The 51,277-nt window shown below is 38.9% G+C and carries 38 protein-coding genes and 1 other RNA gene (1 of these 39 running past the window's edge); 13 read left to right on the forward strand and 26 right to left on the reverse strand.

Going from position 1 to position 51,277, the window contains the following annotated elements:
- Window positions 1–1,221: the 3' portion of a PorP/SprF family type IX secretion system membrane protein gene (locus CWD90_RS15780; RefSeq protein WP_103477041.1), read on the forward strand. Its footprint begins 387 nt before the window's first position; the window shows 1,221 of its 1,608 coding nt (coding positions 388–1,608); its start codon lies off the left edge, out of view; it ends in the stop codon at window positions 1,219–1,221.
- Between the two features lie 7 nt (window positions 1,222–1,228).
- On the opposite strand, the gene CWD90_RS15785 is transcribed toward CWD90_RS15780, so the two are convergent.
- Both CWD90_RS15785 and clpB read right to left on the reverse strand, forming a co-directional pair.
- Window positions 1,229–1,825: a TetR/AcrR family transcriptional regulator gene (locus CWD90_RS15785; protein ID WP_103477042.1), complete on the reverse strand. Its 597-nt coding sequence runs from the start codon at window positions 1,823–1,825 to the stop codon at window positions 1,229–1,231.
- A 112-nt stretch (window positions 1,826–1,937) separates the two neighbouring features.
- Window positions 1,938–4,538: an ATP-dependent chaperone ClpB gene (clpB, locus tag CWD90_RS15790; RefSeq protein WP_103477043.1), complete on the reverse strand. Its 2,601-nt coding sequence runs from the start codon at window positions 4,536–4,538 to the stop codon at window positions 1,938–1,940.
- 166 nt (window positions 4,539–4,704) lie between these two features.
- Here clpB and ytxJ point away from each other — a divergent pair, with 166 nt between their 5' ends.
- A complete protein-coding gene (ytxJ, locus tag CWD90_RS15795) occupies window positions 4,705–5,100 on the forward strand; it encodes a bacillithiol system redox-active protein YtxJ (RefSeq protein WP_103477044.1) in 396 nt (131 codons plus the stop codon).
- A gap of 79 nt (window positions 5,101–5,179) precedes the next feature.
- On the opposite strand, the gene CWD90_RS15800 is transcribed toward ytxJ, so the two are convergent.
- Together CWD90_RS15800 and fahA are read right to left on the reverse strand one after the other, a co-directional pair.
- Complete coding sequence (locus tag CWD90_RS15800; RefSeq protein WP_103477045.1) at window positions 5,180–6,367, reverse strand: hypothetical protein; 1,188 nt, start codon at window positions 6,365–6,367, stop codon at window positions 5,180–5,182.
- Between the two features lie 113 nt (window positions 6,368–6,480).
- Window positions 6,481–7,770 carry a fumarylacetoacetase gene (fahA, locus tag CWD90_RS15805; protein ID WP_103477046.1) on the reverse strand — a complete coding sequence of 430 codons (1,290 nt, stop codon included), beginning with the start codon at window positions 7,768–7,770 and terminating at the stop codon, window positions 6,481–6,483.
- A 111-nt stretch (window positions 7,771–7,881) separates the two neighbouring features.
- On the opposite strand from fahA, the gene glyA reads away from it, so the two are divergent.
- Complete coding sequence (gene glyA, locus CWD90_RS15810; RefSeq protein ID WP_103477047.1) at window positions 7,882–9,156, forward strand: serine hydroxymethyltransferase; 1,275 nt, start codon at window positions 7,882–7,884, stop codon at window positions 9,154–9,156.
- Window positions 9,157–9,254: 98 nt separating this feature from the next.
- Here glyA and CWD90_RS15815 read toward each other — a convergent pair whose 3' ends face one another.
- From CWD90_RS15815 to CWD90_RS15850, 8 genes are all read right to left on the reverse strand, one after another.
- The gene (locus CWD90_RS15815; RefSeq protein ID WP_103477048.1) at window positions 9,255–9,926 is read right to left on the reverse strand and encodes a hypothetical protein; all 672 of its coding nucleotides are present in this window, start codon (window positions 9,924–9,926) and stop codon (window positions 9,255–9,257) included.
- 255 nt (window positions 9,927–10,181) lie between these two features.
- Window positions 10,182–10,850 carry a response regulator gene (locus CWD90_RS15820; RefSeq protein ID WP_103477049.1) on the reverse strand — a complete coding sequence of 223 codons (669 nt, stop codon included), beginning with the start codon at window positions 10,848–10,850 and terminating at the stop codon, window positions 10,182–10,184.
- Window positions 10,851–10,872: 22 nt separating this feature from the next.
- Complete coding sequence (locus CWD90_RS15825; RefSeq protein WP_103477050.1) at window positions 10,873–12,945, reverse strand: tetratricopeptide repeat-containing sensor histidine kinase; 2,073 nt, start codon at window positions 12,943–12,945, stop codon at window positions 10,873–10,875.
- Window positions 12,946–13,050: 105 nt separating this feature from the next.
- The gene (locus CWD90_RS15830) at window positions 13,051–13,659 is read right to left on the reverse strand and encodes a hypothetical protein (protein WP_103477051.1); all 609 of its coding nucleotides are present in this window, start codon (window positions 13,657–13,659) and stop codon (window positions 13,051–13,053) included.
- A 134-nt stretch (window positions 13,660–13,793) separates the two neighbouring features.
- The gene (locus CWD90_RS15835) at window positions 13,794–14,525 is read right to left on the reverse strand and encodes a LytR/AlgR family response regulator transcription factor (protein WP_103477052.1); all 732 of its coding nucleotides are present in this window, start codon (window positions 14,523–14,525) and stop codon (window positions 13,794–13,796) included.
- A gap of 146 nt (window positions 14,526–14,671) precedes the next feature.
- The gene (locus CWD90_RS15840) at window positions 14,672–16,099 is read right to left on the reverse strand and encodes a hypothetical protein (RefSeq protein WP_317045731.1); all 1,428 of its coding nucleotides are present in this window, start codon (window positions 16,097–16,099) and stop codon (window positions 14,672–14,674) included.
- A gap of 113 nt (window positions 16,100–16,212) precedes the next feature.
- Entirely contained in the window at window positions 16,213–16,611 is a 399-nt protein-coding gene (locus tag CWD90_RS15845; RefSeq protein WP_103477054.1) for an acyl-CoA thioesterase, read from the reverse strand.
- A gap of 2 nt (window positions 16,612–16,613) precedes the next feature.
- Window positions 16,614–17,654 carry a glutaminyl-peptide cyclotransferase gene (locus CWD90_RS15850; protein WP_103477055.1) on the reverse strand — a complete coding sequence of 347 codons (1,041 nt, stop codon included), beginning with the start codon at window positions 17,652–17,654 and terminating at the stop codon, window positions 16,614–16,616.
- Window positions 17,655–17,859: 205 nt separating this feature from the next.
- Between CWD90_RS15850 and ffs the strand changes: the two genes are divergently transcribed.
- The 3 genes from ffs (at window position 17,860) to fsa (ending at window position 19,614) form a co-directional block, all read left to right on the forward strand.
- An RNA gene (gene ffs, locus CWD90_RS15855) (signal recognition particle sRNA small type) lies at window positions 17,860–17,958 on the forward strand.
- Window positions 17,959–18,078: 120 nt separating this feature from the next.
- Window positions 18,079–18,888, forward strand: a complete 810-nt coding sequence (locus tag CWD90_RS15860; RefSeq protein ID WP_103477056.1) for an SDR family oxidoreductase — start codon at window positions 18,079–18,081, stop codon at window positions 18,886–18,888.
- A 72-nt stretch (window positions 18,889–18,960) separates the two neighbouring features.
- Window positions 18,961–19,614, forward strand: coding sequence for a fructose-6-phosphate aldolase (fsa, locus tag CWD90_RS15865; RefSeq protein ID WP_103477057.1), 654 nt, complete (start codon window positions 18,961–18,963; stop codon window positions 19,612–19,614).
- 143 nt (window positions 19,615–19,757) lie between these two features.
- On the opposite strand, the gene CWD90_RS15870 is transcribed toward fsa, so the two are convergent.
- Complete coding sequence (locus CWD90_RS15870) at window positions 19,758–21,146, reverse strand: transaldolase (RefSeq protein ID WP_103477058.1); 1,389 nt, start codon at window positions 21,144–21,146, stop codon at window positions 19,758–19,760.
- Window positions 21,147–21,319: 173 nt separating this feature from the next.
- Between CWD90_RS15870 and CWD90_RS15875 the strand changes: the two genes are divergently transcribed.
- Together CWD90_RS15875 and CWD90_RS15880 are read left to right on the forward strand one after the other, a co-directional pair.
- Window positions 21,320–22,948, forward strand: a complete 1,629-nt coding sequence (locus CWD90_RS15875; protein ID WP_103477059.1) for an ABC-F family ATP-binding cassette domain-containing protein — start codon at window positions 21,320–21,322, stop codon at window positions 22,946–22,948.
- A gap of 26 nt (window positions 22,949–22,974) precedes the next feature.
- Entirely contained in the window at window positions 22,975–23,904 is a 930-nt protein-coding gene (locus tag CWD90_RS15880; RefSeq protein ID WP_103477060.1) for a hypothetical protein, read from the forward strand.
- A gap of 228 nt (window positions 23,905–24,132) precedes the next feature.
- Here CWD90_RS15880 and CWD90_RS15885 read toward each other — a convergent pair whose 3' ends face one another.
- Window positions 24,133–24,852 carry a hypothetical protein gene (locus CWD90_RS15885; RefSeq protein ID WP_103477061.1) on the reverse strand — a complete coding sequence of 240 codons (720 nt, stop codon included), beginning with the start codon at window positions 24,850–24,852 and terminating at the stop codon, window positions 24,133–24,135.
- A gap of 249 nt (window positions 24,853–25,101) precedes the next feature.
- Between CWD90_RS15885 and CWD90_RS15890 the strand changes: the two genes are divergently transcribed.
- Window positions 25,102–25,668 carry a fasciclin domain-containing protein gene (locus CWD90_RS15890; RefSeq protein WP_103477083.1) on the forward strand — a complete coding sequence of 189 codons (567 nt, stop codon included), beginning with the start codon at window positions 25,102–25,104 and terminating at the stop codon, window positions 25,666–25,668.
- Here the strand turns inward: CWD90_RS15890 and pheT are convergent.
- Window positions 25,660–28,086 (reverse strand): phenylalanine--tRNA ligase subunit beta, encoded by a 2,427-nt coding sequence (gene pheT / locus CWD90_RS15895; RefSeq protein WP_103477062.1) that lies wholly within the window; start codon window positions 28,084–28,086, stop codon window positions 25,660–25,662. The two genes, CWD90_RS15890 and pheT, sit on opposite strands and share 9 nt — an antisense overlap.
- A gap of 217 nt (window positions 28,087–28,303) precedes the next feature.
- Between pheT and CWD90_RS15900 the strand changes: the two genes are divergently transcribed.
- Window positions 28,304–29,527, forward strand: coding sequence for a TlpA disulfide reductase family protein (locus tag CWD90_RS15900; protein WP_103477063.1), 1,224 nt, complete (start codon window positions 28,304–28,306; stop codon window positions 29,525–29,527).
- Window positions 29,528–29,675: 148 nt separating this feature from the next.
- Here the strand turns inward: CWD90_RS15900 and leuB are convergent, their stop codons facing one another.
- Both leuB and CWD90_RS15910 read right to left on the reverse strand, forming a co-directional pair.
- Window positions 29,676–30,794, reverse strand: a complete 1,119-nt coding sequence (leuB, locus tag CWD90_RS15905) for a 3-isopropylmalate dehydrogenase (protein ID WP_103477064.1) — start codon at window positions 30,792–30,794, stop codon at window positions 29,676–29,678.
- Window position 30,795: 1 nt separating this feature from the next.
- Entirely contained in the window at window positions 30,796–31,968 is a 1,173-nt protein-coding gene (locus CWD90_RS15910) for a 2-isopropylmalate synthase (RefSeq protein ID WP_103477065.1), read from the reverse strand.
- A gap of 147 nt (window positions 31,969–32,115) precedes the next feature.
- Here CWD90_RS15910 and CWD90_RS15915 point away from each other — a divergent pair, with 147 nt between their 5' ends.
- Window positions 32,116–33,660, forward strand: coding sequence for a hypothetical protein (locus CWD90_RS15915; RefSeq protein WP_103477066.1), 1,545 nt, complete (start codon window positions 32,116–32,118; stop codon window positions 33,658–33,660).
- A 9-nt stretch (window positions 33,661–33,669) separates the two neighbouring features.
- Window positions 33,670–34,530, forward strand: a complete 861-nt coding sequence (locus tag CWD90_RS15920; RefSeq protein WP_239986540.1) for a DMT family transporter — start codon at window positions 33,670–33,672, stop codon at window positions 34,528–34,530.
- A 9-nt stretch (window positions 34,531–34,539) separates the two neighbouring features.
- Here CWD90_RS15920 and CWD90_RS15925 read toward each other — a convergent pair whose 3' ends face one another.
- From CWD90_RS15925 to panB, 3 genes are all read right to left on the reverse strand, one after another.
- On the reverse strand, window positions 34,540–35,064 hold the full coding sequence (locus tag CWD90_RS15925) for a DUF4252 domain-containing protein (protein ID WP_239986541.1): 525 nt from the start codon (window positions 35,062–35,064) through the stop codon (window positions 34,540–34,542).
- Window positions 35,065–35,120: 56 nt separating this feature from the next.
- Window positions 35,121–35,819 (reverse strand): RluA family pseudouridine synthase, encoded by a 699-nt coding sequence (locus CWD90_RS15930; protein ID WP_103477069.1) that lies wholly within the window; start codon window positions 35,817–35,819, stop codon window positions 35,121–35,123.
- 84 nt (window positions 35,820–35,903) lie between these two features.
- On the reverse strand, window positions 35,904–36,722 hold the full coding sequence (gene panB, locus CWD90_RS15935; RefSeq protein WP_103477070.1) for a 3-methyl-2-oxobutanoate hydroxymethyltransferase: 819 nt from the start codon (window positions 36,720–36,722) through the stop codon (window positions 35,904–35,906).
- Window positions 36,723–37,009: 287 nt separating this feature from the next.
- On the opposite strand from panB, the gene CWD90_RS15940 reads away from it, so the two are divergent.
- On the forward strand, window positions 37,010–37,468 hold the full coding sequence (locus tag CWD90_RS15940) for a nuclear transport factor 2 family protein (protein ID WP_192878034.1): 459 nt from the start codon (window positions 37,010–37,012) through the stop codon (window positions 37,466–37,468).
- Between the two features lie 572 nt (window positions 37,469–38,040).
- Here CWD90_RS15940 and CWD90_RS15945 read toward each other — a convergent pair.
- The 6 genes from CWD90_RS15945 to CWD90_RS15970 all read right to left on the reverse strand — a co-directional run bounded on the left by CWD90_RS15945 (window position 38,041) and on the right by CWD90_RS15970 (window position 50,995).
- The gene (locus CWD90_RS15945; RefSeq protein ID WP_103477071.1) at window positions 38,041–38,868 is read right to left on the reverse strand and encodes a glycerophosphodiester phosphodiesterase; all 828 of its coding nucleotides are present in this window, start codon (window positions 38,866–38,868) and stop codon (window positions 38,041–38,043) included.
- Between the two features lie 45 nt (window positions 38,869–38,913).
- Window positions 38,914–41,040, reverse strand: a complete 2,127-nt coding sequence (locus tag CWD90_RS15950) for a hypothetical protein (protein ID WP_103477072.1) — start codon at window positions 41,038–41,040, stop codon at window positions 38,914–38,916.
- A 10-nt stretch (window positions 41,041–41,050) separates the two neighbouring features.
- Window positions 41,051–42,337 (reverse strand): DUF3748 domain-containing protein, encoded by a 1,287-nt coding sequence (locus tag CWD90_RS15955; protein ID WP_103477085.1) that lies wholly within the window; start codon window positions 42,335–42,337, stop codon window positions 41,051–41,053.
- Window positions 42,338–42,484: 147 nt separating this feature from the next.
- Window positions 42,485–44,752, reverse strand: a complete 2,268-nt coding sequence (locus CWD90_RS15960; protein WP_103477073.1) for a hypothetical protein — start codon at window positions 44,750–44,752, stop codon at window positions 42,485–42,487.
- Window positions 44,753–44,806: 54 nt separating this feature from the next.
- Complete coding sequence (locus CWD90_RS15965; protein ID WP_103477074.1) at window positions 44,807–47,053, reverse strand: ligand-binding sensor domain-containing protein; 2,247 nt, start codon at window positions 47,051–47,053, stop codon at window positions 44,807–44,809.
- A 2,517-nt stretch (window positions 47,054–49,570) separates the two neighbouring features.
- A complete protein-coding gene (locus CWD90_RS15970; protein ID WP_103477075.1) occupies window positions 49,571–50,995 on the reverse strand; it encodes an L-serine ammonia-lyase in 1,425 nt (474 codons plus the stop codon).
- Between the last annotated feature and the right edge of the window lie 282 nt (window positions 50,996–51,277).

A 51,277-nucleotide genomic window follows, 5' to 3' on the forward strand; every position in this document is an offset into this window, starting at 1 on the left:
AGTAGTGAAATTGCGGATGACCGTTATAGTCCAGATCCTGATATTTTAATTCCTCAATTGCAGGTGTCCAATGCCTTTATTATGCAATTTGCACCTGGTGTACGATTTTCCGTAGACGGATTTGGTGTAGGTTTTACGGCAGAAAATCTTTTTGATTATAATTTTTCTACCAATAAGAGTTTTTCAGAATCCGATGAAAAAATCTATATGGGTATGGTGGACTATCGCCTTCCGTTAACACTTTTTGATGGAGCAGATAATGCCTACTTACAGCCTTTGTTGTATGTGAAGTCGGTTCCTTATGGCGATACCCAGGTTGGGTTAAACGCATTATTGTCGTCCAATATATTTTGGGTGCAAGGGGGCTATAATAGTTTTTATGGGCTATCTGGTGGATTGGGAGGTAGGTTCTTTAAGCATTTGTCGTTGGGTGTCCTAATGGAATATGGTCTGGATGCTGATATTAAGGATCAGGATCCGAGTTTTGAAATAATCGCAGGATACACTTTCGGTAGTCCCGATGCCCGTAAAAAGGTAGTAGGTTTTGAGGAGGAAGAAGAACAGATGGAGCTGGTAAAACAGGAGAATGAAAATGAATTGAAAGAAGCAGTCCAGGAAGAAGAGGAGTTGAAAATGAAGGAGGAGCTTACAAAAGCAGAGGCTTTGGCTGAGAAAAATGCCGATAAAAAACCTAAAAAACAGAAAAGGGTAAGAGGTAAGAAAAAGAAAGCTCTTGCTGAAGAATTGAGGCTGGCCCAAGAATTGGCCGATGCAAAAAGTTTGAAGGAGAAGCAGGAGGCCGAAGCTTTGGCTAAGGCTATTCAATTGAAGGAACAGCAAAGATTGGACTCGATAAAGGGTATGGAACTGGCACTAGCAAATAAAATTCAGGAAGATTTGGATAGGATTGCAGCTAGGAAGAAGGCTGGTAAGTCCGTGACTCAAGGCCATTATGAGGAGGTAGATAAATTGGAAGGGCACAAGGCCGGATTTTATCTAATTGGCAATGTATATGGAACCAGTAGGTATCGTGACATATTTATTCAAAATCTCAAGAAGAAAGGGATTGATGCCAAGTTTTTCTACTTAGCCAAGACCAAATGGGACTATGTGTATTTGGAAAGGTTTGATACTTTGAGCGATGCCGAAGCGGCACGGGATAATAACTTCGGTGGCAAATATTCAGAAAAAACGTGGATTCTTAGGATTATCGCGGAGTAGCACTAAACTACTTCTTGATTTCGTGGACAATTAATTGGTCCAAGTAGGCTATAGTGTTCAGTAAGTATTTTCTATCGCCTGTAATAGTGGCCATGGAAACTGCGCCTTGTATCATGGTAAAAAGTTGTTTGGAAAATTGAAGAGGGGTAACGGGTAACTTTAGTTCATTGTTGTTGGATCCATTTTCCAGGACCAAGGCAATTTTTCCTTCAATAGTTTTTATAATTTCTCTTGTGGCGGCCAACAACTGTTTGTTATTGTGATTAGCATCAATACCAACATTTAAAATTGGGCAGCCCCCCAAATCTTCTACAAAGGTGTCATAGTGCCGATAAAAATTGGTAAGGACAAAAAGTTTCTCAAGTGATGTTCCATTTGAATTTAATTTTTCATCAATTTCAGTTAGGAGTTTTTTACTATTGTATTCAAATGCGGCAAGCGCCAAGGAATCTTTATTTTCAAAGTTTCCGTATATGGCTCCTTTGGTAAGTCCAGTAGCCTCTGTAAGATCACTCATACTTGTTCCTACATAACCGAGCTTGTTAAAAATAGGCGCAACGGTTTCTATGATATAGGCGGTGGTTCTTTCAGCTTTTGTAGACATCTCCTTACAGTTTTATGCTAATATAAAAAATATTATACTGCATGGTATTTATTGTTAATAAAAAAAAGGCATCCAATTATGTATTGGATGCCCAAGTATTGACAATGATAATTTATTTTGCTAATTCGTTCTCATTTCTAAATACCAACTGGTCGTCAAAGGAGTCTATGAGGATAAGCCCACCTGGTTGAATATTGCCACTTAATAATTCTTTGGAAATATTGTTCAATACTTCTTTCTGAATTACCCTTTTTATGGGACGTGCACCATATTGTGGGTCGTATCCTTTATTGGCCAAATATGCAATGGCCTCATCCGTTGCATCAATTGTTATATTCTGCTTGGCAACCAATTTTTTAAGCAGATCTAATTGTAGGACTACTATCTTGCTGATATCTTTTTTATTTAAAGGGGTAAACATGATAATGTCGTCTATACGGTTTAGAAACTCTGGTCGTATCGTTTTTCGCAATAGCCCAAGCACTTCTACCCTTGCGGCTTCTGTGGCGCTATAGATGTCTTTGTTGTCTTCAAACTTTTCCTGTATAATATGGCTTCCCATATTACTGGTCATTATTATTATGGTATTCTTGAAGTCTGCCACCCGGCCTTTGTTGTCCGTTAATCTACCTTCGTCCAGCACTTGCAACAAGACGTTAAAGGTATCTGGATGGGCTTTTTCAATTTCATCCAGTAATACTACGGAATAGGGTCTTCTTCGCACTGCTTCGGTCAATTGCCCTCCTTCGTCATAACCAACATATCCTGGAGGTGCCCCTACCAATCTACTCACAGCATGTCGCTCTTGATATTCACTCATATCAATTCGCGTCATGGCATTTTCGTCGTCAAAAAGATAGGCGGCCAATGTTTTGGCCAATTCTGTTTTTCCTACCCCGGTTGTTCCTAAAAATAAGAAGGAGCCAATGGGTCTTTTGCTATCCTGTAATCCGGCCCTACTTCTTCGTATGGCATCGGAAACCGCTTGTATTGCTTCTTCCTGTCCAACCACTCTTTTGTGGAGCACGTCTTCCAACTGCAACAGTTTTTCACGTTCGCTTTGGAGCATTTTTGTAACAGGGATTCCTGTCCATTTGGCCACCACTTCGGCTATATCTTCGCTAGTTACCTCCTCTTTAATAAGAGTCTCCCCAAGCTGTTGTTGTTCCAGTTCGGTTTCGAGTTTTTCCAACCGCTCTTGGGCTTCTTTTATTTTTCCGTACCGGATTTCTGCAACCTTTCCATAATCCCCATTTCGTTCCGCTCTTTCGGCTTCCACCTTAAAGTTCTCAATATCGTTCTTTGTTTTTTGGACGTCGTCTACAACGGTCTTTTCGCTTTCCCATTTAGCAAATATTTCATTGCGTTCCTCCTTTATATTGGCCAAATCTATGTTTAAAGCTTTTAATTTTGAGGTGTCGTTCTCTCGCTTTATAGCTTCTATTTCAATCTCCAACTGCATTATTTTGCGATCTAAAACATCGAGTTCCTCGGGCTTGGAGTTGATTTCCATTCTTAACTTGGAAGCTGCCTCGTCAATAAGGTCAATAGCCTTATCCGGCAAAAATCTATTGGTAATGTAGCGTTGCGATAATTCTACTGCAGCAATTACAGCTTCATCCTTAATTCTCACCTTGTGGTGCGCCTCATATTTTTCTTTTATCCCCCTAAGAATGGATATTGCACTTTCGGTATCCGGTTCATCTACTATGATCTTTTGAAACCTTCGTTCCAGGGCCTTGTCTTTCTCAAAATACTTTTGATACTCGTCCAAGGTAGTGGCTCCAATGGCACGCAGCTCTCCACGGGCCAAGGCTGGCTTTAGTATATTGGCTGCATCCATGGCACCTTGGCCCCCGCCTGCGCCAACGAGAGTGTGGATTTCATCTATAAAAAGCACAATGTTTCCATCGGAAGAGGTTACTTCCTTGATAACAGCTTTCAAACGTTCCTCAAATTCCCCTTTGTATTTAGCACCAGCAATTAGTGCGCCCATATCCAATGAAAAAATTATTTTATCCTTTAAATTTTCGGGGATATCCCCTTGTACTATTCTATGGGCCAAACCTTCGGCAATAGCAGTTTTACCTACTCCCGGCTCACCTACTAGCATAGGGTTGTTTTTGGTTCTCCTAGAAAGAATTTGCAACACCCGTCTTATTTCCTCGTCCCTTCCAATTACTGGATCCAGTTTACCACTATCTGCAAGTTCATTAAGATTACGGGCATATTTATTCAAGGAATTGTAAGTGTCCTCTGCGCTTTGTGAGGTGACTTTCCCTCCCTTTCTCAATTCGGAAATGGTAGCCTTAAAATCCTTCTCCGTAACCCCTTGGTCTTTTAGGATTTGGGCTATTTTGCTTTTGGATTTGAAAATAGCCAATAACAAATGTTCTATGGAAACATATTCATCTTCCATTTTTTTTGCGATAATACTAGCCTCGGTCAAGGTTTTATTGGCTTCCCGGGAAAGCATAATTTCTCCACCTGAAACTTTAGGGAAGCTTTCCAGTTCCTTTTCTAAGATTTGATTTAATAAGGTGGTATTGACATTCAGTTTTTTGAGAATAAATGGGAGCACATTTTCCTCAACCTCGGAAATGGCCTTAAAAATATGTTCGTTCTCAATTTGTTGGTGGCCTAAACCTTGCGCTATTTGTTGCGCATGCTGTATGGCCTCCTGTGATTTTATAGTGAAGTTATTAAAATTCATATAGTTGTTTTTTTTAGGTTATTGTTTACTTTTGTAAGTTGTTAAAGGCAACAACCTTACCACTGTGTTCTACAGGACAAAATGTCGCTTAATCGTGAAAAATGAGCGACAATTAGGCAGCTTGTAATTTTTGAGGCCTTGTACGACTTAATATTAAAATTACGAAATGGGAATTCTTAAGACGCTTTTTGGGAAAGATAATAATAAAGAAAAAAGGAAGGCCAAGGTGGCTCCGTGGATTCCATTAGTGTCTGTTGAGCAGCTAGGGGAAATAAAGGAAAAATCCAAGGATAAGCCTCAGGCAATTTTCAAGCATTCTACGACCTGCGGAATTAGTAGTATGGTTATGAACAGGTTTAATGAAGGTTATGATATACCTACCGATAGTTTAGATCTTCATTATCTGGACCTGCATAATTTCCGCTCGGTTTCAAATGAAGCTAGCAATACCTTTGGTGTCAGACATGAGTCGCCTCAGTTGCTTGTAATTGTAAACGGAGATGTAGTTGCGCATGAATCCCACGGGGCTATTACCCAATTGGATTTAAAAAAATACATCTAGTTTTAAAGAGTTATCTTTCTTTAAAACCAGATGCATTTTTCATTTTGGGGCTAAAAAAATAAGTAAGACTTATTTTACTTTAATTAAATCTATGTCTAGTGACAATTCCTTTTAATTTGGCTTTTAAATCTTCTCCGGCATCATAAACCATTTGTTCATTACTAGGGAACGGAACCGCAGTAAGTTGCAGCAAAGGCACTAGATCTTCTTCCAGGGCATTTGTGTCACCATTGTGTTTGGCATAAACGTGGTTAAAGATAAATTGGCTGGCCAAGGGATAAGAATTAATTTGTTGTTGATTTTGTAAATCCAAAAAGCTTACATTTCCGACTACTTCAACCGACTTCTGCTGGGTAAATTGATAAAAGTTACATTTTACGGTTTTAAATTTGTCCACCTTTATTTTGTTACCCAAACTGTCCTTTAAAACCTCTCCTTGAGGGTTTGTGGCATATTTGTAACCATCCTTGATCTGCTTTTCTTTGGAGATTTGTTTTTCGGTAACTTGTTCCGGACTTATGTTTATATCCCTGAAAGCCACTTGCAGCTCATAGTCATATTTAATATTTTCCAAAGCATTGGTGTGATAAACTGTCCAAAGATCGTTTAACCCGTAGGTGTTGAAATTTAATAATTCCTGTTCCAGACGATTAGGGACTATTTGTTCCGAATCGTTGATCATGACTACTTGTACATAATCCATGCCTTTGTTATGGGCTTCTTCCAATTTAAGCCCGGTATCCTTGTAATTGGGACTTAGCTCGTTTAAATAGGTAAATTGGTCAAAAGCTTTTCTAAAATCTTCTTTGTAGTTGCCAGTGTTTAAGAGGGCAGTGGCGTTGTTGTACAGATAGTCGGACAATTGCCGTTTCGACTTTAGTATTTCCTCGTCATAATTCTTAAAGGCAAATCTAGCGTCCCTATTATCATCCTGCAAATTTAAAGGCATTAAAGGTTTTATGCGCTCCTGAATTGATTTTAGGTTCTGATAACGATTAAAGATTACCTCATGGTTTGCCGGATTGTTATCCTTTTTCAAGAATGCAATCTCTTGAAGCTCACGTTCGGTATTTTTCTTAAAAGCTTCCTCCAACAACTGAATGTAAGGTTGATTGGACTTCTTTGTCTTATTTTCTGCAATGTTTTTCAATGCTGTATTAATGGCATTGCCATAATTACCCGTATTTAGGGCTTCCTGTGTTTTTTTAACCCCTCCACAAGAGATTAAAATGAACAGCATTAATGAGGTGAGTAATGATTGTTTCATAATGTTTGGTTTAAAAATATTATGGACATAGTTCAATAGCTATGCCAAAATAGTTCTATACACAAACGGGAAACTATTCAGTATCGTACAAATAGCGGGTATTTTTTGGGATCTTATTTCTTCTTTTGCTGAAAAACAGGTAGTAATTTGGTAGTAACTTCCCCAAAACCAATTCGCACATTATCCTTTTGGCAATATCCGGTTATGGACACTGTGTCATAATCCTCAATGAACTTTCTAGTTGATCCATCTTCCAAGGTCAAAGGCTTTTCTCCACGCCAAGTTAGTTCCAACATGGAACCATATGTATCAGGGGTTGGGCCAGAAATGGTCCCACTGCCCATCATATCGCCACTATTTACGTTGCACCCATTTATGGTGTGGTGGGCCAGTTGTTGGGCCATAGTCCAATACATATACTTAAAGTTGGACCGGGTTACAGTGGTGGCCTTGGCCTTCTCTGGCTTAATGGAAACCTCTAAATTAATATCGAACCCTTTTTTTCCTGTTTGCTGTAAATAGGGTAGGGGTTTAGGCGTTTGTACTGGACTTCCCACTCTAAATGGTTCAAGGGCATCCAAGGTTACTATCCAAGGAGAGATGGATGATGCAAAATTTTTGGCTAAGAAAGGGCCAAGTGGTACATACTCCCATTTTTGGATATCCCTAGCACTCCAATCATTAAAAAGTACCATTCCAAAAATGTAATTCTCTGCCTCCTCCACTGGAATAGGTTCTCCCAAAACGTTAGCATCCGTAGTGATAAAAGCCATTTCCAATTCAAAATCCACTAGTTTAGAAGGACCAAAAATGGGTTGGTCCGCCCCTGTGGGAAGGGTTTGTCCCATTGGTCTTCTTACAGATGTGCCACTTGGTACAATAGAAGAGCTTCTTCCATGATATCCTACTGGTATGTGCAGCCAATTGGGAAGAAGTGCATTTTCTGGGTCCCTGAACATTTTGCCAACATTAGTGGCGTGTTCTTTACTGGAGTAAAAATCTGTGTAGTCTCCAATTTGGACCGGAAGCTGCATTTCTATTTCATCCATCGTAAAAAGAACAATATTCTTATGATTTTCGTTGTTCTTTAATTCGTTGTTATTAATATCGAAAATCTCACTGATTCGGTTTCTTACCAAACGCCACGTCTTTTTACCGTCGGATATAAAATCGTTGAGGGTGTCTTGTAAAAATATGTCATCTGTCAAGGGGATATCCTTAAAATACCCCAATTGATGCAATGCTCCCAAATCTATAGCGTAATCACCAATCCTGGAACCTATGGTGATAATGTCATCCCTAGTCAAGAAAACTCCAAAAGGAATATTCTGAATTGGAAAATCAGAATCGACCGGTACAGGTAACCATGTTTTTTTTTCTGGATGATTAGTTTTTAGTGGCATCTTCGAATTGTTAACTTGTGTTTAATAAATATCTTATCAAATATATTATTTTCTTCCAATTAACGCTCTGCAATTTGTATTTTTGCGCATTATTTAATAGAATATTACAGTATGCAACGCGACAATCAAATTTTTGAACTAATTGAGGCGGAAAAGGAACGCCAAATTAATGGAATTGAACTTATTGCTTCCGAGAACTTTACCAGTCCCCAAGTTATGGAGGCTGCAGGATCGGTATTGACCAACAAATACGCCGAAGGTTATCCTGGTAAACGCTATTATGGAGGTTGTGAGGTAGTGGATGAAATAGAGCAATTGGCTATTGATAGGGCCAAGCAACTATTTGGAGCAGCTTATGCCAATGTTCAGCCACATTCTGGTTCACAGGCCAATGCTTCAGTTTATCACGCATGTTTAAAGCCTGGAGATACTATTCTTGGATTTGATTTGTCACATGGAGGTCATTTAACCCATGGTTCACCGGTAAATTTTTCAGGCAGATTGTATAATCCCGTATTTTATGGGGTTGACCAGGAGACAGGTGTTTTAAATTACGATAAAATACAGGCCATAGCTACCAAAGAACAGCCTAAGCTTATAATCGCTGGAGCTTCTGCCTATTCCAGGGATATGGATTTTAAGAGATTTAGGGAAATTGCGGATAGTGTAGGCGCCCTATTATTGGCAGATATATCCCATCCTGCAGGACTTATTGCTAAGGGAATTCTGAACGATCCTATGCCACATTGCCATATTGTAACTACAACAACCCATAAGACATTGCGGGGACCAAGAGGAGGTCTTATTTTAATGGGAGAGGACTTTGATAATCCTTTTGGTATGAAGTTGAAGAACGGGACTTTAAGAAAAATGTCAGCTTTATTGGATTTGGCAGTTTTTCCAGGTAATCAGGGAGGTCCTTTAGAGCATATTATTGCGGCAAAAGCAATAGCCTTTGGAGAAGCTTTGACAGATGAATTCTTGCACTATATGTTACAGGTCAAGAAAAATGCAGCGGCTATGGCCAGTGCCTTTGTTGAAAAGGGATATAATATTATCTCTGGAGGTACCGATAACCATATGATGCTTATTGATCTTAGAAATAAGAACATTACAGGTAAAGATGCCGAGAATGCTTTGGTAAAAGCAGATATTACGGCGAATAAGAATATGGTTCCATTTGATGATAAATCACCTTTTGTTACTTCGGGAATTCGGTTTGGTACAGCAGCCATTACCACAAGAGGTTTAAAAGAAGATCAAATGAAGACTATTGTAGAATTTATTGATCAGGTAATCATGAATCCTGAAGATGAAAAGATTATTGATAAGGTAAGGGAAAGTGTAAATGCTTTAATGAATTCAAGAGCATTGTACAACGCCTAAGAGATTATAGATCGCTGTCCATAAGGTTTAATTATGGTTTTGCTCCCAGAGTAAGATTTTAATGCTTTTTGGACAGCTTTTTTTATAGATCAATTCTTCTATTCACTAAGGATTTGAATATCTCCATGTATGATTTTTTTAGAATTTAGGTCGTAAATGGCCGCTTCTTCAGTTTGGTCATAATACATGCCCCAAAATCCGAAATAATCATTTATATTATTATTGTCAGAGACAATATTCTTCATTTTGGTATCACTTTCCAAAGTATCTTCCTCAAATACAGGTATAAACATTTCAAAGGGAGTCTCATTTAGGCCCTTTGTATAATAAACGTTGTGTTTAACAAGTTCCGTAAAGATATTCTCGGCTTGGTCAGCGATACTTTGTTCGTAAATTTTACTGATAAGAATAGTAGTGTCTGTCAAGGAAATGGTCAGCTCACTTATGTCTATGTCTATAGTGTTCAATTTTTTAAGTTCGGAATAGGCCAATAGGAACAAAATAGTCTTTTCGGGACTAGATTTTTTGTGGGTCATATCGTTGGGCGTTATTTTGTTTAAATAAAACAAGGATTCGTCCAGACTGAGGTTACATTTGATGTCTATAATCAAATTGGCCGACTCTTCTTTAGGTCCATAGTTGCCAATATTAACTTCTGCAAAAAAATTCTTTTCCAAACTTTTTCTAAACAGCTCAAGACCAGTAATGTGGTCGGTGCTTTTTACTCCAATTCTTGGATTATTAAAAAATTCGTTTCCTAACTTAGACATCTTGAAATAAATTTATTGAAAAACTAATTTCAAAATTAGCTTAATGCTTTGTCCTTAATTCAATAAAAACCTTAGAAAAAATAAGGTTTCCATTCAAATGGGGTGTATTCATCGAAAAATAAGACGATGAATGGTAAAGCAATGCTTTTTGATGTCCCAGCGAGGGTATTAAAGGTACTTGGTGATATTTTTTAGGCTTACTGAGCCCCCTACTTAAAAAGAGGTTGTTGTATTGCTAAAAGGTCAGAAATTCAATTATAGAAACCCTCTGTTTCTAGCTTCGTGTACCAAGGCCAAATCATTTTGTTTTTCCACGCCAAAAATAACTTTAAGCTGTCTTTTCCTGTTTTCGATGCCGGCCAGCGAAAGGTTTACGAAATCGACCATATCCTTGGTTCTGGTGCCAATGGATACATGATATAGTATTTTCTTGTCATTGTCATCCAATAATAGATCATTGGATACTTTCTTTCTTATGGCCATAAGTGCCTTTTGACTATAATATGGGGGTGAGTTAATTACACCCTTGACCATGGCAATAAGTGATTTTTCATCAACTTCCGATTTTACCATATAGCCATCGGGATTTACGTTTTTTAAAATACTGTTTATTCTGTAGTTATCGCTAAAGGAAGACATAAAGACAATTTTGGTGTCCGGAATTACTTTTCTGGCGAATATTCCCAAGTCTTCCCCGGTATGAGGTTCCTCTAAATGGGTCTCTGTTAATTGTACATCCAGTAATAAAAGGTCATATTTAAATGATCTGGCGGAATCTTCAATTTTTTGCTTCCCGGTTTCAAAAGTGTTGGCAATTTCAACTTTGACCTGAAACTCTTCAAATTCGGAAGCCTCCAAAAGATATTTATAACCAGTAGTGATCATTTCATGATCATCTATCGTTAGGATCCTTAAAGTTCTCATTTTATACGCAATTAATAATATATTATGCAGATTGTGGTTCCGCCTGTCTTTCCAAAACATAAGGAATGGTAACAATTACCTTTGTTCCAGTTCCTATGCTACTTTGAATATCATAGGTTCCATTTAATTTATCCAATCTGGAATTTATGTTTTTAAGTCCAATGCCTCTTTTTCCTTTCTTCTGATCAAAACCAACTCCGTTATCCAATACTACAATTTTCACATAATCTTCTTCAGATTCAAAGAGTAGGTCCACTTTTGTAGCTTTGGCATGTTTTATACAATTCTGTAAGCTCTCTTGTACAATTCTATAAATGTTAATTTTGATATCACCCTTTAATTCATCCCAATCTATTTTATCGTCGTACTCAAAATGACATTTCATCTTGGAAGAATCCTGAATTGTTTTAACCAATTCCTCTATAGATACAATAAAGTTATGAATTTTTTCTTCGGATGCCCTACTTAATTCATGTGAAATTGTACGAATTTCCTCCTCTAATTGTTGCAATTTCTTTAAAAGGTCACTCCGTTTTAAAACGGAGTCGGAATCGGTTTTATTGTTGAGGGCGGTTAGAATTAAGCGTATTCCTAACATTTGTCCCAATATACCATCGTGTAATTCTTCGGATATACGTTTCTTTTCTAATTGCTTACCTTCTTCAACCTTTTTGTTTTGTGCCAATAAAAGATTAAAAATTTCTTGATTCGCCTCTTGTTGGGCCTTTTCAAATCTTAATTTTTGGTTTTTTCGGCGTTGATCAATGGTGATCAAGGTTAAAGCGGCTAAAATAAGTACGGCTACGGCAATACCGATCCATAATTGACGCTGTCTGGTCAATAATTCATTTTGTTCAATAAATTCATCCGTTTCAAAGCGAATCCTGGTAAATTTGTTTCGGGTAGCTCGTTCCTCGCGAATTAGACTATCGTTTAATCTTATGTATTCCTGTGAATAACGGGATGAAAGTGCAGGGTCAAGCTTAGCCATAAGCTCCAGGGATTCTAACAACCTTCTATTGTTGCTGGTCCGTTTTGAAATGTTCTTGGCAAATTGAGCATTAATCAAAGCTAAGGCAGTATCTTTTTGATGTAAATAATATTCTGACAATTCGAAATATGTAATAGCTAAACCCCTCGAATCTCCAATGCTATCCTTTATTTTTAACGCTTTTTTAAATGACGACAAAACGCCAACTGTGTCCCCTAACTTACTTTTACTTTGGGCGTAATTGGAAAGTGCCTGAGCATATAATTCAGTATCCTTAAAATAGATACTATCGGCCTTAATAACCTTTTCAAAGCTTTCAATGGCCTTTTGGTCTTCCCCTTTGGCCTGAAAGACCATGCCTATATTATTAAATGCTTTGTTTCTCAAGCGATTCGATTGGTCTCTATTTGATTTATCTAAGTAAAATAGAGCCTTGTCGTAGTATTCTAGGGCCTTGTTATATTCATTTAGTGCATTGGTCACAGAACCCAAATTATTATAACATAAGAATAGCTGGTAATATTTGTCCAAAGGTTTAAATAATTCAATAGCCTCTATGGTGGTGACTTCACTTGCTGTATAATCCTTTATATAGGATTGTACCCTGGCTAAACTATACAGAACTCGAGCGGTAGCAAAGTCATCCTTTGATAGTCTAAAAATCTTCTCTGCTTGTGAGTAATGGTAATATGCACTGTCTTGCAAAGCATTGTCTTCCAGAAAAGAACCCAAATCCCAATGATTATTGCCTAAGGCATTAGAGTCTCCAATTTTTTTTGATAGGGTAAGGGCTATTTTGTTGGAGCGCCTAAATTGCAAAGAATCACCTAATAGGGAATAGTAGTAGGAAAATTTTGAAAAATACCTAGATTTCAGGGAATCGTTTTCTTCCTTTAGCGCCAAATCAAAGCCCTTTAAAAGATTATTTTTATAATTTTCTTCGGAAGTGCTGTTTTCTTCGTAAAACCAATATTGAATACTATCGTGTTGAATTAAGGCTTTAGATTGTTTGGTGCCAGCATTTTTTTTATTACAACCAATGAGTATTAGTTGTAATAAAAGAACCAAATAAAAGATAAATCTGCCTGACACAATTTTGTTCATAGAGGTGGAAAGATAAAGAAAAAGCCCTAAACAAATATGTTTAGGGCTTTATATTTTAACGAAGTATAGCTTACTTCAAATCTTGAAAAATTTAGTTTAATGGACTTAAGCTATAGCACTATTTGTTTTTTGTAATTCCGACATCACTGGAGGAGGATCTCTTCTTTCCTTTGGAATGTTATCACCATCGGTAGCAACGGCATTGTCATTGTACTGGAAATCGTTCATCACCGGAGGAGGATCTCTTCTTTCCTTAGGGATGTTATCACCATCGGTAGCAACGGCATTGTCATTGTACTGGAAATCGTTCATCACCGGAGGAGGATCTCTTCTTTCCTTAGGGATGTTGTCACCATCGGTAGCAACGGCATTGTCATTGTACTGGAAATCGTTCATCACTGGAGGAGGATCTCTTCTTTCCTTAGGGATGTTGTCACCATCGGTAGCAACGGCATTGTCATTGTACTGGAAATCGTTCGTTACCGGAGGGGCATCTCTTCTTTCTTTTGGAATATTGTCACCATCGGTAGCAATGGCATTGTCATTGTTTTGGAAATCGGACATTACCGGAGGAGGATCCCTTCTTTCTTTTGGAATATTGTCACCATCGGTGGCAATGGCATTGTCTACAGCTGGAAACATTTTTTCGGTTCCCATAGCAAATAAGCCCATACTTAGCAGTACAACTGCAAAAATAGATAATAATTTTTTCATTTTTAAATGGTTTTCGAGGGTTAATAATGTATTGCTAAATTAATACCGATGACCCATGAAAAAATTATGTAAGAATTATCTTTAGTGTGTGTCCGAGTTCTATTAGTGAACGTACGGTTTTTGTAAGAATTCGATTAATTAAGTGCGGAAATGGTATTTTTGGCTAGAACCTGCTTTAGGTTATCTATATTGCTTTTATAAGATTTGGAAAAAGGCAACTGTAGTTTTCCATGCTTTAAAGTGCATAAGCCTTTTCCATAGTTGATTCTGGAAACAAAGTTAATATTGATAATGTAACTCTGGTGAACCCTTACAAAATTTGCTGGCAAGTTGTTCTCGAACGTCTTTAACGTTTTAAAAGCGCTTATCGTACTTCCGTCCTTCATAAAAAAGTCGGTAGCATTATTATCGGCCTGTAAATACATGATTTCTTGTGTATTTATATAGCGGTAGTCTTTATAGGATTGCAGTAATAGTGTCTTGGGTTCTTGTTCCTTTGGTGTTTTTAATTTTAATCGTAGAAGGGTCTTTCTTATGTCGAATTCGTTATATGGTAATAACCAGTAATCGAAAAAATGACATTTTAATGCTTCAAAAGCGAATTGCTTGCTTTTTGAAATCCCTATAAATAAAGGAATTTCCTTTATATATTGGTGCATTTCCATTATCATATGAAAATAGTCATGAGCCTTTTCATTTAAATGAATAAAAACAACATCCGGAGATTTCTTAAGTATATTATTTAAACCATCTATGCTGTTGGTAACTATACCCGCGCAATAGAACTCGCTATATTCTTCCATATAGTGTTGTAGCTGTAAATTGGATTGGGCATCGGAATCCAAAATGGTATAGGAATATTCCATATTTTACATGATTTTAAGGCAAATTAGTAATAGTTGGTAGCACATGAAGGTGTTTCAACCTTAGAAAAACTAGGGTTTTCATTTTAATGGCAAAATATACAAAATTAGGAGGAATTTTCTTTCAAAAATTAAAGAGAAATAGTATTTTAATTCACGTAAAATACTTCGTATGAACCAATAGCGGGATTTATTGTCCTGTCTGTACCTAAAATATCCAAGGGGACTAACTTTGCTGCATCCAGATTTCCTGCTCCAATTACGCTAGAGTTTTCTGGGATCATAAACGTGTTATTGGCGGGGGAGATAAAGAGTGGTTCCAGATTTAGTAGTACATTTTCATATTGGGAAGCATTGCTAAAATCGTATAAACTATTTTCTGAATTATTGGTATACTTTATTAGGCAGTTTAAAAAGTGAAAATTAAATTCCTTATCGGTGGCCTTGCTTAAATTCAGTTCATTGGAATTACTTCCATAAACGATACAATTTATAAAGTCAGCTTTGGTCAAGTTATAGGATTTGCCGTCAATCTTGGAAAAATTGTCCACTTGTAACGCTGTACCGGAACGAAACCCATATTTCCAATAATTGGCAATGGTAGCATGAATAAAGCTGTAGTTGCCTCCCTGATTACAATATAGGGATATATTTCCAGCACCTCCCAGGACCAAATTTTCACTCCGTATTATTGCTGTTTTTGCCCATAAGTTAATATTGCTACTATTGTATATTTGAGAATTACTTATGGTCAATGTGGTTTCCTCAAGGGCATTATCTCCCTGGACGAGAATACCAACAGTAGCATTTTTAATAGTCAGGAATTCTATTTTGTTATTTATACTTCCTTTAGATATCCAAATAGCCCCCCATTGCCCAGGGGTGTCGGAATAGGAAGGTTCTAAACGGCTGCCCTCAAAAATAACTTCATTTTCCAACGAATCCTTATTCTCGCTTAGCCTACCATTAATAATTATGTTGGCATTTTCTTTTACCAATATCCCGGAATCCTTGTGAAAGTGCACTCGCGCACCTTCTTCAATTGTCAAGGTCTTACCTTCGGGTACCGAGGCGTATCCGTAGATGACATAGGGTTTGTCATTAGTAAGTATCAGCTGATCCTCTTTTAGTTCAAAACCCTCGACCACAATGTCTTCCCCTGTTTCATTTACATCAAGGACAAGTGTTTCACGTTGTCCGTTTACCAATCTTTGTGGGAAATAAAATATGGCATCTTTTACCAAGGTCACTAATTGCACTTCTTGCAAGTGGTTTTCTATATCAAATTGTATAGCATCTGTGTACAAAAATTCCATGGCCCCCGAATTGCCAATATCAAAGGAGGTCTCTACAAATATGTATAGGCTATCCTTGGCAAATAAAGGGACGTCCTTAAATTGCTGTCCCGCTTCCCCATCCACATTTAAACGATACTTGCTGTTGCCTCCATTTTTTAGCCCAATACTCGGAATGCTTATATCGTCGGAACTTCGGTTATATACTTTTAGGGTGTAGGTGCTGCTTCCTATATTGCTGAAAATGGTATCCAGAAAAACGGTATCCTTCGAAAATTCCAAGGAGCCATTGCTTTTTGAAAAATCGAAGTCTACCCTGCAGGAGAAAATCATGAGGAGTAGAAGGAGGATGGGAAATATATAAAATGTTTTATACACAGAACCGATTCAATATATTAGGTTTGGCTAATAAAAATACTCTCAATTTCCGGGGAAATACGCATGGGTTTAAAAGTTTCGGAGTTCAATAAGCACCATTCTGTCTTGGACCTAACAAGTAATTGATTGCTTTCTTTGTTGTACATTTCTACAACCCTTACACTTACAGGGCCTTTGGTCTTATCGATATAGGTTTTCATTAAAATAATATCATCCAACTTGGCGGAACTTTTGTAGGTAATATGATGGGTTAAGACCACCCAAACCGTACTATTGATCAAGTCTTTAGGTGCCTTAGTTAACCAATGTTCCTTTGCTATATCTTGCATCCATTGTACATAACGTACATTGTTTACATGTTTAAGGTCGTCCAGATCATCTTCTACCACCTTTATGGTTTTTTCAAAAATTCCCATTGCTATTTTTTAAGGATGTTTACCTCAAACAATTTATCCCAGTTTTTTCCTGTAACGAAGAAAGTCTTTCTTTGTGGATGGTAGGCCACACCATTAAGTACATCGAGATTTTGATGTTGGGTTACTTTTTCCTTTAGGCCGCCAAAATTTATTACTCCTTCGATCGCGCCACTTTTAGCATCAATGATCATCATACTTTCCTTTTGATAGACGTTGGCATATATTTTTCCGTTTACATATTCCAGTTCATTGGCCCTATTGAAAATTGAGGTATTGGTCACTGTTTCAAAATGCCCCTCTTCGGCCAAGGTTGTCGGATTTAAAAACCATATTTTTTCTGTACCATCGCTCTTGAATATTTTACTACCATCATTGCACAGGCCCCATCCTTCCTTACTTTTGTTGTATTTAAAACTGTCTATTTTCTTAAAATCTTTAAGGTCGTAAATAAATCCAACTCCACTTTGCCAGGAGAGTTGATAAATTTTATCATTTAAGATGGTTATACCTTCACCAAAATAGGTATTGTCCAAGTCTATTCTTTTTAAGATTTCACCCGTTCTATAATCTACCTGTCTCAAAGAGGACTTCCCTTTTTTGCCGGTGCTTTCATATAGTGTATCGTTATGGAATTCCAAGCCTTGGGTATAAGCCTCTTTGTCATGTGGATATTCGTTGAGGATTTCATAAGTGTAAATCTCGGGGGCATGTTCTGCCAATAATTTAATCCCTTTAGACACTTCAACCGTTACCCCATCGAAACTAATATTGGCGGTCAATGTTTTAGCTCCCAGTTCTGTTTGATCAAGTGTAATTTTATCGTTTTTGGGGACAATTTTCTTATTGTCCAAAGTATACGTAATCTGTTCAATTTCTTTATTCTTTAGATTCTTGACGGAAATACCTACGACCTGATTTTTCTGAAATTCAGTTAGGTTTCCTTCCAATTGAATTTCAAAGAGCTTTGAAGGGTTGGTAGTGCCATCACAGGCCAAAAAGAAAAGTGGGATTAAGAATATTAAATTTAGTTTAAAGATGTTCATTTTCGTATTGCAGGTATAATTTATTATATAAATATAGTGGGTAAAGTACTTGTTTTGCACAACTATTTCCTTTGTATCTGTTATAGTTGTCTTAAAATCAACTTGCTATATAGAAATAAATGTGGCGACTTTTAAGGGCAAGATATTTAATAAAATTAAGACCTGAAAACGATTGCAAAAAAAATAAAACATTGTATATTTGCATCGGCAAGTCCTACACGACCAGCTCCTGTAGAATCCCCCAGGGTGGGAACGCAGCAAGGGTATATGGTTGTAGCGGTGCGATGTAGGTAGCTTGCCATTTTTTGTGCCCTAAAATGAGCAAACAATTTCAGCTTTTTTGCGTGTCATTACCCAGATATAACTCCTTTAACAACTTCAATTCCTCTTTTATTCGTTAATTTGCAACCTTAATTTTCTATTGATGAAGCAAAAGGTTGTGCTGGTTACGGGAGGTTCTTCGGGAATTGGAAAATCTATCGGTATTTATTTAAAATCAAAGGGTTTTAAGGTTTATGGTACTACAAGAAAGGTGGCCAACTATCCTGATTTTACAGATTTTGAACTTTTGGAACTGGATGTTAGAAATCCAGAAAGTATACAGAGTGCTATTTCCAGGTTGATTACCAAAGAAGGTAGAGTAGATGTTTTGGTAAATAATGCTGGAATTGGAATTACTGGGCCCATAGAGGAAACACCACATTCCGAAATATTAAAAGCTTTCGACACCAATTTTAACGGTCCCTTACACATGTGCAAAGCGGTTTTACCGCATATGAGAGCTCAAAAAAGTGGTCTTATTATTAATATTACATCCATTGCCGGTTATATGGGGTTGCCGTATAGAGGTATTTACTCGGCCAGCAAAGGTGCATTGGAGTTGGTGACAGAAGCACTACGAATGGAAATTAAAGGCTTTGGAATTAACATTACAAACTTGGCCCCTGGCGATTTTGCCACCAATATAGCCTCTGGTCGCTATCATTCACCAATATTGGAGGATTCACCTTACAAACAACCTTACGGTAACACCTTGGAAATGATGAACCAGCATGTGGATGCTGGCCAAGATCCTATGTTGGTGGCTCATATGGTATTCAAAATTATAAGTACCAAAAAACCTAAAGTTCACTATAAGGTAGGGGAGTTCATGCAAAAGTTCTCATTGTTTCTTAAAAAAATATTACCGGACAAAGTATATGAGAAACTCCTTATGAACCATTATAAATTGTAATTTTGCATCACCAAAAAGGTTGACTTGCAAATAGACATATCTTTCAAATTAATAATTTAAAAAGCAATTAACATGAAGTTCTTTATTGACACCGCTAATTTAGCACAGATAAAAGAAGCCCAGGAATTAGGAGTATTGGATGGTGTAACCACAAATCCATCCCTTATGGCCAAGGAAGGGATTACAGGAAGAAACAATATCCTAAAGCATTATGTGGATATCTGTAATATCGTGGATGGCGATGTATCCGCAGAGGTTATTTCAACAGACCTTAAATCAATGATCAAAGAAGGTGAGGAGTTGGCAGAACTACATGAGCAAATTGTAGTTAAAGTTCCTATGATAAAGGACGGGATTAAAGCTATAAAATATTTTACGGATAAGGGAATTAGAACAAATTGTACCCTAGTGTTTTCTTGTGGACAGGCTTTGTTGGCTGCTAAGGCAGGTGCTACTTATGTTTCACCATTTATTGGTAGATTGGACGATATCTCTACCGACGGATTAAACCTGATTTCAGAAATTAGACACATTTACGATAATTATGACTTTCAGACTCAAATTTTGGCTGCGTCTGTTAGACATACAATGCACGTGATCGATTGCGCCAAGTTAGGTGCAGATGTTATGACTGGACCTTTGTCAGTTATAGAAGGTTTGCTAAAGCATCCTTTAACGGATAGTGGTTTGGCAAAATTTTTGGAAGACTACCAAAAAGGAAACTAGATTTCAAATTAATCATAAATATAAACAAGCCTCTTTTGCTTAATCGTTCAAGAGGCTTTGTTATTTTATATTGTGATTTGGGTTGTTTGATAAGCGGGATACTTAGCTCCATTAAAAGCGCCTACCCTTTAAATCTAGGCCAATTAAAAACTACTATAAAGATTGGCAAAAGCATCCACGATAAGTCCGTCTTTGGTTATAATACCCTTATTGAGGCTTCCAATGACCAAGGCATTTTTCAAATTTTCAAAATCGGCGGTGCGAAATTGTTTGTCCATGTCCAATTGATTCGTACTTAATAAGGACTGCCATCTTAAGGCGTCCGTGTTGCAATTTATTCCAACAAAGGTGTACTCAGGTTTGTTTTCCGTTAATAGGGCAACACGGTTAAGAACATTCTCAAAATTGGATCTCTGGGTGCCGGACCAGAAATAGAACACTGTGTTTTTTTCTTTTTCGGCAATTTCTTGGAGAGTCACTAATTCGCCATTAGTGTTGAAAACTGAAATATTGGGCAATTTCTTCGTCGGTTGCAAATTGTTGACACCTTCATAAATAGCTTCTATTTCGGCACTGTGTCGGTTATTTCCCGATAGTTTATGAAATTCCTCAATAAAAATTCTATTGTTCGCATCGGTGTCATGGATGTTGATCAGATAATCCATAGCTACGTTTCTGAATAAATTATCACGCAAATCCCTTTCAGTTACCAAGCTATCTATCAGTTTTAGTTTATGCTGATTAAAATGTAATTTATTATTAATAATAGCATAATGTTCACCCTTGCATTTCGAATAACAACCCATATAGGATAAATTATTGAAGTGGGTTTTCATGAAATTATAGTAATATCTATGATATGCCAGATTTTCGTTGTTGTAATCCAAGTTCTTTCTATAATCATAAAAATGGGCGGGCAACTCCGGAATGGTCGTATTTCCAGTTTTTCTTCTGTTCCAAAAAGGATATTTTTCCTTATAGATGTAATAGTTGTAATCTATACTGGCCTTGGCCATTTCTAAAGCTTTGGGAGATAGCGCCACTTCCTTTACAAGTTCGTTCAGGGAGTTAACCTTTATTCCTTTAAGTGAATCCAGTTTGGAATTGAAGTCATCCGGACCAAGTTGGGAAAAGGAATATATGAATGATGGCTCAGCTTCCGTGGTTAAAAAGAGATCTAATAGAAAATTATTTATTTCCTCCCCTTTACCGGAAAAAATCAATGATTCATCAAAATCCTCGGTGTTTAATCGGATCATTAGGCTGTCCCCTTTTTCCAGGTATACGTATTGGAGTTCTGGGTTATGGTCAAAATGATATAAACCTTCCTTAACTGAATCCAATTTAATGGCAAACCTATTCTCATCATCCAGTTTAGCGGAATCAATCACGATATCGTCCTTGAATAGAACAACGTATTCGCTAGTTGGATTTACAATTTCACCAGCAAAAAAGACACTAGGGGATTTTTTTTCTATCGAACCGCAACCTACTAATGCGATAAGAAAGGAATATAGTAAAGGTTTATTCATATGAGAATAGCTACTTTATAGTAAACAAATCTAATAAACTCAACAGATACAGGCTGTTAATTGTGAGTTAAAACTACAGGGACTAAGTTAAAATGCTATTTAAAGGCGTTGTAATATAGTTGCTTGAACGGGTTTATTTTTGTTATTTTTGCACAAATTTTAAAATTTTATATATGCTGTCAGTATCAAATTTATCTGTGCAATTTGGGAAAAGGGTTCTTTTTGATGAAGTAAATGTTTCCTTTACACAAGGTAATTGTTATGGTGTTATTGGAGCCAATGGAGCGGGAAAGTCCACATTCTTGAAGATTCTATCAGGACAAACAGATCCAACATCTGGTCATGTTCATTTAGAGCCAGGGAAGCGGATGTCTATCCTAGAGCAAAATCACAACGCCCATGACGAGTATACGGTTTTGGAGAGTGTGGTAATGGGCAATAAGCCTTTATTCAAGATTAAAAAAGAGATAGATGCCCTTTATGCCGATTACAGCGATGAGAATGCTGATAGAATAGGGGAGTTACAGGTGCAATTTGAAGAAATGAACGGTTGGAACGCCGATAGCGACGCTGCTGCCTTATTATCCAATTTAGGTATTACGGAAGAGTTTCACTATACCTTAATGGGCGACCTGGATTCCAAGCTAAAGGTTAGGGTTTTATTGGCCCAGGCCTTGTTCGGTAATCCGGATGTATTGATTATGGATGAGCCTACCAACGACTTGGATTATGAAACCATAAATTGGTTGGAAAATTTCTTGGCAGATTATGAGAACACCGTAATAGTGGTTTCCCATGATAGACACTTTTTAGATTCGGTCTGTACCCATATAGGGGATATAGATTTCGGGAAGATGAACCTTTACTCGGGAAACTACACTTTTTGGTATGAGAGTAGTCAATTAGCAGCAAGACAACGGGCACAACAAAATAAAAAATCAGAGGAGAAAGCCAAAGAATTACAGGAATTTATTCAGCGGTTTAGTGCCAACGTTGCAAAGAGCAAGCAGGCTACCTCTAGAAAGAAAATGTTGTCCAAATTGAAAATTGAAGATATTAAACCTTCTAGCAGGCGTTATCCCGCCATTATTTTTGAACGAGAAAGAGAGGCCGGCGATCAGATTTTGAACATTGAAAAGCTTTCGGCCTCAACGGAAGAGGGTGAGGTTTTATTTCAGGACGTCAATATTAATTTGGCCAAGGGAGATAAGGTGGCAATAATTTCAAGGGATTCAAGGGCAACTACGGCGTTTTATGAAATTATAAATGACAATAGAAAGGCAGATAACGGTTCCTTTCAGTGGGGAGTTACTACCAATCAGTCTTATTTGCCAGCGGACAATGCATCCTTCTTTAACGAAGGCATCAATTTAGTGGATTGGTTAAGGCAATGGGCAAAAACAGAGGAAGAACGGGAAGAAGTTAATATTAGAGGTTTCTTGGGGAAAATGTTGTTTAGTGGAGAAGAAGCCTTGAAAAAGTGTACGGTGCTGTCCGGAGGGGAGAAAGTACGCTGTATGTTAAGTAGAATGATGTTGATGAGGGCCAACGTTGTAATGTTGGATGAACCCACTAACCATTTGGATTTGGAAAGTATTACCACTTTTAATAATTCCTTAAAGAATTTTAAAGGGACAGTTTTATTTACGACCCATGATCACGAATTCGCTGAAACTGTGGCAAATAGAGTTATAGAATTGACACCTAAAGGTAATATTGACCGTTATTTGTCGTTTGATGATTATATGTCCGATAAGACTATAAAGGAACAGCGGAACAAAATGTACGCGGTCCCGGTGTAGTTTTATTTGGCCCAAATTCTTACTTTATGAAAACCTACATATTAACATGCATAATTATTGCATGTCTTGCCATGGGCTGTTCTGAGGAAGGAGTAGGAGACAAGGATATCGAATCTCTTAACTTAACAGCTGACTATACCGTTTTGTTGAAAAAGGACGGTGTTTTACAAAGTGCTTATTTAAATGCCGATACGGATGGTATAACCGTTAATACCGACAAAAGTAATTTTGAGTTAGTGCCATTGCCGGAACTTAGCTATAGGAATGGCTCGGCAATGGGTTTCTATAATTCCCAGGTGGATTGTAGCAGTACATTAAAAATTCATGACTTCGGTGATAATTCGGTTGTAAACACCATTGTGTTCTCGGAGGATATAAATTGCGATTTTCTTGTAAGGTCCATGGCTTATTCGGAAGCAAAGGCTTTTGTAGCCTTTGTTGCTCCTTCAAATACTAAAAAAGACAACTATATTTTAAGGATTTTGGATTTATCTATAAATCAAAGCCCCTATACGGATGTGAAATTGGCTAAGGAACCAAAGCAAATATTAGTTTCCGGTAACAAGGTATTTGTTCTGGCATGGGATACTGATATTACCGACAAATATGCTATGATCGTAATAGATATAGATAGTGGGGCTATTACCCATGAATCCAACTTGGGAACGGATGTTTTAAAAATTTCAAAGGATGGCTTGGGTAATATTCTGGTAAGTTATCCCCATTTACATAGCCTGTTTGATGGGAAAACAATGATTTTGGGAATTACCACAAATTATTTATTGGGGAAAGAACCTGGGTTTGGATATGCCAAATCGGAATTTTTCGGGGAACAGACCTTGTATTACCCTATGGAGTCTGGTTCAAAAAGTTCTTATCCCCATATTGCCGCGGTTTACGATTTTAAGGAAAATGTATCTATTCTCTATATATATATGAAAATTTTCTTACCCTAGAGGAGCGAAACCTTAAATATGAAATAGAAGATACTACTATGGTTTCCTATGATTCCAAAAACAATTTGATTTTGATTGGGTATAAGAAAAAAGGGGAAAGTGATAAAGGGGGACTATTGAGGATAAAACCAATACCTGACCCAAAATTTTTGGATAATGTTGATCTGGATGGTATACCAATGGAATTGTTCCTCAATTGATACCTACAGAATTAAAATTAAATTGTCCTTAGGTTTTAAGATATTTACTGTTCCAAATAGCCGGATTGAAATTTTTGCCCAAAGCAAAGCCGTAAAAAATTACTACCGCGGCAATGCATTTAAACATAAAAAAGAAGATTACCCAAAATTGAAGACTTGAACTCTCCTTTGAGAACAAGCCATTAGGAACCAATAGCGTTACAAAATAACTAAAGGCCATTATTAGGGCGGTAAGATTTATAAGGCTCTTAAAAGGCCACATCAATAATTTCCTTAAAGGATGTAAATCTCGGCCCCATTTATGAATCAAATAGTAATAGTCGTTACCCATAGGAGCGAACAAGATAGGGTCATCCCTGTCTTCCAGTTTAAAAAGTTTAGAGGGGGCAAGAATCTTAAATCCTTTTATTTCCAATCCGTGGTCCTTTTCCATTTTTTTGATTTTGGAAATAGCTTCAAGTGGAATTTCTCCTTTAAAATAATGGGAATCCAGAAAACGCAACCTATAATTTATCGCTATTTTCTTTATGTGACGAATATGATAAATGCCAGTGGATTCAAGTAAATCAATATTAAAGGCATTGTCAATTCTGGTATCCTTACTTTTTATGTTCAACTCAATTCTTTCTTGAGAAACCTTTTCTTTGGTTATAAGATTATAAACTTCATCTAGAATTTGATCTGCCGATGGGTCTTGTCGTTTTGCCAGAATAAGCTTTTCCTGAATATTGGTTCTTCTCAATAACATTTTAAATCCTTTTTTAGCAATTAGTATAAAGTTAAGGAAATACTGTTTTCAATTTTAATTCAGTGCGTTAAATATTCGATTTAGGCCCTTAGAAGCGCTTTAATTTAGGGGATTAGCATCAAAAGTGTTAATATTATGCCACTTCAAATTTGGTTAATAACTTTTTTTATTACTTCAGGTCTAATGTTGTATATTGTCGACGAAATTAACCTTTCATCGATTTTTTGTAATCCCAAGTCCCCAGAACAAATGAAAAGCTATGTGTCCCTTTGCGCTCTATTATTTTTTATAACTTCCATTAATTACGGACAAACTTCCTACCAGGAAAATCGCTTTTTACAGAAGGAGAGCTCCATTGTTGAAAGTACTGCTGATTCTGGACATCATTTTACCTTATTGGAAGCGGTAAAGGCGGCCAACTTGGATAAGATATTGAATGAGGACGGTCCTTTTACGGTTTTTGCACCTTCGGATATGGCCTTTAAAAAGCTATCTAAGGTAAATTTGAAGGAATTGTTGTTACCTGAAAACAAAAAGGAATTATTTTCACTTTTAACCTATCACATTGTCGCCGGTAATATAACAGCTTCCAAAATTTTAAAGGCAATGTGCAACGGTAACGGCAAAGCAAGTTTTACTACGGTACAGGGCGATAAAATTTATGCATCTATGGAGGGATTGGATATTGTGCTAATGGACAAGTCCGGGAACAGAGCTAAAATTACCAGTGCCGACGCTAAGCAATGCAATGGGGTTATTCACGAAATAGATAGTGTAATTCTTCCCAATTCACTGTCAATGGCAAATTTACCTTAATTCGGCTCCTAATTCACTTTCATAACGCTGCAATAGCTTATTCATTATCTTATCTATCTGCTTATCGGTCAAGGTGCCATTTCCATCCTGCAAGGTGAAACCAACGGCATATGATTTTTTGCCTTCGGGTAAATTTTTACCGTTATAAACATCAAATAAATTCACATTGGTTAAATATTTTCGCTCGGTCTGCAGGGCGATATCATGAATTTGCTTAAAAGTGACAATCTCGTCCACTAAAAGTGCATAGTCTCTTTTTACTTCGGGATATTTTGGAATTTCCTTATAGGTTATCTGATTATGTAAAATGGCCTCCAATATATAATCCCAGTCAAAATCAGCATATAGGACTTCCTCTTTGATATCGAATTCCTTTAAAACAGATTTCTTTACTACTCCAAGAGCCACAATTTCCCTTTTGGCTATTCTTAAGGAAATTCCTTCAGATAGAATATCACTTGAGTTTGGCTGTGAATTAAGTTCCGTAAGACCCAATCTAGAAAGGAGATTTTTAACAATGGATTTAAGGTAAAAGAAATCGGCCTTTTGAGCTGATGTTGTCCAAGTGTCTTCTAATCTATTTCCAGTAACAAGCATGCTTAGATGCTTTTTTTCCTCTCTCTTGTTTTGATATTGATGATAGGTTTTACCGAATTCAAAAATTTTAAGGTTTTGCATCTGCCTATTGCTATTGTGGGCAATGGCCTCTAAACCGGTGAACAACATAGATTGCCTCAACACAGATAGATCCGTGCTTAAGGGGTTCAGCATGGTAATGGTATGTTCGTCCCTAATATCCTCTGATAATTTGTTATAGGCAGGGGAGGTTAGGCTATTCGCCAAGATTTCATTAAATCCTTTAGACGCTAAAAAATTACCTATAATATTTTGGATCTTGTAATCTTCAAATTTAGAAGTAGGGGCAATGGAAGCGTTCAATTTCTCTTTGAACTCAACATTGTTATATCCAAAAATCCGTAAAATTTCCTCTATAACATCAACCTCTCTTTGTACATCCACACGGTAAAACGGGATAGATAATCCTAGACCGGATTCCGTAACGTTTTTCACTTTAATGTCCAACGAGGCTAGAATAGATTTAATGGTATCCTTAGATATTTCCTGACCTATTAGTTTATTTATTTTGTCGAAAGTTAAGAATACATGGTAGTCATCCTTCTTTTTGGGATATATATCTACAATGTCCGATGTAATATCGCCCCCAGCAATTTCGTGGATCAATAATGCAGCACGTTTTAGACAATATTCAACATTGTCTATATCAATACCTCTTTCAAAACGGAAGGATGCATCCGTACTTATACTATGCCTTTTAGCGGTTTTCCTAACAGATACGGGATTAAAGAAGGCGCTTTCTAAAAATATACTACTTGTGCTTTCGGAAACTCCAGAATTTTGCCCGCCCAATACCCCGGCAATGCAAAGTGGTTTTTCCGTATCACATATCATCAGATCCTCTTCGTTTAAGATACGCTGAACCCCGTCCAAGGTGGTGAATTTGGTTCCTTTTGGAAGTGTTTTTACCACTATTTTGTTGCCTTTTATCTTGGCAGCATCAAAGGCATGTAGGGGCTGACCCAATTCGTGCAGTACATAATTGGTAGCGTCCACTACATTATTTTTGGGAGTGATTCCAATAGATTTTAATCTATTTTTTAACCAATCGGGTGAAGGTTGTACAATAAGATTACTTATAGTTATACCACAATACCTTGGGGCCAATTCGCTTTTTACGACCTCTACGTCTATTTTTAATGATCGGTTTATGATATTAAAATTGGTAACCGGTGGCGTAATCAATTCCTTAAGGATGTCCTTTTGCTTAAATCCCGCTTTTAAGTCCCTCGCTACTCCAAAATGGCTCATGGCATCGGCCCTATTTGGGGTAAGTCCTATTTCAAATATTTCATCTACTTCAATTTCAAATACCTCTGAACAAGGTGTACCCACCACTAAAGATTCTGGCAATACCATAATTCCGTCATGGCTTTCTCCTAATCCCAATTCGTCTTCGGCACAGATCATACCATGGCTTTCCTCTCCGCGAATTTTTCCTTTTTTAATTACCCAAGCCTCCCCTTCGGCTGTATACAAGGTTGTGCCTATTGTGGCAACTGCCACCTTTTGTCCAACATCTACATTGGGCGCACCGCAGACAATTTGTAACGGAGCATTGCCGCCAACATTTACGGTGGTCAATTTTAATTTATCAGCATTGGGATGTTTAACACAGCTTAACACTTCGCCAACAACTATTCCTTTTAATCCGCCTTTGACAGATTCAAAAGGAGAAACACCCTCAACCTCCAGGCCCAAGTCAGTTAATAGTTCAGCTGTCTTATTGGAGTCCCAGTCAATTTTTAAAAATTGTTTTAACCAGTTGTAAGATATTTTCATTGAGTATTTTTAAAGACCCCAAATATAAAACAATGCAATAAGACATTCAATACGTATTCGATCGAATGTTTATTTTTTATTATCCAAAAATTTTCGTTACTTAAGCCTACTAATTCCCCAATACCATCTTTTAGTTCTCAATTCCAATTTGAGAATCGGTATGAGCTTCCCCCCAATATAGATTTCCCCCTTAGGTTTAATATTATAATTGTTAATCATGACGAGAATATTCTTCATATTTTTTGTGTTTATCGCTTGTTATAGCTGTAAGGACGGGGAAGTAGTGGATTTAACAGAGGGATTTTGGTTGGCTGAAGTGGAGGTAGGGGATAAGCAGATATTGCCGTTCAACTTTAGGCTTATAAGATTGGGAGATGATAAGTATAACATAGAACTGTACAATGCCGATGAGACTATTAAAGTAGACGAAATTAAGGTAGAGGGAGATTCCGTGATTATTAAAATGCCGGTTTTTGAAGGGTATTTGGCCGGGAAATATACCGCTCATGAAATAAATGGAAAATTTGTCAAAGAAAATGAGGCAAGGGTTTTGCCTTTTAAGGCCATTCATGGGATAAAGGAGCGGTTTAAAAGGGCAGATATACCAATTACAAATATATCGGGGGATTGGGAGGTAGAGTTTAAACCAATTATGGAGAAAAGCTATATGGCGAAAGGTATCTTTAGTCAAGTGGATGACAAGATTTACGGTACTTTTAGGACCATGACAGGGGATTATCGGTTTTTGGAGGGAATCCATAGTGGCGATTCTATAAAATTATCAACCTTTGATGGAGCGCATGCCTATTTATTTAAAGCTAGCGCCACGGACAGTTCCATGGTTGGGGTTTTTTACTCTGGGAATCATTCTAAGGAACCATTTGTTGCTAAACGAAATGACAATTTCGAATTGCCCAATGCAGAATCCTTGACCTATTTGAAAAAGGGATATGACAAACTAAGTTTTTCCTTTACTGATGCTGCCGGCAAGTTGGTCTCCTTGGATGACGCCATTTTTAAGGATAAGGTTGTGATCGTTCAGGTTATGGGAACTTGGTGCCCAAATTGTTTGGATGAAACTAAGTTTCTAGTAGAATATTTAAAAGAATATTCACATGAACAGCTGGCCGTTGTTGCACTAGCCTTTGAGTATGCAAAAACAGAGGAAGCGGCATTTAGGTCTATAGATAGGCTCAAGGATAGAATTGGAGTTAAATATCCCATACTGTTGGCCCAATACGGCACGATTGACAAGGAAATGGCCCAAAAAAAATTACCCATGTTGAATCATATACTTTCCTTTCCCACTACTATTATAATAGACAAAATGGGAGAGGTGCGAAAAATATATACAGGTTTTAACGGCCCTGCAACTGGCAGTAATTACGATAGTTTTAAAAAGGATTTTCACAGCTTTATTATTCAGTTACTTGAAGCTTAAAGGAATGGCTCCATATTGATCACCGCATGTATATAGGGGTGCTAAAAGCAGCAACCTAAGGTGTGTTTTTTGTGAATAATGGATTCCGTTCTAGCCGTTGTTCCCTAAAAAACAAATCGGCTCTTTTGACGTATATCTTTGGATAAAATTATATGATGGTTGATTTTCCCAATCCTATATTTTCGTAGTTATAATTGAGGTTTTCATCAGAATCTATGATATTGCCAGCAATAAAATCGCCGACTTGACTCGTGCCGTATTTGCTTGTGGAACTTAAATCCCTAGTAACTACATGTTTTCTCATGGATTTGTCCACGGCTACCACAACGGCCCTGGATTCTTCATATAATCCAAAATGGCTAAGCATCATAGCAGTGGACAGGATAGATGCCACGGGATTGGCTATGTTTTTTCCTTCGGCCTGAGGGTAGGAGCCGTGAAAAGGTTCAAACATGGCATGTTCATTACCAATAGAGGCAGAAGGCAGTAATCCCTTGGATCCACAGATGGCACTACCTTGGTCAGATAGTATATCCCCAAACATATTGTCTGTAAGGATAACATCAAATTCGCTGGGTTTCAACATCATTTGCATGGCAGCATTGTCTACAAAGAGGAAATCCAGTTGCACCTCTGGATAGCTTTCTGAGATTCTGGTCACCACTTTTCTCCATAGCCTAGAAGTGGCCAAAACATTGGCTTTGTCTACCAGTGTCAGTTTCTTTCGTCTCCCCTTAGCGGCTTTAAAAGCCAAATGGGCAATTCGGCTTATCTCTTTTTCGGAGTACTCGCATAAATCAGATGCTACGGTACCGTCTTCACTCAGTTTTTTTTCACCAAAGTAGATTCCCCCGGTAAGCTCACGATAGATTACGAAATCTGTTCCAAAAATAACGTGTTTTTTTAATGGGGATTTATTTACCAATGTGGGAAAAACCTTTACTGGCCTTATATTGGTAAAAAGTTGTAACTCCCTTCGCAGTTGTAGCAACCCTTGTTCGGGCCGCACTTTTGCACTAGGGTTATCATCATATTTTAGGGTACCTATAGTACCAAAAAGAATGGAATCCGAGGCCTTGCAAAGATCAAGGGTCTCCTTGGGCAAAGGAGAGCCATATTTATCCATGGCAACGGCGCCTATTAGCCCTTCGGTATAGGTAAAATGATGGTTGAAGGTTTCTTCAACCGCCTGTAAGCATTTAACAGACTGTGCCAAGACCTCTGGACCAATCCCATCTCCACCTAAAAGAGCAATCTTTATATCCATTTTAAGCTATACTTTTTATTTTAATACCACTGGCAATGACAATATCATGGATGTCCTCGTCAAAAATTTCTTTCTGCCTATCTGCAAATTTCAAAAATTCCTGATAAACTACATCAAGTTGGACCTTGGTAAGTTCGTAACCTACATTTTTGGCCCTATATGCCAATGCAGCTCTACCACTCCTGGCAGTTAGGATAATGGAAGACTCGTTAACCCCAACATCTGCTGGATCTATTATTTCATAGGTTTCCCTATTTTTTATTACCCCATCCTGATGAATTCCTGAGCTATGGGCAAAAGCATTTGCTCCTACAATAGCTTTGTTGGGCTGTACATATACTCCCATTTTTTGAGATACCATCTGACTAGTGTCATATAACAATTTACTATTGATATTGGTGTCTAAATTTAGGGTAGGGTGTTGTCTTAGTATCATTACCACTTCCTCTAAGGCGGTGTTCCCTGCCCGTTCTCCTATGCCATTAATGGTGCACTCAATTTGTCTGGCACCGTTGATAACACCGGAAATAGAGTTGGCAGTGGCCAATCCTAGATCATTATGACAATGACAGGATAAAATAGCTTTATGAATACCCGTTACGTTTTCCTTGAGGTATTTTATTTTTGCCCCATATTCATCAGGCAGACAATAACCGGTAGTGTCAGGAATATTCAATACGGTTGCCCCGGCCTTTATAACGGCCTCACAAACCCTAGCCAAAAATTCGTTGTCTGTTCTACCTGCATCCTCTGCGTAAAACTCTACATCCTCAACAAAGGATTTAGCATAACTTACGGCATCAATAGCCCTTTCTATTATGGCATCCTTATTGGAGTTGAACTTGAATTTAATATGGGATTCCGAAGTTCCGATACCTGTATGTATTCTTGGTCTTTTGGCATACTTCAATGCCTCTGCCGCAACTTCAATGTCTTTTTTAACAGCACGTGTAAGACCACATACCGTTGCGTTTTTTACAATTTTTGAAATCTCCTGCACAGACTTAAAATCCCCTGGACTTGAAACAGGAAAACCTGCTTCTATGATATCTACCCCTAAAACATCCAATCTTTCGGCGATAATTAATTTTTGGCTAGTATCCAATTTACATCCGGGTACTTGCTCTCCATCCCTAAGTGTTGTGTCAAAAATATGTACCTTTTCTTTGCTCATTATATTTACGTAATTTTATGTGCGCTATACGAATATAGTACTAGTAGGTTTTCTAGTCCAAATCGCAAAATGGCATTTACAACGTTAAATAACTTTTTAGAGTATTTAAATAACTGAATATCAATTACATAAACCTTTATTATTACGATGACAAATGCGCATAAAGATGCATTATTCGTTCTGGTCAAATCACTATCCAAGTCAGAGAAACGACAATTTAAATTGTATGTGGGTCGCTTGGGGGTGAATACCGATGCCAAATTTCTTGCTCTTTTTAATTTAATGGATAAAATTAAGGTATATGATGAAAGATTAATACTGGAAAATGGGATAGTGAAGAAGGCACAGTTGTCCAATCTAAAGGCCCATTTGTATAAACAGATCTTGGTAAGTCTAAGACTTAACCCCGTAAACCAAAATATTAGGGTGCAGATACGGGAACAATTGGATTTTGCTACCATTCTTTACCAAAAGGGACTTTATAAGCAAAGCCTTAAAATATTGGACAAGGCCAAGGTTACCGCTATTGAAAATGAGGAGAAAAACGTAGCCTACGAAATTGTGGAATTTGAAAAGTTGATCGAGACCCAATATATTACCCGTAGTATTCCGGATAGGGCAGATGAACTAGCGGTACAGGCCAAGCAACTTTCGGCACAAAACGTTATCACCAGTAAATTATCCAATTTAGCGCTCCAGCTCTATGGGCAGATGCTAAAAATTGGCTATGTAAGAAGCGATGAGGATTTTAAACGAGTTCAGAAATATTTCGAAAAACACCTGCCAAAATATAAGATTGAAGACCTGGGCTTTAGGGAAAAACTTTGGCTATACAAGGCATATCTTTGGTACAGTTTTCTGACACAGGATTTTTTGTCCTGTTATAAATATTCCAGCAAATGGGTAGATCTATTTTACGAAAATAAAGAAATGATCCATCTTAACCCTGTATTTTTTTTAAAGGGCAACAATTATTTGTTGGAATCCTTATTTTATGTAAAATATGGCTCCCAATTCAAGGAAACTTTGGAGAGATTGGAAAAGATTGTCGGCAGTAAAGAATTTCCTGACAATGACAATATAGCCTCTTTAGCATTTTTGTATATCAATTCAAATAAATTAAACCTTCATTTTCTGGAAGGTAATTTTGAAAAGGGCCTTTATTTGGTCAAAATTGTAGAATACGGTATTAATAAGCACAAGGACAGAATAGACCAGCATCATGTTATGGTATTGTATTATAAGATAGCCTGTCTCTATTTTGGTATTGGAGATAATAAAACCTGTATCCAATATTTAAAGCGAATCATTAACAACAAGAATCTTAAAATGCGTGAAGATCTAATGTGCTTTGCTCGTGTTTTAAGCCTTATTGCCCATTATGAGGCCGGTATGGATTATCACTTGGAAGTGCAATTAAAAAGCACCTACAAGTTTTTGTTGAAAATGAACGACCTACATGCCGTACAAAAGGAAATGATCAAATTTTTAAGACGCTTGGGCGATATTTTCCCACATGAACTGCCTATTGAATTCCAAAAGTTATATGATGATTTAAAAAAATACGAAAACCATCCTTATGAAAAACGTGCCTTTTTATACTTGGACATAATCTCTTGGCTGGAAAGTCATTTGCAAAACAAGCCCGTAGCACAGATTATAAAAGAAAAGGCCATGTCCGTTACCAGATAAAATTTATTCTTGAAAAGTAAAAGCCTTCACTTAAACCATCTGCTGGAGATTAATCTGGCCATGTTATTTATCAGTACTTCAGGAGCTCTGGGAAGATATGTGCAATTACCGGTGCCGGTTACTATAGCCAGTAGGGCGGGATTGGCATTTTTGTTCTTATTGCTCTATTGTAAATGGAAAAAAATATCGTTCCATATCGCAAAAAGAGATCGACCCATAATTTTTTTAAGTGGCCTTTTTATGGGAATTCACTGGTTGACCTATTTTTATGCCCTGCAACTGTCCAATGTGGCAATAGGTATGTTATCCATGTTCACCTATCCTATAATAACGGCCTTGTTGGAACCGTTGATCTTAAAAACGCCCTTCCAAAGAATACATTTTGTTTTGGGGCTTTTGGTATTGGCGGGTATTTATTTGTTGGCACCCGAGTTTGATATTGGCAATTCCCATGTTATTGCCGTGGGCCTGGGTGTTTTTTCGGCAGTGGTCTACGCCATTAGAAATATTATATTAAAGTCCAGAGCGGCACATTATAATGGATCTTTGATGATGACCTATCAAACGGGGATAGTAGGATTTATATTGGCGCCTGTTTTTTTTATATATAATGTTGAAGCTATAAGCGATCAATGGCCGGCACTATTAACCTTGGCCTTGTTTACAACCGCCATTGGCCATACCTTGTTCCTAAATTGCTTTAAACACTTTAACATTACTACCGTGAGTATTTTAAGTAGTATACAACCTATATATGGGATATTGATCGGAATAGTTTTCCTTTCAGAAATTCCTAGTTGGACAACGGTTATGGGAGGCGTACTTATTTTAAGTTCTGTGGTAATAGAGAGCGTGCGGTCGTATAAATAATTAGATACACTAATTGTTTATAGCAGGGGTATTTGGATTATACTCTTTGATCAAGCTTTCGGTAAGTTTTTCAAACTGATTGTTTTTTGCCATTTCGCGGACTTTAACAGGGTCAAAATCGCCATTAAAATAAAGGAAGGAACCGCTTTTAGTATTGTTGTTGAATATTAAAATTTCTTTTACCGAATTTTTACGTTCCCTTACAGAAATTACGGAACGTTTTAAATCATCATTTTTACGAAAAATCTCGATGAAGGAATTTCCGGTAATACCATTCATTTGTTTGTTCAGAAAATCTGCCTTTGCAGGGGTCGCCAAGGGAAACTGCATATACCTTAAATCTTTGGTATTGCCTATCAGGGCATTTATTTCCGGGGAAATATTACTTAACAGCGATATCATAAAATGGGGCACACGGATGGCGGTAACCTGGTTGTCGTTCTTATGGGCCTCGTAAAAGGTATCTATAGAATTGTAACTTCCACAGGAGACTAAAAGCATTATACTCAAAATAAATAGTGTTGTCTTGCCCATAAAACTATGTTTTGCGTTGTAATTACGGCGATGCCTTTTGTTAAATGTAGTGAAAATTACGTACATGCATTCCAAACACTATCCTCGGGTGGCGGGGCTATAAGTTGAAGTATTTCTTTCTTTACAGGGTGTATAAAAGAAAGTTTTCTTGCGTGCAAGTGGATACTTCCATCTTTATTGCTTCGGTCCGAACCATATTTTAAATCACCTTTAATAGCACATCCTATGGCTGCCAGTTGTGCCCTGATCTGATGGTGCCTACCCGTTTTTAGATCGATTTCCAATAAAAAATAACGATCTAAACTCTTGATGACCTTATAGTCTAAAATGGCTTTTTTGCTTTCGGGGACTTCATTTTTATGACCGTAGGATTTATTTTGTTTTGTATTTCTCTTTAACCAATGGATTAAGGTATCCGTTTCTTTTTCTGGCATTTTGTTGACCACGGCCCAATAGGTTTTTTGGGCATCCTTTTCCGCAAACAATTTGTTTAGTCTGGGCAAGGCCTTCGAAGTTTTGGCAAAGACTACTATACCTGTTGTTGGTCTATCTAACCGGTGTGCCACCCCCAAATAAACGTTACCCGGTTTGTTGTGTTTTGTTTTAATATATTGTTTTACAACCTCGCTTAGCGGAGTGTCCCCTGTTTTATCCCCTTGTACAATATCGCCTGCCCTTTTGTTGATGGCTATTAGGTGATTGTCTTCATACAATACCTGAAGATTTTTAGGAGTAGAAATGATTTTTGTGGACACTTAGGTAGAATTAATTTTCTAGTTCAAAAGCCAAAATTAATACATAACATGGCTTGCATTTTAGAGTGTAATCTTAAGAATGGTTTAGTATTGCTCTTCGTCACTCGGGAAGTCCCTTGTTTTTACATCATCGACATATCTTGAAATGGCACTACCCATTTCTTCATATAGGTTTAGATACCTCCTTAAGAACCTGGGATTAAATTCTTGGGTAATTCCCAGTAGGTCGTGAATCACCAAAACTTGTCCGTCAACACCATTTCCCGCCCCAATGCCTATTATAGGAATTGAGACACTTTCTGCAACCTCCTTGGCCAACTTGGCAGGAATTTTTTCAAGGACTATACCAAAACAGCCCATTTTCTCCAATAGTTTGGCATCTTCAATTAGTTTAACGGCTTCGTCTTCCTCTTTTGCCCTGACCGTATAAGTCCCGAATTTATAAATGGATTGTGGTGTTAGGCCCAAATGTCCCATGACCGGAATTCCAGCATTCAAAATTCTTTTGACCGATTCCTTGATTTCCTGGCCACCTTCAACCTTTACTGCATGGCCGCCACTTTCCTTCATGATTCGGATGGCAGAACGCAACGCTTCTTTTGGATCACTTTGATAACTCCCAAAAGGTAAATCCACAACCACTAGGGCACGGCTTACCCCACGGATTACAGAGGAGGCATGGTAAATCATTTGGTCTAAAGTAATGGGCAGGGTGGTTTCGTGTCCGGCCATGACATTACTGGCAGAATCGCCTACTAATATTACATCTACGTTGGCGGCGTCAACAATTTTGGCCATAGAATAATCATAAGCCGTTAACATGGATATTTTCTCACCGTTTTTTTTCATATCAACGAGAGATTTTACAGTAACTCTTTTGTATTCTTTTTTGGCAGTAGACATTTATTTTATTTTTGGTAGGATAAAAGTAATGATTTGTTCCAAAAATTTAAGTTGTTTAAACTTTTTGTTTGAAATTGAGAATATTGGCTGTTGTACGCAGGGGAAGCCATTTTTGATTTGAATGATAAGGATAGGGCAGCCGGATATGGCAAAATTCGGTTGCAAAATAGGATGTTTATAGGTGAAAATAAGGTTATGCTAGTTCATATTTAATCTGGGCACGGTGTGTTCCTATGGGTTTTGTTTTTTTTGATTATTTTTAGTTGACTACTAAAAGCTCTATTGACATGTATAAAATTTGGTCCTTCTTTTCAATTTTTATGTTCACTTTTGGGATGCAAGCTCAGAATGGGGGAGAGGAGCAGGTGAGAAGTACTATTGCTTCGTTTTTTGAAGCGTTTCACCAACAGGATTCAATAGCTATAAAGGAAACGGTTTCCAAGGATATTGTAATGCAGACTATAGGAAGAAATGGAAATGGTTTAGAGGAAGTTAGGATCGAAAATTTTAGTCAATTTCTGAAATCGATTGTGTCCATTCCGGCCACCACAAAATTTGAAGAAAGAATTAAATCCTATAATATCCAAATTGATGGCCCTATGGCGAACGCCTGGACTTACTATGAGTTTTGGGTGAACGATACCTTTAGTCATTGTGGCGTTAATTCCTTTCAACTCTTCAACCGAGAGGGTGTTTGGAAAATCATTTATTTGATCGATACCAGAAGAAAGGAAGGCTGTGATTAGGTTATAGGCTTTGGGTCAGGTAAATCTATTTTTACTCACTAAGTGAGATTTGATGGCTCCTACGCTTGCCAGTGCCTTTCGGGCGGGGTTGAAATGTTATCAGTAGTTTCCATCCGATGCCTTCTGGGCCTGCCTTTGTCGGCCTTTAGATTTGTATTATAAATATAATCTATGGTGATGTTGAAAAGAGGGGTCCGGGGGAGGACTTGAATAAGAATTCGGAATGAACGATAATAAAAAAGCTCCTTCCCTTGGTTAAGGGAAGGTGGATCCTTCGCTGGTAAGCGGAGGAGACAGAAGGGATTGCAAGCCCGAGCCTAGGGGGAAGATTGGAGTTCATAGGAATAAAACACACCCCTAACCCCCGCCAAAATGCGGGGCAGGCCTTCCCCAAGGGACCCCTCCCTAACCCTCCCCCAAGGGGAGGGAACTAGTTAGTTGCTATTATTGTTTAATCTAAAAAGATTCCCCTCCTTGGGAGGGGGGTAGCCTGCCATTGTCGGCCGACAGGTTTGCCCTGAGGTAATTGACTTGGCCAAGGTCCTATTTTTAGGAAATCTTTGAAAAAATAATTAGCGATTTTCCTGGGAGGAAAGGAATTCAATCAAGGCTTCGGGTTGATCGGTTTGAATACCGTCCACGCCAAGCTTGAGTAGTTGTTGCCATTCGTGATGCCATTTCTTGGGGTCATCCTCATTGTCATCTACAAATACCTTAACCTTATTTTTATGTAGTTGTTTCACAAAGGATTTTGAGATATGGCCTATATCGGAGGCCATAATCTTTGGTTCATAAGCACTAATGACCCTTTTAATATTTCTCTTTTCACCTGGATCTGGCATTATAAGGCATTCTGGACAATATGTTTTAATTTCCATTAATGTTTGGTGGTCCTTAGCAGAGATATACCAAACTATGGCCTCTTGCATGCCATATTTTTTTATCATGGAGATCAAAGCCTGAGGGGCGGCTTCCTTTAGATCCAAGTAAATGCCAATCTTTCCCTTGCAAAGCAATAGGATTTCCTCAAAGGTTGGAATCTTGGTATTGCTCCACTTTTCATCTAATTTTATTCCAATATCCAGAGTGCGCAATTGGGACAAGGTGAAGTCGCTTACCTTTCCCGATGTTCCTATTACGTAGGCATCTATGGTAGCATTATGGACACTTACAAATTCACCATCCTTGGTGGTCCTTACATCAATTTCTACGAAATCGCAACCCAAATCGATCGCTTTTTGATAGGCCGCCAGGGAATTTTCCGGAATCCCGTTATGTTCACCTCTATGGGCTATTACATAGGTATTGCCATTTTTTGGATTGGGCAGTACCTGTTGTGCATAGCCCCCGCTAAAGCTTAATAGAATAAAGAACAGGGCTATGGCGGCATATTTATGCATTGGTTAGATCATATAAGTAATTAAGTCCTGTATCTTCAACATAGTCTATGGTTTAAGTAGCTTGTGGTATGTAGCTAAGTAATAGGGCAGTATGTAAAAAGTGCCTTCGTGCTCCGCATATCCATCACCTTCGTTGTCGTGGAGAACAGTGGCATCACGGTCCAATCTTACGTGACCTCTTTCGTCTATTGGTAAGGCATAGGTATCATTGCCCCAGCCCATATCTTTTGACTGGCCAGGTGTTGGGTCCAGCAAAATATCAAGGCGGTGTGTATTGTCCATATCATAGCCAATGAGATCTAAGGGAATTCGTTGTAAAGTTTCCGTCATGTATTGGGTATCCAAACTACTCTTATAGTACCTGTTTATGGAAGCCTTTGCAAATAAGGGATTTTCAACAAATAACTCCTCGGGCTTAAAAAAGCCCTCATCCACTTTTTTGGTGAAAAAGCCTGTCATGGCACCGTAGAGTCCGTCCCAAAAGGCATTTTTCTGCTTGCTTATATGCAGCCAAGCATTTTCTAGGGCAATACGGTACATAATTTGTCTTTCAGGATGCTGTTCATAATTTATTAGGCCATAAAGACTCATTAATCCAAGGTTGTTATCCCATGGAACCGCATTTTCCGGTGGAAAAAATTCTTTGGCATGCATGGCGTAGATATCGTAATTTTCCTCTTCCCGCAGCTGTTCGGCCACTTCTTCATATTTGGAGTCTCCGGTAACATGTGATGCAACATTTAAAAAGGAAAGCATCATCATGGCATTTAAACCGCGTTGGTCCCAGCCCCAAATGGAATTAAAATAATCAGGATCAAAACTCCCCCAACGGGTTGGTTTTCCATCATAATCCACCAGTTTAAAACCGTGGCGAATAAGGTGGTCGGTAACATCGGCAACCACTTGTTTAACGGCATCTTTTTCTTCCTTGGTCTCGGCTACCAAATCATAGTAAATCCCATAATAAAAATAATGTCCGGCCAACTCATCCGAGCTGGTATCGCATTTCCATCTATATTTTCCGTCCTCACTGAGTGGGAAACGGGGAAAAATATCTTTCCAAAAGGGATCGTTTGCCTGATTTCGGCGATTGTACTCCTTACTGTATTGCTCATTTACAGGTTCGTGCCAATCTACAGGGATGATTACCCTTGCTGGAAATCCGGGCTCGTAAGTGATGTCTACCAGCCATTTTAGGGCGTAAAAACTTCTATTGGCCAGTTCCCTGGCCTCGGGGTCTTTGGTAAGTGCGTACCTAAATGCTTGTGCTGCCCCGTACATGGCCGTATACTGACCGTCATTGTCCGAAATAGCCAATTCGCTGGTGTTGATATTGAACTGTTCGGAAAGATGGCTTTGACAAATAAAACCCATCCTGTTGTGTCTTTCCTCTACCTGATTTGTAAAATGGGTGGCTTTTTCGGCATAGGTCATTTCCTTGGAAATAATTTGGGCAAGACCGTTTGTGGTCGCTATCCAAGCCGTTCCTTCCAAATCAACGGCAATATCATTTACATGGTTATCCGGTAACCATCTGCGGTTGGATCGATAAAAGAATTTATCATCTTCAACCCTAAAGGCCCCATTCTCAGTACCAAACCAGACTTGTCCTTTTGGGCCCGAAGCTGCAGATGTGAAATGATTGTAGGGTACTCCTTCCTTACCTGTAAACAGTTTCCAGCTCCCCTTGTTTAAACGACCAACACCTTCCTTGGAACCGAACCACAATTGGTTATTGGAGTCTACCGTTAAAGCGGCAACCTCTTTTAAGGCCCAGCTGTAATTTTCGTCCGAGGGGAGTTCCAGTTTCCATTTATTTTTTCCGGTTTTTACATAAAGTCCGTTTTCGCATCCTACGTAGGTGGTATCATCATAAGTTGTCCAGCTCAAGACCTTACCGGAATTTTCAGGAAGACCTTTAAAACGAGGCGCGGGAATTGTTATTGCTGGCCTGTTATTAGAGGACCATTTCGAATTTTTCCATTCATATTGCCCGTTGGAGGTTGTTGCTATTGGCGTATTATTGGATATGGATATGTCGTGGATGTTTCCTTGGGGAAGTCCTTCGGTATTTCCATGAATAACAGCAATGTCCTGATGAAATTTGGTTTCCTGGGCATAAGAGCCAAGGGAAAAAATAATAAAAGTTATGAGTAATGAAATTGATTTCATATTGGTCTGCTTAAAGTTCGATGACAAAAATCTGCATTGTCGATGTTTGCTCATTGTCTGAAACCATACGGTTATAGGCAATTTTACGCCCATCATGCGACCAAACTGGGTTTTTAGGAGAATTTTGGTTGGGCTTGGTTAAGACTATACTTTTTCCGGTGTCCATTTTTAAGCCTACCAGGGAATTCTGCCAAATATAGACCAAGCTATGTCCTTTGGGATGCCAACGCACTCCACCTTGAACATCCGAATCATGAAAAGTGCGTTGTACGGGTTCCCCTCCCCAAGGAGAGATGGTAAATACCTGTTTAACGTTCTGGTCATCTTGGGCCAAATAGGCGAGCATGCTTCCTCCATAAGAAGAACGGACAATACCTTCACAGCCCGGATATTTATTATTGGATGTGAATGTTAGTCTGCGTTGTTGCGTTCCCATAGGGGGAGCGGGCATGGTAGTTTCTGTTCCTTCAAGCGGACCATCTCCTGGAATGGTAATATCTTCTGGAATATCCACGATATATACCTCATCTATCTGCTCCCCTTTTTTGTTGGTGGTTGTCCCAATAAAGGCCCTTGCCCTTTGGGTTGCACCATCCGATTTTAGGTAACCGTAATGTCCCACCCAACTATCTCCGGCCGCTTTGCTAATTTCATCCGAACCTGGCGATGGATCAGGAACTACTCTTACCACTAGGGCGCTGAACCACTCACCGGTAAAATTCTCACCGTCCTTGGATTCTGGAACAATTACTTGATGATGCTTTTTGGATACCCCTATGGTTCGTAGATTATGTGTTACGCCCGTAGAATCCTCGAGTTTTTTCATAATGGCATCATTATAGGTATAACCTATCCATTGCCCGTCACCGCTAAATTCATGTCGGTGCGTTCCTCCTCGAAGTGCTCCTACGGTAAACGGAAACGAGATATCCCTGGCATCCATAAAAATTGGCTCTCCTGGTTTGTCATCTTGTATAATTACCCCGGATCTTCGCCATTGTTCGTAAGGTTGCTCGGGAGAACAGTTTAATAGGCCATGTATAAAGACCACTTCATTATTGGAATGGCTATAACTTACGGCGCCAACACCTGGGCCAAAGGCCTGGTTTTGTTCCAATTGATATAAAACCACTTTTTTACCGGTTTTAAGATGTATCTTTTCTATTTTACCGTTGGCGCCAATGCCACCTTCAGTAGTTCTGGTATCATAGACCAACCATTCATCATCCGGAGAAAAATTATCATTACTGTCCAGATCATGGTTGTAGGATAGATTATTGGTTATTTGTTTTTCCATTTTATAATTGTCTTGTCCACAAGCACTAAATAGTAATGGTGTTACGAATAATAGAAGAATTGGTCTATTTTCAAATTTAAATTTTAAATGCATTTTTGTCGTGTCCATACCACTTGCTTGGGTTGTTAATATATTAAATTCTATTTTTTAGTCCTGTTTTTGAGGTGCACTAATAACCCCTAAATACCTGCCCATCCAGTACGGTAATAACCAGGTATCTCCGGCACTGATCAGTTGTTTTCCATCACCGTCACGATCTAGATCAAAAATATTTCCATTATGACGGTACAAAGGTGTTTCGGTCATCGGTAACAGTTCCTTTGTAGTTTGTAACCTAAAATTATCGGAAAGCAATGTAATGTCCTTCCGATGGGAATTCTGCATTTTCCAATTTCTTAAATCCATAGGATACGTTTTCAAAAACCAGATGGAATTGTCCAAATCAAATTCTTCGGCACCGGTAGCAGCATATATGAAATTCCACAGCGCATTTTTTTCAGGTCGCTCCACTTGCCAATGGTCCTGTATACTCTTCTTGTAATCCTTTTGCAATTCTGGGGTGAAGGCGTAGGGATATAGTCCAAAATAGGCCAAGAAATACATTTCGTCATCGGAATGGTTCCATTCATGTGACAAGTTTTTACTAAGCTCATCATCATCGGATGGACCAATTTGGCTTATGGGATGCATCAGGTTGTTGAGATAACCATGTTCTTCCATTAATTGATAGGCACTGGTTTTATATTTTTCTTTCCCCGTAAATTTATAGGCTGTTTGCAGAAAAGCTATTATGTTCGATGAGTACAGCCTACGATCGCCAACATTGGAGGGAAAGCCATTTACATAGGATGGGTTCCATTTCCCCCAGAGGGTGGGTTCGCCGTCTACATCAATAATATAGAAGTCGTTATCTACAATATAGCCCATTAAATTGTCCAAGCATTCCAAGGCACGGTCTCTCCAATCCTGATCTTCCACTAATTCCAAGATGGCAGTAAGCGCAAAAATTTGGCCCACGGTCTGATCACTGCTTGCTGTTGACCTCCAGGTCCAATTGGAATGGTCGTTGCCTGGGAGCCAAAGTTTGGCAGGACTACCCGAAAGCAGTTCCTTTTTTTGCCAACCCTCCTTTTTTTCATCCGTTACTTTATAGTCCCGTTCAAAACTTCTAGCAAACAGGCCCTTTATCGTTGTTATTTGGTGCAATCTTTCAAGGGCTTCAAATGACTCAAAGGCATTTTGTTTGGCTTCTTCCGAACCCGTTACTTTATACCGGTATAACTGACTTACCAGATACATGGCCGTCCAGAGGTTGTCACTAGGCTGATCTTTCATTACAGCGGAGGCGTACCCATTTGGTAGCCTACTTAAGCTACAGTTGAAGCCGTATCTGATATTTTTTTCACGGACTTGCTTTTCGTAGAACATGGCCTTGTCCTGGAGGGTCATTAGGCTAGATTCAATACTTCCCACCCCTTTATCGGTGAGGATCAAGATCGTATCCTCAGGACCTTTTGTAATACGTATTACTTCATTACCCGGCAACCAACGTTCCCCAGAATAGTACCCATAATTACCATCTTCCAGTAACTTAAAGGCTCCCCATGTTGTCCCAAACCAAAGAGATCCATTAATTTCCTCCATAGTGGTTATATTAGGCCAGGGCAGCTTGTCAACCAGTTTGTCCTCGCCTAAAAAAAAGTACCCTTTGGAGGTGCCAATCACTATTTTGTTGCCATTATCGATCAAGGTAGCACAGTTGATTTCTGAACCCACATAGATATCTTTTAATGGCTTACCAGGAATAAATGCGGTTATTTTTTCTGGGGAAATCAATAAAAATCGCTTTTCGGCTTCTTGATAAATAATCTGAGAAATACCTTGATGGGCTGCCAATTCCAATTCTACCCCATCCTGGTTTAGATAGGAGAGTCGTTTTCCATTATAGACCAAGAAATGAAAATCGTCACCACCTGCCAGGAGCTTGGCATTCTCCAGACCATGTGCTATCTGAAGCTTTCCGGCCCATGCGTTGCTAAATACATAGGAATCGTCCAAATACACTATGTGTTCCCTGTATTTAGTGAAGGCTGCAATATTCTTAGGCGTCATGGGACCGTAGGAAATATCGGGAGTAAGTGTTCCGGAATAAAACATTTGTCCGTTTTCAGGTACCAAAAGGCCTTTGTTGGAAAGAATTTGAATATTTCCATTGCGGTTGGATATTACATCCTTTAACGCATAGGCCTTTTGATTTTCGGACAGATTATATTTAACGGCATATTCCTGAACATATGGCGTGTCCAAGTAAATGGGTAGACCATTTGAATTGGAATTTGTAGCAATGGCAATTTCGCTGTTCTTACCACAACTCCAAATACATAGGACAAGTATGCCGAGGATACCGTATTTCACGTGCAAATATTGTTCAGTATTAAATTAATTATTAAAACAGTTTAGCGCTCGTTATTACTTAGAGGGCATAGGTTCACTAATAACCCCTAAATATCTTCCCATCCAATATGGCAATAGCCAGATATCGCCAGCAGAAAATTCTTCAGAACCATCTTTGGCGTATTCTCTGTCCAATCTAAACATATTGGCGTTGTGTCTTTGTACCGGTCTTTCGTCCGGGGGTAACACTTCACTAAGGGTCTGTTCCCTAAAATTGGGTTCCAAGAAGGTGACATCTTTTCTATGGCTGTTCATAATGTTCCAGGATACCATATCCATGGGATGTTCCCTAAGGTACCAGGCGGCCTCTTCCAAGTCGAATTCCTGTGTTCCGGTGAGGGCGGTTATAATATTCCAAGCGCCTTCTTTTTCTGGTCTTTCAATTTCCCAGTGATCAATGATAGCGTCTTTAAATTTTGTTTTTAGGGTGTCGTTAAAGGCATATTTATAAAGGCCCCAGTATCCTACAAAGTACATTTCATCATCGGAATGGTTCCAAGATTCGGATAACATCTTACTCCAATCATCGGAATCATCCGGCGCTTTGGCCACATCTTTCATGGGCCACATTAGGTTATCTAAATAACCGTGATTATCCATTAGATCAAAGGCTTTTTCCTTGTATTTTTCCTTGCCTGTAAAATGATAGGCCGTTTGCAACATTGCTATAATATTGGAGGCATTAATTTTTCTATCACCTACCATTTTTGGACGTTCATTTACGTATTCAGGATTCCATCGGCCCCACGTGGTGGGTTTGCCATCAAAATCTACCATATACAGATCGTTTCTTACAATATGGCTCATTAGAGTGTCTATAAGTACAATGGCGCGATCTTTAAGATCGTTGTCCATGAGTTCGGCCATAGCGCCATAGGCAAAAATATGCCCAATGGCTTCATCGCTACTAGTGGTAGATTTCCAATCCCATTCAGGATCATTGGCAGGTTGCCATCTTTCAGGATCATGCAAGCGCTCTTTATAACCACTTCTTTCAAAGGATCTGGAAGGAAAGCCTGGTACATTATTAATGCTGAACAACCTTTCCATAGCACCCATAGCCTCCCTACAGTTCTGTAGTGCATCTTCGGATTTGGTCACCTCATAACGAAAAACTTCTCCAGCTAGGTACATGGTAGTCCAAAGTCCGTCGTTGTCGGAATCGGAAAGTCGCCCTGAATCAAAATTTCCATCTTCCATGCCTACCAAAGTCGCATTGAACCCAAGTCGGATATGTCTATTGCGTACCTGTTTTTCATAGTACTGGGCCTTGTCGAACAGGGTCATTTCCCTATATACTATTTGTCCAAGTCCGGCCTCGGTCAATACAAGGATAGAACCATCGGTGCCTTTGGATATATGTTTTACCTTATTGCTTGGCAGCCAGCGTTTGCCATAATAATAATTGAATTTACCATCTTTCTTGAGCATAAATGCTCCTTTGGTGGATCCAAACCAGAGGTGGCCATCAATTTCTTCAACATAGGTGATTTCTGTCCACGGCAATTTGATTTTCTTTTCTCCAATTTGCTTTCCTGTTGTGGCATCTACTTCCAAATATCCATCCAAAGTGGTAAGTATCAACTTGTTTTGCAATAGGGCAAAGGAGGTGAAATTACCGTTTTGGAAAACCGTTTTCAAGCTTTGATCTTTTGGGTTGAAGGAAGCAATGGATTTGTCTCCCAATATCCAGAAGGTATTGTTTTTAGGGTTGAATTTAATTGCGATCACCTTGTCCTTGTCAAGGGCTCCCATCCAACTCTTCTTGTTTTTGGAAACATATTGAAGTTTTTGGCCTTCACTGATCAAAAATTCGAAATCGCTGCCTGCCGCAATTATATTGGCCTTCGGTAATTCGTGTTTCAGGTAAAGACTACCTGCCCAAGCGTTACTGAGTACCGCTTTATCATCTAGATACACAAACTGATCTTTATATATGGTCATTGCCGAAATATTCTTATCGGTTAACGGGCGGTAGGTCTTATCCTGAATAAGGACTCCGGGATATAGGAACTGTCCGTCGTGGGTGCGCAATAAGCCTTCCGATGAAGCCACTTGGATAACTTCATTACGGTCCATAAAGGCCTGTGACAAGATAAGATTTTCCTCTTGCTTGTTGAATTTTATGCTATAATCCTGCAGGTAAGGTACATCCTTATAAACAGGTAGCGATGCTGTATTTGTTTCACTTTTAGGTGATTCTGAACAAGATATGGTGACCAAGAGTACGGCCCATATTAAATTGCGAAAGCTTTTTCTCATGTAATTAATTATTATGGTTGCATTAAATGCGTGATGTGCAATGACTAGTATTAATTGGTATGCAATAAATAAGGTACAACAGCCTTCTACAAATAAACCCTATTTGCGAGTAGGGAACTTCCTATATTTTACATGATTTACATCATATATTATCTTAATTCTTAATTTCTACCTCATTTTTTAAATAAAGTGTTAGAATAATTGAAATTTGGATGTTTCTGACTATTGAAATTGGCAAGAAATTGATTATTGATGAAGTAGGTGTTCGGGAAATGAAAATCTTTTGGAAGCTAGAAGAGGTTAATTTGATAATGTGTCCATTTGGAAATGGGTGAATGTAAAAATGGGCATAAAGCATTGCTAATTGGGTATTGTTCAAAAGGTACTTTAAGTTAAAACTTTCGGCTCCTTCCCTTGAAGGACCCCACCCTAGCCCCCGCCAAAGGGCGGGGCAGGCTCTCCCCAAGGGGAGGGAATTTGTTAGGATGTGTTAATATATTTTTAAGATTTATTCCCCCTCCTCGGGAGGGGGTTAGGGGGAGGACTTTTGGTCACTTCGACAAAGTCCCTTTTTGGACTCCCGATAGTTACCTTGAACATTAAACTTTGAACATTGGACCTAGAATATGAAATTTTAACTGACCACTGTTTATTAAAAACTGTTCACTGTAAGAAGCAGATTGCCGCGCTGCGCTCGCAATGACGGAACAGGGAAAGCTCCTCCCTTGTGACGAAGGGAGGTGTCTTCGCATCAGGCGAAGAGGGAGGGTTTTGAAAGCCCAAGTCTTGGGTAAGTGCCAATACATAGGGTTGAGGTACAATGATTCGGGATTTCTAACTCCCCTTTCTTTCCCCGCCCAAATGCGGGGTAATTCATTCCCCTCTTCGTTACAAGAGGGGAGCCGTTAGCTGTTGAACCCAACAAGAATTCTCACCTAATAGGTGCGTGATGCGAATGTCTTCATATATACAGGTTCACAATGATGTAACAAAAGGAGCTCCTTCCCTTGGTTAAGCCTGTCCCGCGTTTTCGGCGGGAGGACCAGGTGGATGCCCGCTTTTAAAGCGGGAAGACGAAAGGGATTGAAAACGTAGGTCTTTGGAATGGGTTAAAGGATAGTGTAATGGATGAAACACACCCCTAGCCTCTCGCTAAAAATCGGGACAGGCTCTCTCAAGAGGGGAATTGGTTACGTTCTGATAAGTTCCGTCATTGCGAGGAGTGATAACGACGAAGCAATCTCTAGATAGGAACATGCAGATTGCCGCGCTGCGCCAGCCTGGCGGCTTGGCAGGCTCGCAATGACGGTTTTAGACCTTTCGTCAGTTCGAGTGCTTCTCGATACAATTTTATTGCGTTTCACTCTATAAAATCACTCGAAGTGACGGGCATTCGACCTTCGCCCTTGGATCTATAATATTGATTATTGCTAATTGATTACTGTTTACGGTTTACTGTAACAAACAGATTGCCGCGCTGCGCTCGCAATGACGGGTTTAGTACCACCGTCAGTTCGAGTGAAATGGCGATAGCCATTTTGTATCGAGAACAGAGTGCTTCTCAAATCAATTTTGTTACGTTTCACTCTATAAAATCACTCGAAGTGACGGGGGCTGTCAACTGACCACTGTTTACTGCAAACTGCCCACCAGCTACTTCGATTTCGACTACGCTCAATCTCCGCGAGGACCTTGAACATTGGACCTTGAACATTAAATTTTGAACTGTCAAAAACCCACCCCTAACCTCCCGCTAAAAGGCGGGACAGGCACTCCCAAGAGGGGAATTGGTTACGTTTTGATAAGTTCCGTCATTGCGAGGAGTGATAGCGACGAAGCAATCTCTTCATAGGAACAAGCAGATTGCTACGCTTCGTACCCCTTCCGTCTTCTCCTATGTCGAAGCCACCATCCCCTGCCTAGGGGAAGGAGTTTTTTTTCGTTGTTCCAAAAACATAGAATTTTGAATATTTTTTTTATTGCTAATTGTTCACTGTAAGTAGCAAATTGCTTCGCTTCTCTAACAATGACGTCACACAAGGAGCTCCTTCCCTTGGTTAAGCCTGTCCCGCGTTTTCGGCGGGAGGACCAGGTGGCTTCCCGCTTTTTCAAGTGGGAAGACGGAAGGGATTGAAAACGTAGGTCTTTGGAATGGGATAATGGATAATGTAATGGGAGAAACACACCCCTAACCTCCCGCTAAAAAGCGGGACAGGCTCTTCCAAGAGGGGAATTGGTTACGTTCTGATAAGTTCCGTCATTGCGAGGAGTGATAACGACGAAGCAATCTCTAGATAGGAACATGCAGATTGCCGCGCTGCGCCAGCCTGGCGGCTTGGCAGGCTCGCAATGACGGTTTTAGATCTTTCGTCAGTTCGAGTGCTTCTCGATACAATTTTATTTCGTTTCACTCTATAAAATCACTCGAAGTGACGACTTTCAACTTTCAAACATTGGACATTGAACTAGTGTCTATTGCCTAATGCCTAATGGCTTTTGGCTGAAGAACACTGTTCACTAACAATCACTAAGGTATACCCCTACGGCGAGTCCGCCTTCGGAAGTTTCCTTGTATTTGGTGCTCATATCCTTAGCGGTTTCCCACATAGTGTTTACCACCTTGTCCAACGGAACTTTTGCATTGGCGGGGTCGGAATCCAATGCCAATTCTGCAGCATTGATGGCTTTTATGGCACCCATGCAATTGCGTTCTATACAAGGTATTTGTACCAATCCACCTATGGGGTCACAGGTAAGGCCCAAGTGATGCTCCATGGCAATTTCGGCAGCCATAAGTACTTGCTCCGGAGTACCGCCCATCAGTTCTGTCAGGGCTGCAGCCGCCATGGCAGAAGAAACGCCTATTTCGGCCTGACAACCACCCATGGCCGCAGAAATAGTAGCGCCCTTTTTAAAAATGCTGCCTATTTCTCCCGCTACCAGGAGGAACTGCTTTATGTGCTCAAAAGTAGCCTCGTGGTTTTCAATAACCATATAGTACATAAGGACTGCGGGGATTACCCCGGCACTGCCATTGGTAGGAGCGGTGACCACTCTGCCCAAAGAGGCGTTCACCTCATTGACACTTAAGGCAAAACAGCTCACCCATTTGAGGATGGCCCTAAATTTAACTTCAGTATTTCTAATGGTAAGCAGCCATTCCTCTGGTGTGGAATAGGGGAGGTCCCCTTTTAATTTTATGTGGGTATCGTAGGCCCTTCGTCGTACATTTAGTCCGCCTGGAAGGTTTCCTTCTGTATGGCAGCCAATGTACATGCATTCCAGCATGGTATCCCAAATGTGGTGTAGTCCTTTATCTATTTCAGCATCCGATCGCAGGGAACGTTCATTTACCAACACCAATTGGGAAATGGATTTATTTTCTTTTTTGCAGGCCGCCAATAGGTCTACTCCTTTCTCTATGGGATAGGGGAAGGCTTTGAAAACTTCCAGTTTCTTTTTGGACCTTTTTAGTTCTTCCTTAACGACAAAGCCACCACCAATGGAATAATAGGTTTCCTTTATTATTTTGCTGTTGGATAGGGTAGCCGTAAAAGTAATGCCATTGGCATGAAAAGGTAGAAATTGCCTTTGGAATAAAATATCCAATTTGGGGTCAAAGGAAATTTCTAGCGTATTGTTCAAAAGCAGCTTTTTACTATCCTGAATGCTTTTGATGATACCGTCAATATTTTTAATGGGAATGGTGACAGGGTCAGCCCCGGTGAGTCCCAGCATGATGGCCAGATCGGTGGCATGCCCCTTGCCGGTCAAGGCGAGGGAACCATATACTTCAATTTGGATATGGGTAACGGAACGGAACACCTTTTTTTCCAGAAGTTCACCAATAAAACGTTCTGCGGCACGCCACGGTCCCAAGGTATGTGAGCTTGATGGCCCAACACCGATTTTAAGCATATCGAAAACACTAATGCACTCCATGGATCAATGAGGTTAATTTTATATGGTAAATATAGGATTATCCATTGGGAATTGTGGTGGGGATTTAGTGGAGTTGGTAGGGAACTTGGTATCTGATTGTTATTAAGGAGTTTGCAAGGAAGAAGGGTTCGAGGTTTAAAGTTCAAGGTTCGAATAATGTCCATGCCTATATAGCATTGACCGCTTTTAGTTGAATGTTAATATACATTTATTGATTCTTTTTTCCTTAAACATCTCTTTTTATTTTCAAATTCTACCGGGTTCATTTTTCCTATTGAACTG

Origin of the sequence: Arenibacter catalasegens (assembly GCF_002909235.1) — a bacterium.
GTDB classification, from domain to species: domain Bacteria; phylum Bacteroidota; class Bacteroidia; order Flavobacteriales; family Flavobacteriaceae; genus Arenibacter; species Arenibacter catalasegens.

What these genes read in the sequence shown, in the direction of transcription:
- fsa (WP_103477057.1), top strand. Translation starts at nt 18,961, where the DNA reads ATGAAGTTCTTTATTGACACCGCTAATTTAGCACAGATAAAAGAAGCC.
- CWD90_RS15885 (WP_103477061.1), bottom strand. Translation starts at nt 24,852, where the DNA reads ATGTTATTGAGAAGAACCAATATTCAGGAAAAGCTTATTCTGGCAAAA.
- CWD90_RS15970 (WP_103477075.1), bottom strand. Translation starts at nt 50,995, where the DNA reads ATGGAGTGCATTAGTGTTTTCGATATGCTTAAAATCGGTGTTGGGCCA.
- ytxJ (WP_103477044.1), top strand. Translation starts at nt 4,705, where the DNA reads ATGGGAATTCTTAAGACGCTTTTTGGGAAAGATAATAATAAAGAAAAA.
- CWD90_RS15825 (WP_103477050.1), bottom strand. Translation starts at nt 12,945, where the DNA reads ATGAACAAAATTGTGTCAGGCAGATTTATCTTTTATTTGGTTCTTTTA.
- CWD90_RS15820 (WP_103477049.1), bottom strand. Translation starts at nt 10,850, where the DNA reads ATGAGAACTTTAAGGATCCTAACGATAGATGATCATGAAATGATCACT.
- CWD90_RS15800 (WP_103477045.1), bottom strand. Translation starts at nt 6,367, where the DNA reads ATGAAACAATCATTACTCACCTCATTAATGCTGTTCATTTTAATCTCT.
- CWD90_RS15945 (WP_103477071.1), bottom strand. Translation starts at nt 38,868, where the DNA reads ATGCATAAATATGCCGCCATAGCCCTGTTCTTTATTCTATTAAGCTTT.
- CWD90_RS15955 (WP_103477085.1), bottom strand. Translation starts at nt 42,337, where the DNA reads ATGGAAAAACAAATAACCAATAATCTATCCTACAACCATGATCTGGAC.
- CWD90_RS15830 (WP_103477051.1), bottom strand. Translation starts at nt 13,659, where the DNA reads ATGAAAAAATTATTATCTATTTTTGCAGTTGTACTGCTAAGTATGGGC.
- CWD90_RS15835 (WP_103477052.1), bottom strand. Translation starts at nt 14,525, where the DNA reads ATGGAATATTCCTATACCATTTTGGATTCCGATGCCCAATCCAATTTA.
- fahA (WP_103477046.1), bottom strand. Translation starts at nt 7,770, where the DNA reads ATGCCACTAAAAACTAATCATCCAGAAAAAAAAACATGGTTACCTGTA.
- pheT (WP_103477062.1), bottom strand. Translation starts at nt 28,086, where the DNA reads ATGAAAATATCTTACAACTGGTTAAAACAATTTTTAAAAATTGACTGG.
- CWD90_RS15875 (WP_103477059.1), top strand. Translation starts at nt 21,320, where the DNA reads ATGCTGTCAGTATCAAATTTATCTGTGCAATTTGGGAAAAGGGTTCTT.
- leuB (WP_103477064.1), bottom strand. Translation starts at nt 30,794, where the DNA reads ATGGATATAAAGATTGCTCTTTTAGGTGGAGATGGGATTGGTCCAGAG.
- CWD90_RS15860 (WP_103477056.1), top strand. Translation starts at nt 18,079, where the DNA reads ATGAAGCAAAAGGTTGTGCTGGTTACGGGAGGTTCTTCGGGAATTGGA.
- CWD90_RS15950 (WP_103477072.1), bottom strand. Translation starts at nt 41,040, where the DNA reads ATGAAATCAATTTCATTACTCATAACTTTTATTATTTTTTCCCTTGGC.
- CWD90_RS15925 (WP_239986541.1), bottom strand. Translation starts at nt 35,064, where the DNA reads ATGGGCAAGACAACACTATTTATTTTGAGTATAATGCTTTTAGTCTCC.
- glyA (WP_103477047.1), top strand. Translation starts at nt 7,882, where the DNA reads ATGCAACGCGACAATCAAATTTTTGAACTAATTGAGGCGGAAAAGGAA.
- CWD90_RS15815 (WP_103477048.1), bottom strand. Translation starts at nt 9,926, where the DNA reads ATGTCTAAGTTAGGAAACGAATTTTTTAATAATCCAAGAATTGGAGTA.
- CWD90_RS15785 (WP_103477042.1), bottom strand. Translation starts at nt 1,825, where the DNA reads ATGTCTACAAAAGCTGAAAGAACCACCGCCTATATCATAGAAACCGTT.
- CWD90_RS15900 (WP_103477063.1), top strand. Translation starts at nt 28,304, where the DNA reads ATGACGAGAATATTCTTCATATTTTTTGTGTTTATCGCTTGTTATAGC.
- CWD90_RS15910 (WP_103477065.1), bottom strand. Translation starts at nt 31,968, where the DNA reads ATGAGCAAAGAAAAGGTACATATTTTTGACACAACACTTAGGGATGGA.
- CWD90_RS15915 (WP_103477066.1), top strand. Translation starts at nt 32,116, where the DNA reads ATGACAAATGCGCATAAAGATGCATTATTCGTTCTGGTCAAATCACTA.
- CWD90_RS15870 (WP_103477058.1), bottom strand. Translation starts at nt 21,146, where the DNA reads ATGAATAAACCTTTACTATATTCCTTTCTTATCGCATTAGTAGGTTGC.
- CWD90_RS15845 (WP_103477054.1), bottom strand. Translation starts at nt 16,611, where the DNA reads ATGGGAATTTTTGAAAAAACCATAAAGGTGGTAGAAGATGATCTGGAC.
- clpB (WP_103477043.1), bottom strand. Translation starts at nt 4,538, where the DNA reads ATGAATTTTAATAACTTCACTATAAAATCACAGGAGGCCATACAGCAT.
- CWD90_RS15965 (WP_103477074.1), bottom strand. Translation starts at nt 47,053, where the DNA reads ATGAGAAAAAGCTTTCGCAATTTAATATGGGCCGTACTCTTGGTCACC.
- CWD90_RS15850 (WP_103477055.1), bottom strand. Translation starts at nt 17,654, where the DNA reads ATGAACATCTTTAAACTAAATTTAATATTCTTAATCCCACTTTTCTTT.
- CWD90_RS15880 (WP_103477060.1), top strand. Translation starts at nt 22,975, where the DNA reads ATGAAAACCTACATATTAACATGCATAATTATTGCATGTCTTGCCATG.
- panB (WP_103477070.1), bottom strand. Translation starts at nt 36,722, where the DNA reads ATGTCTACTGCCAAAAAAGAATACAAAAGAGTTACTGTAAAATCTCTC.
- CWD90_RS15940 (WP_192878034.1), top strand. Translation starts at nt 37,010, where the DNA reads ATGTATAAAATTTGGTCCTTCTTTTCAATTTTTATGTTCACTTTTGGG.
- CWD90_RS15890 (WP_103477083.1), top strand. Translation starts at nt 25,102, where the DNA reads ATGAAAAGCTATGTGTCCCTTTGCGCTCTATTATTTTTTATAACTTCC.